Source organism: Streptomyces sp. NPDC048111 (assembly GCF_043202815.1).
Classification (GTDB): Bacteria; Actinomycetota; Actinomycetes; order Streptomycetales; family Streptomycetaceae; genus Streptomyces.
The window spans coordinates 57201-114166 of record NZ_JBIDBD010000018.1 but is presented as its reverse complement, the minus strand read 5'-3'; the positions used below and the strand labels follow the sequence as shown (position 1 = coordinate 114166).

Genomic DNA, 56966 nt, shown 5'->3' with positions numbered 1-56966 from the left:
TACCTGCCGCGCGGCCTCGTGCCCCGGCTGCGCGCCGAATCCACCTGGCGCCAGTACGGCTACCACCTGTGCGTGTCCCCGCTCGCCGCCCTCGGCGGCGCCCTCGTCGTACTCGGCTGGGTCTGCGGAGCCCTGTGCGCCCTCGTCTTCACCTGGGTGTGGGCCCTGCCCGTGGACTACCGGCCCATGGGATGGACCGGCGACTACGTCGCCTTCACCGTCCTCGGCGTCCTCCTCCTCATCACCACCCCCTGGTGCGCCGCCCTCGTCGCCCGCCTCGACACCCACGCCGCCGCCGTCCTCCTCGGCCCCAACCGCGCCAGAGAACTCGAACGCCGCGTGGAAGACCTCGCCGAAAGCCGCGCCGACATCCTCGACGCCGCCGACCTCGAACGCCGCCGCATCGAACGCGACCTGCACGACGGCGCCCAGCAACGCCTCGTCTCCCTCGCCATGAACCTCGGCATCGCCCGCGCCACCCTCACCGACCTGCCGCCCGAAGCCCGGGCCGTCATCGACGAGGCCCACCGCGAAGCCAAGGAAGCCATCGAAGAACTCAGCAACCTCGTACGCGGCCTGCACCCCGCCGTCCTGGAGGACCGCGGCCTGGACGCCGCGATCTCCGGCATCGCCGCCCGCGCCCCCTTCCCCGTCGAACTCACCGTGGACCTGCCCCACCGCCCCGCCCCCACCGTCGAGGCCGTCGCCTACTTCGTCGTCTCCGAGACCCTCGCCAACGTCGCCAAACACGCCCGCGCCACCCGCTGCACCGTCCAGGTCCGCCGCCGCGCCCAACTCCTGACCATCACCGTCAGCGACAACGGCGTAGGCGGCGCCGACCCCGCCGGCGGCACCGGACTGCTCGGCCTGCACAAACGCGTAGGGTCCGTCGACGGGACCATCAGCATCAACAGCCCCCACGGGGGCCCGACCGACATCACTGTGGAGCTTCCGTGCGGGCTGTGATCGCCGAGGACTCGGTACTGCTGCGAATAGGACTCGTCAAAGTCCTCGAAATGGCCGGCTTCGACGTGGCCGCCGAGACCGGAGACGCCGAAGCCCTGCTGCGCGCCGTCGACGAACACCGGCCCGGGCTCGCACTCGTCGACGTCCGGATGCCACCCGGCTTCACCGACGAGGGCGTCCGCGCCGCCCTGATGATCCGTCAACAATGGCCGGGCACCGCCGTGTTGCTGCTCTCCCAGTACGTCGAAGAACGCTACGCCGCCGACCTCCTCGCCACCCAGACCGGCGGCATCGGCTACCTCCTCAAACAACGCGTCGCCGACGTCGAGGAGTTCGTCGACGCCCTCAAACGCGTGGCCGCCGGCGGCACCGCACTCGACCCCCAGGTCGTCGCCCAGCTCCTGCTGCGGCGCGGCGGCGGACCCGACCCCCTCGAACGCCTCACCCCCCGCGAACGCGAAGTCCTCGCCCTCATGGCCGAAGGGCGCTCCAACGCCGGAATCGCCGCCGAACTCGTCGTGGGCGAAAGCGCCGTCGCCAAACACATCAACAACATCTTCGCCAAACTCGACCTGCCCGTCGCCGACGGCGACCACCGCCGCGTCCTCGCCGTCCTGCGCTTCCTGGACGGCGGCCCGGCATGACCACCACCGAACACCACGACGCACCGGGCACCCACCAGCCGCCGCCCCCGGCGGACCCCGGCCCACCGCGACAGGCCGGGCGCCCACAGCCACGGCCCTCGGACCGGCCGGGCGAACGGCGACGCCACCGCACCGCCTGGATCGTCGTCGCCCTCATCGGCGCCTTCTTCATCGTCACACCGCTCAGCTCCTCCCTGCTGGCCGGCGCCATCAGCCGCACCACCCCCTACACCGACCCGGACAACGACCGGGCCCACACGGTCAACGCCGTCGACGTGGACGCCGGAGCCGCCCGCCTCACCGTTACCGCCGGCCCCGCCCGGCACGTCAGCCTCGGCGGCACCCTCACCTGGTCCCTGAAAGAGCCCCGCATCGAACGCACCTGGCACGGCGACACCCTGCAACTCACCACCCGCTGCGACGGCTTCGTCGACCAGTACGTCCGCACCTGCAAGGCCGACCTCGACCTCGCCGTCCCCGCCGGGGTACGCCTCACCGTGCACACCGGCTCCGGCGACCTCAAGATCCGCGACCTGACCGGCTCCGTCGACGTCCACAGCGGATCCGCCGCCATCAAGCTCTACGGCCTCTCCGGCCCCGTCCGCGCCAAAGTCGGCTCCGGCGAACTCCAGGCACGCCAACTCACCTCGCCCGACGTCTCGTTGCGCACCGGCTCCGGCAGCATCGACGCCTCCTTCGCCGCCGCACCCCGCCAGGTGAAGGCGGACACCGGCTCCGGCTCCGTCTCGGTCACCGTCCCCGAAGGCGCCCGCTACCGGGTGGTCGGCACCACCGGCTCCGGCAGCCGCAGCATCCAGGAAGAGTTGCCCGACGCCACCTCGCCCCGCACCCTCGACGTCTCCAGCGGCTCCGGCTCCGTCAGCGTCGGCTACCCCGGCTACTGACCGGCGGCCCCGGATGCAGCCCGCCGCACCCGGCCGGCGCCTCGCCCCGTGTCCGCCTCAGCGCCGCAACCCGTTCAGCAGCAGATCCGCCCTCAGCGCCGCAACCCGCACCCGACCCGCGCCCCACCCCGTGTCCGCCTCAGCGCCGCAACCCGTTCAGCAGCAGATCCGCCACCGCCCCGAAGTCGTCCCGGATCGTCGGACGCGACCACTCCGCCGCGTACACCGGATCGTGAAACCGCCCCGTCGCGTCGAAGACCGCCCGCGCCGACATCCCCGGCGTATCAGGAATCCCGAACTCGCCACGCTCCACCCCCCGTTCAATGATCACGGTGAGCTGGCCCACCAGCTCACCGATGTGCTCCTCCACCACCCGGCTGTTCTCCCGCAGCAGCACCTCGTACGTCTGGAACAGCTCCGGGTCGTCGCCCGCCTTCGCCATCTTCGCCAGGAACAGCTCGCTCAGCCACAGCCGCAGCACCACCGCCGACTCCAGATCCTGACGGGCCGCGATGCCCCGCAACAGATCCGTCGACCGGTTCAGCCACCGCTCCGTGACCGCCTCCCGCAGTGCGGCCTTCGTACGGAAATGGCGATAGACACTGCCATGGCTCACCCCGAGCTGACGCGCGACATCGACGACCGTGGCCTTCGCCGGGCCGTAGCGGCGCAGCACCTCCTCGGTCGCGACGAGGATGCGCTCGGCGGTCAGTGGTTCCGTACCCATGCCCACGACGTTACCCGCCGTCCGCAGCGGCCCGACGGGCCTGTGGACAACCCCGGGTGACGGACTTGTCCACAGGCCACGACGGCCCGGAAAGACCCACGACGGACCCGCCCGGCACTCAGTGCTCGCTGTCCAGATGCGCCATCTGCGCCTGCGGATACCGCTCGCCCGCCGCCGCGCCCGCCGGCACCGCCGCCTCGATCGCGGCGAGATCGGCCGCCGTCAGCTCCACGCCGAGGGCGCCGAGCGCCTCCGCGAGCCGGTCCCGGCGGCGCGCACCGATCAGCGGCACCACGTCCACCCCGTGCCGGGGGCCCTGCGCGAGCACCCACGCGATCGCGATCTGCGCGACCGACACCCCCTTCTCCTCGGCGATCTTCCGCAGCGCCTCCACGAGGTCCAGGTTGTGCTGGAGGTTCTCGCCCTGGAAGCGCGGACTCATCCCGCGGAAGTCGCCCGCGGCCAGCTGCCGGTCACGCGTGAAGTGCCCGCTGATGAGACCCCGCGACAGCACGCCGTACGCGGTGACGCCGATGCCCAGCTCGCTCGCCGTCGGCAGGATCTCCTCCTCGATGCCCCGCGAAATCAGCGAATACTCGATCTGGAGGTCCGAGATCGGAGCCACCGCGGCGGCCCGGCGCAGCGTGGCCGCACCCACCTCGGACAGGCCGATGTGCCGTACGTGTCCGGCCTGCACCAGCTCGGCGATCGCGCCCACGGTTTCCTCCACCGGCACGTCCGGGTCCAGGCGCGCGATCCGGTAGACGTCGATGTGGTCGACGCCGAGGCGCTGGAGCGAGTAGGCGGCGAAGTTCTTCACCGCGGCGGGCCGGCCGTCATAACCGGACCAGCCGCCCTCCGGGTCGCGCAGCGCGCCGAACTTCACGCTGGTGAGCGCCTGTTCGCGGGCCGCGGCGGGGGCGCTGCGCAGCGCCTCGCCGATCAGCATCTCGTTGTGGCCCATGGCGTAGAAGTCGCCGGTGTCGAGCAGGGTGACGCCGGCGTCGAGCGCGGCGTGGATGGTGGCGATCGACTCGCCCCGGTCCGCTTCGCCGTACAGCGCCGACATGCCCATGCAGCCGAGGCCGAGTACGGAGGTGCGGGGGCCGGTGGCGCCGAGAGTGAGGGTTCGCATGAGGGGACTCCCTTGGGGTTCGGGGTCTACGAGTGGGGATGGATCCACCATGGCATGACAGCTGACAGATTTCAATATCTGTCAGTCGTCACCGCCCCCGAAACCTGGTACGACCCACCCCTCCCGGCCGGGTACCGTCGCCCCATGGCTAAGAGTCGCAACAACCTGCTCGGTGTCGGTGGACAGCGCAAGAAGGTGTCCCGCAACGGAGACCAGGGCTCGGTCCAGGGGAGCGCGGCCGACCGCAGGGCCGCCGTGGACAAGAAGGAGGAGTTGCTGCGCAGGATGCGTGAGCGCGCCAACCCCGCGGTGACGGAGTCCAGCGAGAGCTGACCCGGAGCGTCCCAGGACGTGGAACGGCGAAGGGCCCGGAACGTGACGAACACGTTCCGGGCCCTTCGCGGTCGGCGGCTCACCCTCACCGCTCACCCTCACCGCATGACGCGCGGCAGCCGCAGGCTCAGCAGCGCCGTCACCACGATCAGGCCGAGCTGCACGAGCAGGGTGACCACGAGCGCGTCGCGCATGCCCGCCGACGGGGCGAGCGCCAGGAAGAGCGAGCCCAGGGTCGCGACGCCGAGGGCGAGCGCGGACTGCTGGGTGGTGACCACCACGCCGCCGCCCACCCCGGCCCGGTCGGCCGGTATGTCGGAGAGCATCAGGCGGATGAGGACCGGGAGTTGGAGGCCCTGGCCGAGACCGGCGACGGCCACGCCCGGGGCCAGTTCGGCAACCGTCAGGCCGGACCAGCCCTGCCACACGGTCACGGTCAGCACCGCGATGCCCACCGCCTGGATCACGCCGCCCGCCGTCACCACGCGGGTGCCGAACCGGCCGATCAGCCGCGGCCCGGCCAGCGAGGCGGCGAAGAACGCCAGCGCCATCGGCACCAGGGCGAGTCCGGCCGCCACCGGGCCCATCCGCAGCCCCTGCTGGAGCACCACGGCGACCACGAACATGAACCCGCTGAAGCCGATCGAGAACGGCACCACCATGATCAGCCCACGCCGCAGTGATTCCGTCGACAGCAGGCTCGGCGGCACCAGGGGCGTCCGGCCCAGCCGGTCACCGCGCCGCTCCACCAGGAAGAAGCCGGCCGCCGCGAACGGGAAGACGCCGAGCGAGACCCAGGTCCACAGCGGCCAGCCCGCCGCCCGGCCCTCGGTGAGCGGGAGCAGCAGCGAGATCAGGGACAGGGCGAGGAGCAGGGTGCCGGGTCCGTCGATGCCGGCCGGGCGGTCCGAGCGGGTCTCGGGCATCGCGCGGGCCGCGAGGAACAGGCCCGCGATGGCGACCGGCACGTTCACCAGGAACACCGAGCGCCAGCCCGACCCGGCGATGTCCGCCGCGACCAGGACGCCGCCGAGGATCTGCCCCGCCACCATGGACAGGCCGGCGGTGGCCCCGTACAGGCTCATCGCCTTGGCGCGGCGGGGGCCCTGCGTGGTGGCCTGGATGGTGGCGAGCACCTGCGGCATCATCAGCGCCGCCGCGGCACCCTGTGCCACCCGCGCGCCGACCAGGGTCCACGCGGTGGGGGCCAGGCCGCAGGCGAGCGAGGTGAGGCCGAAGGCGGCCATGCCGATCAGGAAGAGGCGGCGGCGCCCCGCCATGTCGCCGAGCCGGCCGCCGAGCACGAGCAGGACCGCATAGGCGACGCCGTACCCGGAGACCACGAGTTCGAGCAGCGCCGGGCCCGCCGCGAGGTCGCTGTCCATGGACGGCAGGGCGACGTTGACGATGAAGAAGTCGATCAGGGGCAGAGCCGCGCCGAGCAGTACCGTGAACAGCCCGAGCGGTCCGATCACCGCCGCGTGCCGGGTGACCGGCACCGTGGCGGCGGGGGAGAGAGGGGAGGGGGTGGAGGTCGTCCGTACCGTTGTTTCACTCACGCCGTAGACGATCCTCCCGTTCCCAGCCTGGTACCAGAGTCTTCTTATCCTGGTACAAGGACTACCTGGCAACCGGCTGACAGGGGCCCGCGGGTGCGGCACCCTGAAGCCATGAGCACTGTGGCCCCGGCGAGCGACGTCCGCCGACACGAGCTGGCCGAGTTCCTGCGCAGCCGCCGCGAGCGCATCACCCCCGAACAGGTCGGGCTGCCCCCGGGCCGGCGCCGCCGCACCCCGGGCCTGCGCCGCGAGGAGGTCGCGCAGCTCAGCGCGGTCGGCGTCACCTGGTACACCTGGCTGGAGCAGGCCCGCGACATCCAGGTCTCCCCGCAGGTCCTGGACGCCCTCGCGCGCGCCCTGCTGCTCGACCCCAGCGAGCGCAGCCACCTCTTCTCGCTGGCCGGCGCGCTCGACCCGACGCCCAACGCGGCCTGCCCGAGCGTGACTCCGGCGCTGCGCGCGATGCTCGACCAACTGGGCCCCATCCCGGCCTGCGTCCAGAACAGCCGCTACGACATCCTGGCCTACAACCCCACCTACGGGCGGCTGCTGTGCGACCTGGACGCGGTGCCGCCCGAGGACCGCAACTGCATGTGGCTGGCCTTCACCGACCCCCAGTGGCGGGCCTCGGTGGTGGACCTCGCCGAGATGAACCGGGTGATGGCCGCCAAGTTCCGCGCCTCCATGGCCGAGCATCTGACGGAGCCGGCCTGGAAGGCGCTGCTGACCCGGCTGGAGGGCGCGTCGCCGGAGTTCCGCGAGGTGTGGGCCCGGCACGAGGTGGTCACCCAGGGCGGCAAGACCAAGTACCTGCGCAACGCGGACGTCGGGCTGCTGCGGGTCGAGCACACCAATCTGTGGCTCGGCCCCTCGGCCGGCCCGCGCCTGGTCATGTACGTACCGACGGACGACGAGAGCCGCGAGCGCCTGGAGCGCCTCGAAGCACTCACCAAGGACGCCGAGGCGCTGGTGCCGGCCGGGTCCTGAGCGTGCGGGGGCCGCGCCGGCCCTCCCCGCACGCGCCCCGCTCGGGCCCGGGTCAGGCGCTGATGTCCGCCCGGGCGTGGGCGGCCGGTCCCTCCAGGCGTTCGGCGGTGCGCAGCGCGGACGCGCGCGCCCACCGTCCGCTGGTCGCGAGCCCCACGAACAGCACGCTCACACCGCAGCCGGTGATGATCCACCAGGCGGGCCGGGCGGCCCCGGCGAAATGACCGGCGTACCCGCCGGAGGCCACGCCCGCCATGCCGCCCGCGAGGACCGCGCCGATCACGGCGACCCCCAGCGTCTGCCCGATCTGGCGGCTGGTGGAGGCGACCGCGGCGGCCACGCCCGCCTGGGAGCGGGGCATCCCGGAGACCGCGGTGTTGGTGATCGGCGCGTTGACCATGCCGAAGCCGAGCCCGAACAGGACGTACCCGGTGAACAGCAGGGCCGTGGTCCGCTCGGCGTCGAACACGGCGAACAGCAGCCCGCTCGCGGCCATCGCGATCCCGGCCACGAGCAGCGAGAGGCGCGGGCCCCGGCTGCCGACCAGCCGCCCGGACAGCGGCGCGCACACGAAGGTCAGCGCGGCCATCGGCAGCATGTGGAGCCCGGCGTTCAGGGCGCTCAGACCGCGTGCGTTCTGGAGGTACAGGGTGTTGAGGAAGAGGAACCCGCTGAGCGCGGCGAAGGCGGACACCGCGATGACGGTGGCGCCGCTGAACGGGGCGCTGCGGAAGAACCGCAGGTCGATGAGGGGTTCCGCGCGCCTCGGCTCGTACACCAGGAGTGCGGTGAGCGAGGCGACGGCGAGCGCGGCGAAACCGAGGATCTGCGGCGAGGTCCAGCCGGCGTCGGGCACCTCGATGATCGCGTACGTCAGTGAGCCGAGCAGCGCGATGACCAGGAGCTGGCCGACCGGGTCGGGGCGGCGGGGCTTGGGGGCGCGGGACTCGGGGACGTAGCGCCAGGTCAGGAAGAGGGCGAGCAGGCCGACGGGGAGGTTGAGCCAGAAGATCGAGCGCCAGCCGACGGACTCGACGAGCACCCCGCCGACGATGGGGCCCGCGGCCATCGAGATGCCGACGACGCCGCCCCACACGCCGATGGCGCGGGCGCGTTCGCGCGGGTCGGTGAAGGTGTTGGTGATGATCGACATGGCGACGGGGTTGAGCATGGAGCCGCCGACGGCCTGCACCATGCGGAAGGCCACCAGCGACGGCAGGTTGGGCGCCAGCGAGCAGAGCACCGAGCCGATCGTGAAGAGGATCAGGCCCGCCTTGAAGACGCGGCGGCGGCCGATGCGGTCGGCCGTGGAGCCGGACAGCATCAGGAGGGAGGCCAGGACGAGGGTGTAGGCGTCGATCGTCCACTGCATTCCGGAGACCCCGGCGTGGAGCTCCTTCTGCATGGAGGGCAGGGCGACGTTGAGGACGGTGTTGTCGAGGCTGACGATCAGCAGGCTCATGCAGCAGATCGCCAGGATGAGCATCCGTCGGCGGTGGTTCGGCTCGGACATGGCTTCGATAGTACGCCTAACTAATGAACACCCCACTGATTAACCGCGGCGGTTCCGGACGGGCGAAGCCGAACGGGGCAGAGCCGGACGGAGCGAGGCCGGACGGGGCAGTGCCACCCCCCCTCGTCGCACGCCGGACCCGGGGTTGTCCACAGGCCCCCGGGCGCACGCGCGCGATGCGCGACAATGAACAGATGACCACGCTCTCCATCGGCCCCCACACCGTGCAGCCGCCCGTGGTGCTCGCCCCCATGGCGGGCATCACCAACGCCCCCTTCCGCACCCTGTGCCGCGAGTTCTCCGGCGGCAAGGGGCTGTTCGTCAGCGAGATGATCACGACGCGGGCGCTGGTCGAGCGCAACGAGAAGACCATGCAGCTCATCCACTTCGACGAGACCGAGACGCCGCGCTCGATCCAGCTCTACGGGGTGGACCCGGTGACCGTCGGCAAGGCCGTCCGCATGATCGTGGACGAGGACCTGGCGGACCACATCGACCTCAACTTCGGCTGCCCCGTGCCCAAGGTGACCCGCAAGGGCGGCGGCTCCGCCCTGCCCTACAAGCGCCCCCTGTTGCGCGCGATCCTGCACGAGGCGGTCTCCAACGCGGGGGACCTGCCGGTCACGATGAAGATGCGCAAGGGCATCGACGACGACCACATCACGTTCCTCGACGCCGGCCGCATCGCCGTCGAGGAGGGCGTGACCGCCATCGCCCTGCACGGCCGCACCGCCGCCCAGCACTACGGCGGCACCGCCGACTGGGACGCCATCGCCCGCCTCAAGGACCACGTCCCCGAGATCCCGGTGCTCGGCAACGGCGACATCTGGTCCGCCGAGGACGCCCTGCGCATGGTCAAGGAGACGGGCTGCGACGGTGTCGTGGTCGGACGCGGCTGCCTCGGGCGGCCCTGGCTGTTCGGCGACCTGGTGGCCGCCTTCGAGGGCACCGACTCCTTCGCGCGCCCCACCCTGCGCACCGTCTCCGAGGTCATGCTGCGGCACGCGACGCTGCTCGGCGAATGGATCGGTGACGAGCGGCGCGGTGTGATCGACTTCCGCAAGCACGTGGCCTGGTACCTGAAGGGCTTCGCGGTCGGTTCCGAGATGCGCAAGAGCCTGGCGATCAGCTCCTCCCTGGACGAGCTGGCCGCTCAGTTGAGCGAGCTCGACCTGGACCAGTCGTGGCCGGACGGCGCGGACGGCCCGCGCGGCAGAACGTCCGGAAACAACCGGGTCGTCCTGCCCGACGGCTGGCTGAAGGACCCCTATGACTGCTCCGGCATCAGCATGGAGGCCGAGCTGGACACCTCCGGCGGCTGATCCGGGCCCGTCCCGGGGTGCCGGGCGGGTCCGCGCGAGGGCCGCGGGGTGGTGCGCAGGCGGTCCGCAGGCTGGAATTCCGCTCGATCGAGCGCGTGATTCTCGCCACCCCTGATAGGGGTTGCGCTCAGATGAGCACTTTCCGCGTGGCTGCATCTCTGAAAGGGGTGGCACTGAGTGCCACCCCTTCAGTGTTCACTTGGTGAACTCACCTGGTCTGCAAGTCGCTCACATGAGCGGTTCAGCGGCCATACGACCCTCGCCTCCTTCGAGTCCTGAACGCACACCCCGGGCGATCGTTACGCGCCAGTCACTTTCGATCTGGTGGCGGACGAGTGGTTACGACCCCGTGACGCACAAGTGGACGTACCCAGACACCTTCGATCTGGGTATGTTCCTCGCCGTCAGGGCAGCCACCGCGGATTCGAGGAGTCGAGACCCGTGTCGGAAGACAAAGACCTCCAGCACACCCAGAAGTTCGTCTACGACTTCACCGAGGGGAACAGGGACCTCAAGGACCTGCTCGGCGGGAAGGGAGCGAACCTCGCCGAGATGACCAACCTCGGTCTCCCGGTCCCTCCCGGGTTCACGATCACCACCGAGGCGTGCAAGGTCTACCTCGACAGCGGTGACGAGCCCGCCGAGCTGCGCGACGAGGTCACCGCGCACCTCGACACCCTCCAGCAGACGATGGGCAAGAAGCTCGGCCAGGCCGACGACCCGCTCCTCGTCTCGGTCCGCTCCGGCGCCAAGTTCTCGATGCCCGGCATGATGGACACTGTCCTCAACATCGGGCTCTCCGACGCCTCGGTGACCGGTCTCGCCAAGCAGTCCGGCGACGAGCGCTTCGCCTGGGACTCCTACCGCCGCCTCATCCAGATGTTCGGCAAGACCGTGCTCGGCGTGGACGGCGAGCTGTTCGAGGAGGCCCTCGACGCCGCCAAGGCCGCCAAGAAGGTCACCGTCGACACCGATCTCGACGCGAGCGACCTGAAGAAGCTGGTCAAGCACTTCAAGAAGATCGTCAAGGCCGAGGCCGGGCGCGACTTCCCGCAGGACCCCCGCGAGCAGATGGACCTCGCGATCTGCTCCGTCTTCGAGTCGTGGAACACCGACCGCGCCAAGCTCTACCGCCGTCAGGAGCGCATCCCCGGAGACCTCGGCACCGCGGTCAACATCTGCTCCATGGTCTTCGGCAACCTCGGCCCCGACTCCGGCACCGGCGTCGCCTTCACCCGCGACCCCGCCTCCGGGCACCAGGGCGTCTACGGCGACTACCTGCAGAACGCGCAGGGCGAGGACGTCGTCGCCGGCATCCGCAACACCGTGGCGCTCGCCGAGCTGGAGTCGATCGACAAGAAGTCGTACGACCAGCTCATGGGGATCATGGAGACCCTGGAGACCCACTACAAGGATCTCTGCGACATCGAGTTCACCATCGAGCGCGGCCAGCTGTGGATGCTCCAGACCCGCGTCGGCAAGCGCACCGCCGGCGCCGCCTTCCGCATCGCCACCCAGCTCGTCGACCAAGGACTCATCGACGAGGCCGAGGCGCTCCAGCGCGTCAACGGCGCCCAGCTCGCCCAGCTGATGTTCCCCCGCTTCGACGAGTCCGCCACCAGCGACCTCATCGGCCGCGGCATCGCCGCCTCGCCCGGCGCCGCCGTCGGCAAGGCCGTCTTCGACTCGTACACCGCCGTCAAGTGGTCGCGCTCGGGCGAGAAGGTCATCCTGATCCGCCGCGAGACCAACCCCGACGACCTCGACGGCATGATCGCCTCCGAGGGCATCCTCACCTCGCGCGGCGGCAAGACCTCGCACGCCGCCGTCGTCGCCCGCGGCATGGGCAAGACCTGTGTCTGCGGCGCCGAGGAGCTGGAGGTCGACACCAAGCGCCGCCGCATGACGACGCAGGCCGGCACCGTCATCGAAGAGGGCGACGTCGTCTCCATCGACGGCTCCACCGGCAAGGTCTACCTCGGTGAGGTCCCCGTCGTGCCGTCCCCGGTCGTCGAGTACTTCGAGGGCCGCATGCACGCCGGGGCCGACGACGCCGACGAACTCGTGGGCGCCGTCCACCGCGTCATGGCGTACGCGGACCGGGTACGCCGCCTGCGCGTACGGGCCAACGCCGACAACGCCGAGGACGCCCTGCGGGCCCGCCGCTTCGGCGCCCAGGGCATCGGCCTGTGCCGTACCGAGCACATGTTCCTCGGCGAGCGGCGCGAGATGGTCGAGAGGCTCATCCTCGCCGACACCGACGACGAGCGGGAGACGGCACTCAGTGCCCTGCTGCCGCTCCAGAAGAAGGACTTCGTCGAGCTGTTCGAGGCGATGGACGGCCTGCCCGTCACCGTGCGCCTCCTGGACCCGCCGCTGCACGAGTTCCTGCCCGACATCACCGAGCTGTCGGTGCGCGTCGCCCTCGCCGAGTCCCGCAAGGACGCCAACGAGAACGACCTGCGCCTGCTCCAGGCCGTCCACAAGCTGCACGAGCAGAACCCCATGCTGGGCCTGCGCGGGGTGCGCCTCGGCCTGGTCATCCCCGGGCTGTTCGCCATGCAGGTACGGGCGATCGCCGAGGCCGCGGCCGAGCGCAAGAACGCCAAGGGCGACCCCCGCGCCGAGATCATGATCCCGCTGGTCGGCACCGTCCAGGAACTGGAGATCGTCCGCGAGGAGGCGGACGCCGTCATCGCCGAGGTCGAGGCCGCCACCGGAACCGAACTCAAGCTGACCATCGGCACCATGATCGAGCTGCCCCGCGCCGCCCTGACGGCCGGCCAGATCGCCGAGGCCGCCCAGTTCTTCAGCTTCGGCACCAACGACCTGACCCAGACGGTGTGGGGCTTCTCCCGCGACGACGTCGAGGCCAGCTTCTTCACCGCCTACCTGGAGAAGGGCATCTTCGGAGTCTCGCCCTTCGAGACCATCGACAAGGACGGCGTCGGCTCCCTCGTGCGCTCCGCCGTCGCGGCCGGCCGCGCCACCCGCCCCGACCTCAAGCTCGGCGTCTGCGGCGAGCACGGCGGCGACCCCGAGTCGGTGCACTTCTTCCACGAGGTGGGCCTGGACTACGTGTCCTGCTCGCCGTTCCGCATCCCCGTCGCCCGCCTGGAAGCCGGCCGGGCCGCCGCCGAGTCCAAGGGCAGCGACTCGCGATAAGACCCCGGAGCCGCCGCCGGGTCCCCGACCCTCACCACCGATCCGGTGGCGGCTCCGGTCCACCAAGAAGGGGCGGTCACCCTGTGCGGGGGTGGCCGCCCCTTTTGCCTTCGTGCCGCCCCGGTGTCGCCTTGGCGGCCACGCCGCACCCGGTAAGCGTTTGCCATACGGCGCCCGCCCTACACCACCAGGGTGTGCGAGCGCTTAATTCCTGTTGAATGGCGGACATTTAACCGGGAGATGGCCGGAAATGCAGAGTGCGGTTCACGGATCCCCACCCATGAACCGCACTCTGTCAACCGCGCCGAGCACGGAGCCGCCACCTACGCCCACCGCCGCCAGACGCTGTGAAGCCCCCCACGGTCTTCGCAGTATCTTTCCGGTCGGCTCGGTGTCGTGCCCGACGAGGTACAGCTTTTCGTCCCCGGCGCCCCTTGCGCGAGGCCTTTCAACTGTGGCTGAAAGGCCCGTGGTCACGGGCAGTGACGGGAGGCATACTCAGTCGAGTCGATCGGGGGATCAATTGCGGGTGCAACAACAGGCAACAGGTTGCACCCCACTGGACAGGTGGGGTTTCGGTGCTGCGCATTCATTTCACCGGCGAGGACTTGGCCCGGCTCCGTATGGCGCCGGGTCCTGACACGCTGTGGGAAACGATTCTCAGCTTTCACCGCTTAAGGGACCGGCGCGGTGCGTCCGTATTCGGTGAATGGCGACAGGAAACTCGCGCCAGGCTGGCCGGAGAAACGCGATTGCTCTCCGCGATCGTCCCGTGCCGCGGGTATTTCCCCGACTTTCTCACGCCGCCCCAGGGCCCGCATTCCCTCGACAGCGGACTCGAACAAATCCGCCAGACCGCACCGGAGCGTCTGACCGCCGAACTCTCCCGCCTGCCGGGCGGGCGGCCCACCACCGGCTGGGCCGCCCGGCTCGCCGACGGTCACACCCCCCAACTGGGCCGCCTGGCCGACACGTTGGCCGCCTACCACCAGGCGGCGATCTCCCCGTACTGGGCCCACATACGTACCCGCGTCGACGCCGACCGCGCCGCCCGGGGGCGGGCCCTGCTCGACGGCGGCGCCGACGAACTCCTCGCCTCCCTGCCGCCGATGCTGCGCTGGCGCGCCCCCGTCCTGGAGGCCGACTATCCCGTCGACCGCGAACTCCACCTCGACGGCCGGGGGTTGCTCCTCCAGCCCTCGTTCTTCTGCCGCCGCACCCCCGTCGCCCTCCAGGACCCGCGGCTGCCGCCCGTCCTCGTCTACCCGGTGACCCACACCCAGGCCCCCTACGAATCCCCGCCCGGGCCCGACCGCGGCGCCTGTCTTGGCCGCCTGGTGGGACACACCCGCTCCAGCGTGCTCCAGTCCATCGGCAACGGCTGCACCACCAGCGAACTCGCCCGCAGGGCAGGGGTGTCCCTCGCCTCCGCCAGCCAGCACGCCGGAGTGCTGCGCGACGCCGGGCTCCTGGTCACCCTGCGGCACGGCAACTCCGTCCTGCACACCCTGACCCCGCTCGGCACCGCCCTGCTGAGCGGCGGCACCCCCCGCGTGCCGCGGCCCCGTCAGTCGTCGATCCCCGAACGCTCCACACCCGCCACGATGTAGCGCTGGAGCAGCAGGAAGACCAGGACCAGCGGGACGACGGACACCGCCGCGGCCACGAACAGCTCGTGCAGGTTGACCACTTGGGCGCTGGTGAAGGTGGACAGCGCCACCTGCACCGTCCAGGCGTCCCGGTCCTGGCCGATGACCAACGGCCACAGAAAGGAATTCCAGGCACCGATGAACACAATCGTGCCCACCGCCGCGAACACCGGACGGGCATTGGGCACGACGATCCGCCAGTACGTCCGCCAATATCCAAGACCGTCGACGCGGGCCGCATCCTCCAGCTCTCGTGGAAATCCCGTGAAGAACTGGCGAAAGATGAAGCACGCGAACCCCGAGAACAACGTCGGGACGATCAGGCCGCGCAGGCTCGACACCCAGCCGAGGGACGAAACGAGAACGAAACTCGGGACGAACGTGACCGCCGAGGGCACCATCAGCGTCCCGATCACCGCGTAGAAGACCTGGTTGGCGAAGCGGTACGGGATCCGCGCCAGCCCGTACCCCGCGAGCGAGGCGAACAGCAGGGTCCCCACCGTCGTGGCCACCGCGATCAGCGCCGAGTTGAGCAGCGAGCGCGCCATCGGCACCGCGGGATCCTCGAACAGCTCCCGCACGTTGGACCAGTGCAGCGTGGACGGGAAGAACGTCCAGTCGGGCGACGTGATGTCCCGCTCGGCCGCGAGCCCGTTGCGCACCAGCAGATAGAACGGCACCAGGAACACCAGCGCCAGCGCCACCAGCACCACCCACCGCAGCGCCCGCCCCGCCCGCACCAGACCCTCCTCACGCCGGCCCCCGCCGCCCGGCACACCCGCGGCACCCATCAGTCGCCCTCCTTGCGGCCCAGACCGAACCAGCGGGCCTGGAACACCGTCACCACCGCGATGATCAGCGCCAGGATCACCGCACCCGCACTGCCCATCCCCAGGTCCTGCCCCTGCCCCAGCGCCGTGTAGTACAGGTACACCAGCGGCGGCCGGGCATACGGCGGATAGCCGCGGGCGTCGGAGAGCAGGTTGTAGAACTCGTCGAACGCCTGGAACGCGTTGATCACCAGCAGCAGCACCACCGCCACCGACGTCGCCCGCAGCTGCGGGAACGTGATGTGCCGGAACACCTGCCAGCCCGGCCGCGCCCCGTCCACCGCCGCCGCCTCGTACAGCCGGGGGCTGATCCGCTGGAGCCCCGCCAGGAACAGGATCATGTAGAACCCGGCCTGCAACCACAGCCGCACACTCACGATCACCAGCCAGTACCACGGCGGATGCGTCGTCGATAGCCACGCCGTCTGATCCACCCCGAACCGGCCGAGCACCGTGTTCACCAGCCCGAACCGCACCCCGCTGAAGAGGGACATCTTCCAGATCAGCGACGCCACCACATACGAACACGCCGCCGGCAGGAAGAACACCGAACGGAAGAACGCCTGCAGCCGCCCCACCCGGTGCACCATCAGCGCGAGCCCCAGCGCCAGCGCGTACGTCGCCGGCACGATGAACAGCGAGAACACCGCGAACGTGCCCAGACTGGAAGTGAACGCCCCGTCCCGCAGCATCGCGGCGTAGTTGCCGAACCCCACGAACCGGGTCGGCGAGACCGTGTTGTGCGCGTCGAAGAAGCTCAAGGTGACGCTCCACAGCAGCGGAACGTACGTGAACAGCGCGAGCCCGGCGGCGAACGGCCCGACGAAGACCCAGAACCACAGCGTGTCGTGCGCAACGCGTCGTCGCACGGCGCTCAGCGCTTCCCCACCCGCGCCAGCTCCCCGTTCACCGTCCGCACCACGGCCTTCAACTCCCCCTCCGCGCCCGCCCCGTCCTTGATGATCCGGCTCAGCGCGTCCTGGTACGCGCTCTGCGCCGCCGGCGTCCACAGCAGCGGCTGGGCGTACCCGTGCTCCGTCACGAACCGCACCACGTCCGCCGCCGCGCCCTCCCGCAGCTTCGCCGCCCGCTTCGCCAGCGAGAGCCGGGCCGGAATGTGGAAGCCGTAGGACAGCGCGAAGTCCTCCTGAAAATCGGTCCGTTCCACCCACAGCCACTTCACATAGGCCTCCGCCTGCACCCGGTGCCCCGAACGCGCCGACACCGCCGCGGCATAGGCCCCCACCGGCACCGACGGCCGGCCGCCCGGCCCGTCCGCGGGAAACGGCAGCACCCCGAAATCGTCCCCCAGGGCCTTGCGCACCGCAGGCAGCGCCCACAGACCCGACCACTGCATAGCGGTCAGACCCTGCACGAACGCGGCCGGATCCGACCAGTCCGACGGCGCCCCCAGCAGCAGCGACTTGTCCGCGTACAGGCGGTGCAGCTTGCCGAGCGTGCGGGCCGCCGCCGGATCGTCGAACCCCGCCCGGCCGTCCGCCGTCACCAGGCTCAGCCCCGCCGCGTACAGGGGCGTACCGCCGAGGACCCCCGCCCCGCCGTCATTGCCGAGGAACAGGCCCTTCACCTTGTCGCGCGTCAACGCGGCCGCCGCGTCCACCAGTTGGTCGAGGGTCGTCGGCGGCCGCACCCCCGCCGCCGCCAGCAGGCTCTTGCGGTAGTACAGGAACTGGGTGTCCACGACCTGCGGGATCCCCCACACCTTGCCGCCGTACGTCTTCGGCGCGAGCACCGCCGGATGGAAGTCGTCGCGCACCCCGTCGAGCAGCGCCGTCAGATCGGCGACCTGACCCCCCTGGATCTGGTCGAGGGTGGGCCCGTTCACCTCGAAGACGTCCGGCCCCGCGTCCGTGAGCAGCGCCGCGGCGGTCTGCTGGTCGTAGTTGCCCGGCCGCCACTGCACCGACACCCTCGCCCGGTCGTACGCGGCCGCGTACCGCCGCACGGCCGCCTCGGTACCCGCCTCGCCGTACTGGTGGTACCAGTGCCCGAGCGCCACCTTGCCGCCCGAACTCCCCTGATCACGGCCCGTGTTGGAGCCGCAGGCGGTGAGCAGGCCGAGTGCGGCCCCGGCGCCGAGCAGCGTCCGACGGCTGATCGTCATGGTGTACGCCCCCTGTTCGTCATCCCCGGTACGACATCTGGCTGTACGGCTCAACGATCAACCATGCAGGGGGATTACGACAGGGGTGTGTCGAGGGTGTGTCGACCTCGGGCGGGAGAGACGCACGGTGAGCGGACGGCGGCGGCGCGTGACCGGCGCGACGGCGCGAAACTTTCTTCCGGCACCGCGATGAGTTTCCGCGCGGGCCGCCGTCTACCCCTCGTAAGCAACGACACCACCCGCGAGGGAGCACACCATGCCCACCATGATCTTCGTCAATCTGCCGGTGAAGGACCTGAACCGCTCGAAGGACTTCTTCACCGCCCTGGGCTACTCCTTCAACCCCCAGTTCACCGACGAGAACGCCGGCTGCCTGGTCATCAGCGACACCATCTTCGCCATGCTGCTCACCGAGCCGTTCTTCAAGGGCTTCACCCGGCGGGAGATCGCCGACACCGCCACCACCGTCGAGTCCATCGTCTGTCTCAGCGCCGACAGCCGCGAGGAGGTGGACCGCCTCGTCGACACCGCCCTCGCCTCCGGCGGCTCACCCGCCCAGGAGACCATGGAGCAGGGCCCCATGTACGGCCGTTCCTTCCTGGACCCCGACGGCCACCACTGGGAGGTCATGTACATGGACCCGGCCGCGATCAACGCCTGACCGGGGCGCGGCCCCCACGGCGCGGCCCGCACGTCACGCCGGTGAGGTCGGATACGTCCGCACGGCCTGCGCCTCGTCGTCGAGACAGGCCCCGGTCTCCAGGTCGAACCGGTGCTTCAGGAGCGGCGAGGCCACATAGGGGCGGCCCTGCGGCGTCGAGCCGAGCAGCCCGCGCGACAGGACGTACGCCCCGGTGAACGGGTCCCGGTTGTCGATCGCGTACGTACGCCCCTGCCGGTCGGTGAAGACCGCGGCCTGCCGGCCGTCCGGCAGGAGGGCGGCGACACCCCGCCCGGGCGTGAGGCGCGCGGTCTCGCAGACCGCGAACCAGCCTTCGTCCAGCTTGAGTTCGACCATGCTCATCGGGTGGCTCCCAGGGTGAGGAGGGGCAGTTCGGGCTTGATCTGGTCGCGCTCGGCGACGAACCGGACCGACGGGTCGGGCGCGCCGGGCGCGTTCACGAAGGACACGAAACGGGCGAGCCGCTCCGGATCGTCGAGGGTGTCGGCCCACTCGTCGCGGTACCCCGCCACATGCGCCGCCATCAGGGCCTCCAGCTCGGCACAGATGCCGAGCGAGTCGTCGACCACCACGTCCCTGACGTGGGCGAGGCCTCCCTCGATCCGCTCCAGCCACACCGAGGTGCGCTCCAGGCGGTCGGCGGTGCGGATGTAGAACATCAGGAATCTGTCGATCAGACGGACAAGTTCGTCATCCGTCAGATCCTGGGCCAGCAGATCGGCGTGGCGCGGGCTCGCACCGCCGTTGCCGCCGACGTACAGGTTCCAGCCGTTGGCCGTGGCGATCACGCCGAAGTCCTTCGACTGGGCCTCGGCGCACTCGCGGGCACAGCCCGAGACCGCCGACTTCAGCTTGTGCGGCGACCGCAGGCCCCGGTAGCGCAGCTCCAGATCGATCGCCATGCGCACCGAGTCCTGCACCCCGTAACGGCACCAGGTCTGCCCCACGCACGATTTCACCGTACGCAGCGATTTCCCGTACGCGTGCCCCGACTCGAAGCCCGCCGCCACCAACCGCGCCCAGATCACCGGCAGTTGGTCGACGCGCGCGCCGAAGAGGTCGATGCGCTGGCCTCCGGTGATCTTGGTGTAGAGCCCGAAGTCCCGCGCCACCTCGCCGATCACGATCAGCTTGTCGGGGGTGATCTCGCCGCCGGGGATGCGCGGCACGATCGAGTACGAGCCGTTGCGCTGGAGGTTGGCGAGGAAGTGGTCGTTGGTGTCCTGGAGGGCGGCCTGCTCGCCGTCCAGGATGTGCCCGTGGCCGAGCCCCGCCAGGATCGAGGCGACGGCGGGCTTGCACACCTCGCAGCCCTCGCCGCCCCGCGCCCCCTCCCGCCCGTGCCCGTCGAGCAGCTCGGTGAACGACTCGACGCGCAGCGCCAGCGCGATCTCGTACAGCTCCTTGCGGCTCTGCGCGAAGCAGTCGCACAGGCCGCCGTCGCCGGACTTCGGCAGCAGCGTCTCGATCGTCTTGACGCAACCCCCGCACCCCGTACCGGCCTTGGTGCACTTCTTGACCTCGGCCAGCGAGGCGCAGGCGGTGATCGCGCCCTTGGTGACGTTGTGGCAGGAGCAGACGACCGCGTCGTCGGGCAGCGCGTCGGGGCCGAGCACGGCGGGCGCGCCGAGTCCGGCGGGCAGCACCAGCTGCTCGGGCGCGACCGGCGGCACGTGCCCGGTGAGGGGGCGCAGCATGCCGTACGCGTCCGCGTCGCCGACCAGGACGCCGCCGAGCAGCACACCGTCCGGCGAGACGACCAGCTTCTTGTAGACACCGGAACGCGAGTCGGAGTAGACGACGTCGAGACAGCCCTCGGCGGCGCCGTGCGCGTCGCCGAAGGAGGCCACGTCGACGCCGAGCAGCTTCAGTTTGGTCGACAAGTCGGCACCGTTGAAGGTGCGTCGGGCGCTCGCGGCGATCGTGTCGGCCGCCGTCTCCGCCATGTCGTAGCCCGGCGCGACCAGACCGTAGACGCGGCCGTCCGCGGCGAGCGCGCACTCGCCGATCGCGAACACCGCGGGGTCACTGGTGCGGCACCGCTCGTCCACGACGATGCCGCCGCGCTCGCCGACCGCGAGTCCGCAGTCGCGGGCCAGCTGGTCGCGGGGGCGGACGCCGGCGGAGAACACCACGAGGTCGGTCGACAGATGTGAACCGTCAGAGAGTGTCATCCCGTTGACGCGTCCCTCCTCGTCGGCGGTGATCTCCTGCGTTCCGACGCCCGTGTGCACGGTCAGACCCATGTTCTCGATGGTGCGCAGCAGGGCCGCACCGCCGCCCTCGTCGACCTGTACCGGCATGAGCCGGGGCGCGAACTCCACGACGTGGGTGTTCAGCCGCAGCCCGTTGAGCGCGCCCGCCGCCTCCAGTCCGAGCAGTCCTCCGCCCACCACCGCGCCGGTCGTCGCGGTCTTCGCGTACGCCTCGATGGCCAGCAGGTCCTCGATCGTCCGGTAGACGAAGCAGCCGGGTAGGTCCTTGCCGGGCACCGGCGGCACGAAGGGGTAGGAACCGGTGGCGAACACGAGCGTGTCGTACGCGAAGGTGCGCCCCGAGCGCGCGGTGACGGTGCGCGCGGCCCGGTCCACCGACTCGGCGGGGTCGTCGACGTACAGCTCGATCCCGTGTTCCCGCAGGAAGCCGTCCGGAACGAGGCCGAGTTCATCGGGCGTCGTGCCCTGGAAGTACGAGGTGAGGTGGACCCGGTCGTAGGCGGGGCGCGGCTCCTCGCACAGCACGACCACGCGGGTCCTGCCGGTCGCGCCGCGTTCGGCGAGGGCTTCGAGGAAGCGCTGGCCGACCATGCCGTGGCCGACGACCACAAGGGTGGGAAGGTGTTCGGTGGACACGTCAGGAACCTCCGTCATGGGTGAGCAGGTGGAGCAGGGGCGCGTCGGGCAGGGGCTCGTCGCCCTCCCAGGTCCGCGCGAGCGTCCCGACCGCGCCGAGGTCGCCCAGGAGCACGCCTCCGACCAGGCGGTCACCGCGCACGACGACCTTGCGGTAGGCGCCGCGGGTGGCGTCCGTGAGGTGGGCGACGTCGTCGCCGGGGCGCGGGGTGGGTTCGCCGAACGCGGCGAGGTCGAGGGGGTGCGGGCCGCCCAGGGTGAGCCGGGTCAGGCCGCGGGTGCCGGTGTAGGCGCCGGATCTGCCGGCCAGCAACGCGCCGAGCACGTCGGCCTGTTCGAGCGCCGCTCCCGCCAGGCCGTACACGGTGCCGCGGTGTTCGGCGCAGTCGCCGACGGCGTGGATGCGGGGGTCGGAGGTGCGCAGCTCGTCGTCCACGACGACGCCCTGGCGCACGTCGAGCCCGGCGGCCAGCGCGAGCCCGGTCCGCGGGCGCACGCCGGTGGCCAGGACCACGAGGTCGGCGCCGAGGACGAATCCGTCGGCGAGCTCGACGTCGGTGCCGGCCGGCCCGGTCAGGCCGCGCACCCGGCACTCGGTGTGCACCTCGACGCCGAGGAGTTCGAGGTGGGCGCGCACCAACAGGGCCGATTCCGCGTCGAGTTGACGTTCCATGACCCGCTCGCCCTGCTGGGCGAGGACGACCTGGGCGCCGCGTTCGGCGAGCGCCCGCGCCGCCGTCACGCCCAGCAGGCCGCCGCCGATGACCACGGCGCGGGTGCCCTCGCGGGTCCGCTCGCTCAGCGCGAGGGCGTCGTCGAGGGTGCGGAAGGGGTGGACGCCGTCGGGAAGCCGCCCCTCGCGCAGGCCCCGCAGGGGCGGCAGCACCGGGTTCGAGCCGGTCGCGAGGACCAGGCGTCCGTACGGGACGGCGGTGCCGTCGTCGCAGTGCACCAGGCGGGCGGCCCGGTCGATCCGCACCGCGCGCACACCGCGCCGCACCGGAACCGGCGGCAGCGCGATCACCTCGGGCCCGTACCGTCCGGCGAGCACCTCGGCGAGGAGCACCCGGTTGTACGGGGCGTGCGGCTCCTCCCCGATGACGGTCACCGGGACATGCCGGGCCAGGCGGGCACCCGCCGTGCCGCCGCCGATCACCACGATGTCCGTACTCATGCGTTCAGGTTGGGGGGCGGCTGTTTCCCGAGAGGATCCCTGTTATTTCCGTGCGGGAACCTTGCGCTCAGCGGGGCGGGGGGCGGGGTGTGAGGGGGTGGGCCGGGAGGGGATGGGCCGGGAGTGGGGTGGGGTAAACCGAACCTCGGGGATCCGTGCTGGCACGATCGAAAAGGCGGGGCCGGGGCGGGAGCCTTGACGCATGGACCTCGCACAGCGACACACCGCATCGGCATCGGCATCGGCATCGGTGTCGGCATCCGCATCGGGCCCGGCATCCGCATCGGCGTCGGCGTCCGGGCCGGCATCGGCATCCGCGACCAGGCGGACTTCCGCGCCCGGGCGGGCATCGGACCAGCACGCCCGGCACCGGCGGCCGTTCCGCATCGGATGGCGGGACGTGCTCCGGGAGCCGCTGCGATCCGCGACCTGGCTGCGGCTCGCCTACCTCCTGCTCGCCCTGCCCGTGGGCATCGCGTGCGTCCCCATAGCCCTGGTCGGAGGCCCGGCCGGGCGCATACAGCGGGGGCTCGCCCGACGGCTGCTCGGGGTGGAAGTGGCGGAGCCCCGGCGCACCGGCCCGCTCGCCCTGGCCCATGCGGTGATCAGCCTGCCGCTGAATCTGATGGCGCTCGTGGTGTCGGGCTACCTCTGGACGGTCGTCGTCCTCAATCTCGCCTATCCGCTGCGGCCCGGCGGCGACCCGACCCAGGCCTGGGGCGGCCCCACCATGGCGGGCGCGTGGGCGGTGCACGGTCTGGGCGGAGGAATCCCGTTCCTGCTGCTCACCCCGTGGGTGATGCGGGGGTTCACGGCGCTCCAGGCCCGTCTGGTCAAGAGCTTCCTGGGCGGCCGGCGGACGGGGCTGCTGCGGGCGAGCGGGCCGGCGCTCGTGGTGGCCGCGTTCTGCGCGCTGCTGTCGATACCCGTGATCCACCAGCTCTGAGCCGCGCGCTCTAGGGTTGTCGCTCATGGACCGACCGCGCCACCCGCGCCTTCCGGGTTCCCTCACCTTCCCCTACCGACGGGACCGGCTCGGCACGATCGCACGGGCCGCGCTCCACGCGCTCATCGGGCTGCCGCTCGCGCTGACGGGCATGGTGCTGGTCGCCGGCGTCCTGCTCCTGGGGGCGGTGCTGTCCTGGACGACGCCGGGGCTCTGGCTCATCGCCGTCGCCGTCCGGCTGGCGCTGGCTCTCGGTGACCTTCAACGGGCGCTGGCCCGGCGGCTGTTGGGGCTGGAGATCGAGGCCCCGGAGGCGGTGGAGTCGAGCGGGGTGTTCGACTGGCGGCGTTCGGTGCTGGGGGGACGGGCCGGCTGGCGCGCGGTGGGCTGTGCCCTGTTGGCACCGCTGACCGCCCTGCTGCCCCTGGGCGCGGTGTACATCGGCTGGGTGAACGGGGTGCTGCTGACCCTGCATCCCCTGCTCAAGCGCTGGAACTACTTCACGATCCGGGAGCCCGACGGCTCCGTACGACAGGTGGGCCTGGAGGTGGGGGGTGTGGAGTTCGACAGCTGGCCGCGCCGGCTGGTGCCCCTGGCCCTCGGCCTGGTGCTCCTGTACGCGGCGCCGTGGCTGCTGCGGCACGCCCTGACCCCGCACCGGCTGCTGCTCGGCGCGCTGCTCGGCCCGGACCGTGCGGACCAGCGCATCCGCACCCTGGAGGAGACCCGCGCCCAGGCCGTGGACGACGCGGCGGCCACCTTGCGCCGCATCGAGCGCGACCTGCACGACGGGACCCAGGCCCGGCTGGTGGGCCTGGGCATGCACCTCACGATGATCCGCGAGCTGGTGGCGGGCGGGGCCGAGCAGGACAGGATCCTGAAGGTCGTCGAGACCGCGCAGGGCAACGCCAAGCAGGCCGTCGCCGATCTGCGCCACCTGGTCAAGGGCATCCATCCGCCCGTCCTCGACCAGGGCCTCGACACCGCGCTCGCCACGCTGGCGGCGGACAGTGCTCTGCCGGTGCGGGTGGAGTGCGGGATGGAGGGGAGGCCGAGTCCGGCGGTCGAGTCCATCGCGTACTTCTGTACGGCCGAGCTCCTGGCCAACGCGGCCAAGTACAGCGGGGCCACCCAGGTGAAGGTCACCGTGCACGGCGCGGCCAGGATCCTGCTGCTGACCGTCGCGGACAACGGGCGCGGGGGAGCGGTGGTCGGGGCGGGGAGCGGGCTGGCCGGGCTGCGGGCCCGGGTGCGTACCGTCGACGGGTCGCTGACCTGCAACAGCCCGCCCGGAGGGCCTACGGTGGTGAGCGTGGTGCTGCCGTACAAGTGAGCCCCGGCGGCTCCTCCGGCCCGGATCCCGGTTGCACCACGTCACCGGCTTCGCCGCGTTCAGCACGCTTACCACGTTCAACACCGAGAGCAGGGCGGGTCATTCATGCGGGTCGTCATCGCCGAGGACTCCTCGATCCTGCGCGACGGGCTCGTGCAGCTGCTGGAGATGCGGGGGGTTGAGGTGGCCGCCGCGGTCTCGGACGCCGAGGCACTGCTGGCCGCCGTGGCCGAACACCGGCCGGACGCGGCCGTGGTGGACATCCGGCTGCCGCCGACACAGACCGACGAAGGGCTGCGGGCGGCCGTGCAGATCCGGCGTACGGCGCCGGGCACTGGCGTGTTGATCTTCTCGCAGTACGTGGAGACGAAGTACGCGGCGCAGCTCGTCGGAGACGGCGGGGCGGGGGTCGGATACCTGTTGAAGGAACGCGTCGTGGACATCGGCGAGTTCGTGAACGCGCTGGAGCGCGTCGCGGCCGGCGGGACCGCGCTGGATCCGGAAGTGGTGGCCCAGCTGTTCGGGGCGAGCAGGCGGGCCGCCGCGCTCGACGCCCTCACTCCGCGCGAGCGCGAGGTGCTCGGTCTGATGGCGGAGGGCCGTACCAACCACGCCATCGCCGAGGGGTTCGGGGTGTCGGAGCGGGCGGTGGAGAAGCACATCGCGAACATCTTCACCAAGCTGGATCTGCCGCCGTCCGAGTCGGGCCACCGCCGGGTCCTCGCGGTGCTGCGGTATCTCGACCGGGCTGCGGGGAGTCCGGCTTAATCGGTGGTCAGCCCGTCCTCAAGGGGGCCTTAAGGATCCTGAATCCGGGTCTGACCAGGGCGTTTTGGCCGTCGGGCCGACCTAGGCTGCCGGACGTGACGATCGAGGCCACCGACCCGCGGCTCGCCGCGTACCCCGCCCTGTCCGCCTATCTCGCCCACCAGTCCCATCAGTCCGGCCCGGATCCTCAGTCCGGCTCCGCCTATGAACCCGGCCCGGCCCATCAGCCCGGCCCCGCGCATGAGCCCGGCCCTCACCCACAGCCCGGCGCCGCACCACAGCCCGGCCCCGCCCAACGGTCCGACCGGTTCAGCCCGACCCGGGGCGGGTCCGTGCCGGTTCTGCGGGTCGGGCCCCGGGCCCTGCGGGGGCAACTGGTCGCGGGGGCCGGGGTGGTGAGCCTGGTGTGGGGGTGTCAGGCGGAGCCGTCCGCGCGGCTGGACGCCCTGTTCGCGGCCGGGGCGCACCTGTCGGGGCTGCTCGCGGGCTACGGGGTGCTGGTGATGCTGCTGCTCATGGCGAGGGTCCCGGCCGTCGAGCACGGGGTCGGGGCGGACCGGCTGGCCCGGTGGCACGCGCTCGGCGGGCGCTACGTCCTGAGCCTGATCGGCGCGCATCTGGTGCTGGCCCTCTGCGCGTACGCCGCCTACACCGGGGGCGATCTGCTGAGTGCGGCCCGTCGGCTGCTGGGTTACGGGGGGATCCTGGCGGCGGCGCTCGGCACGGTGGCGTTCGGTGTCGCCGGGGTCACCTCGGTGCGGGCCGTCCGGGCGCGGACGTCGCGGGAGACCTGGCACGCCCTGCACTTCCTCACCTACCTCGGCGCGGCGCTCGCCTTCGCCCACCAGCTGGTGGGGCCCGATGTGGCCGGGAGTCCGCTGACCGTGTGGGTGTGGGCGATGCTGCACGCCACGGTGGCCGTGCTGATCGTCTGGTACCGGGCCGTCGTGCCCGTGCGGCAGGCGCTGCGCCATGGTCTGCGCGTCGTGGAGGTGCGCGACGAGAGTCCGGACGTGGTGTCGGTGGTGATGCGCGGTACCGGCCTCGACGCGCTGCGGGCCGAGCCCGGGCAGTTCCTGCGGTGGCGGTTCGTGCGGCGCAGGCTGTGGCACACCTCGCTGCCGTTCACGCTGTCCGCGCCGGTGCGGGACGACACCGTACGCATCACCGTCAAGGCGCTCGGGGTGCACAGCCGGCGGATCCGGCGCCTGCGGCCGGGGACCCGGGTGCTGGTCACCGGGCCGTTCGGCGCGATGACCGCGCACCGCCGCACCCGTCGCAAGGTGCTGCTGCTCGCGGGCGGGGTCGGCATCACGCCCATGCGGGTCCTGTTTGAGACACTGCCCGCGGCACCCGGTGATCTCACCCTGCTCTACCGGGCCGGCAACGCCGCCCAGTTGGTGCTGCGGGCGGAGCTGGAGGCCATCGCGGCGGCGCGCGGAGCCGCGCTGCACTATCTGCTCGGCCCGTCCGACGCGTCCTTCGACCCGCTCGCGCCGCAGGCCCTGCGCAACCTCGTGGCGGACCTGGCCGAGCACGACGTCTATCTGTGCGGGCCCGGCCCGATGGCGGACGCGGCGACCGCCTCGCTCGTCAAGGCGGGCGTGCCCCGCCGGCACATCCACAGCGAGCGGTTCAGTTTCTGACGGCCCGCGCCACCGACCACCGAGTACCGACCCCGAGCACCGACTTCCGAGCACCGAGCACCGTCCACCAAGCCCCCTCCCTCCGCCCCCCAGACCTCAGGAATCCCTCATGGCACGTCACCGCAAGTGCGCCACCCCCGTCCCTCTCGACCGTGCGCGGCGCCGGCTCGCCGCGGGGCTGGCCGCCGCCAGCGCCCTCGCGGCGACGTTCCTGGCCGTGGCCGTCACCCCGGCCGCGCCGCCCGCTCCCGACCGGGCGGCGCGGCCCGCCGAGGCGTGGCCGGGTCTCGCACCCCTGTGATCGCGTATGCGGGCCGGTCCTTTAGTGTCGTTGGGTGGCAGCGGTGTCCGCGAAATGGAGCCGCTGTCCTGGCACTTGAAAGGTGACCGTGTGACTTCCAGGCATTCCCACCCCGATGTGGCGCGCAAGACCGGCGAGCAGGAGCGCTCCGCCGCCCGTGGGGCGGCCGGTGCGGGGCGGGCGTCGATGCCCGCCACGGGACCGGCCGCCCTGCAGGGGCGTGCGGGCAACGCGGCCGTGGTGCAGCTGCTGCGTGCCTCCGGTCACTCCTGGGCCCAGGACGAGCACCAGCACTCCGCGGCGTGCGGACACCAGCAGGCCGAGCAGCCCGCGGTGCAGCGTTCGGCCGTGCACGACGTGCTGCGCACTGCGGGGCGCCCCCTGGACGAGGCCACCCGCAGCGACATGGAGGGCCGCCTCGGCGCGGACTTCTCCGATGTGCGCATCCACAACGACAGCGCCGCGAAGGCGTCGGCGGCCGAGGTCGGGGCCCGTGCGTACACCTCGGGCAGCCATGTCGTGATCGGTGACGGCGGGGCCGACCAGCACACCCTGGCCCATGAGTTGACGCACGTCATCCAGCAGCGTCAGGGTCCGGTCGCCGGGACGGACAACGGCGGCGGGCTCAAGGTCTCGGATCCCTCCGACCGGTTCGAGCGGGAGGCCGAGGCCAACGCGCACCGGGCGATGGCGGCTCCCGCCTCCGAGGTCGGGGTGCAGCGGCGCACGCAGGACGCCCCCTCGGTGCCGGGCGCGGATCTGGTGGTGCAGCGCGTCACCTACCCCGAGGACCCCGACCAGGTGCAGGACGTGCTGAAGCAGTCGTTCTGGGAGAGCCAGGTGCCCGGCGGCAAGAAGACGGTGGCGCAGGCCAAGAAGAACATCCGCAAGGAGCTGCCGCGCGGCAAGGTGCGTCCGCTGGGCGACATCGTCGGCGGCATCGCCAACCAGCTCCTCGCGCAGCTGGCCACGAAGTCACCGACGGCCGGAACGCTCAAGCTGTACCGGGGCATGAGCAGCGCGGAGGCCGACGCGGTCCTCGCCTGGGCCGGGGTGGCCGGCGCCGCGGAAACCCCGCGCACCCGTGCCGAGGACTGGATCCGGGACAACCCCAAGGGGAAGGCCGCGGAGTGGCACGAGTCGGGCAACCAGATCATCCCCGTGGGCACCCACCTCGGTGACCAGAAGCAGGCCCACAACTACGTGGCGGGCAACCCGGGGTACCGGATGCTGGAGTTCACCCTCAAGCCCGGTGCGTACGAGGAGCTCTTCGACCCCCAGTACGCGGCGCTGGCCCCCGCGGGTGACGCGCCGACCGCCATCAACAAGGCGATTCCCGGCCATGTCGCGGCCAACGCGAACGAGGGGACGCTCGGCGGCTACGTGGGCATCAAGTCCGAGGAGGAGGGCTACTTCAGCGTCAACCCGGGCAAGTCCAGCAAGCGGGGCGACGACTGGGTGCAGACCCCCGGGCACCTGCTGTTCCAGATGTTCCTGCAGGAGGTGCGGGAGGTCACCGGCGACTACGACGCCGCGAGCCTGACCTCCACGCGCATGCCCGGCTGACCCCGGGTCGGCTCACAGGGCGGTGGCCCCCGTCGTGCCCGGCGGGGGCTGGAGCACGGCGGTCAGATGGGCGAAGACGACGACGTTGCCGCGGTAGCCGGTCTCCTTCGAGAAGCCTCCGCCGCAGGTGATCAGGCGCAGCTCCGGCCGGGCCGCCGCCCCGTACACCTTGGCGTCGGGGAACGCGTCGTTGGCATAGACCTCGACGGCGTCCACGGTGAAGACCGCCGTGCGGCCGTCCTTGCGGGTGACCTCGACGGGGTTGCCCTTCTTCAGGGCGCCCAGCGCGTAGAAGACGGCGGGTCCGTGCGCGTCGTCGACATGGCCGGCCATCACGGCGGTGCCGCGGGCGCCGGGGGTGGTGCCGTCCTGGTACCAGCCGGCCTGGTCGGTGCTGCCCGGCGGCGGGACGTCCAGGCTGCGGTCGGGGCCGAGGCCGAGCCGCATCACCGGCGCGTCCACCCGGATCGCGGGGATGGTGACGCGTACGGGCTCGGACGGCAACAGCCCCTCGGCGGGCGGGAGTTGGGCCGGGCCGCGCGCCGCGGCGCCGGCCGGGGTGCCGGCCGTGCGGCCCGCGCGTTCGGGGGCCGCTCCGGCCGGGAACGCCTCGGCCGCCGAGGGCCGGGGCGGCTCGACACTCTCCACGCCCCGCTCGATCAGCCACAGCCCGGCGAACGCGGCGCTCACCATCAGCCAGGCCGCGTTGCGCCGTGCGGTCGAGGTCGGCAAGGGCGGTCAGCCCCGGCCCTGCGTGCCGCTCGCCCGGCGACGCAGCAGCCAGGTGCCGCCCACGGCGGCCGCGGTCAGTACCGCCGCGCCCGCCGCGGTCTTGGTGGTGTCGGGACCGACGCTGCCGCCCGTCCCGGTCTTGACGTGGCCGTGCGGGCCGGTGTCCTGCCGGTCCTTGTCCCAGCCCTTGTCATGGCCCCAGTCCTTGTCATGGCCCCAGTCCTTGTCGTGGCCCCAGTCCTTGCCGTGGTCCTGCCGCCCGCCCCACTCCCAGGACTTGTCCTTGTCCTTCTCCTTGCCCCACGCATCGCGCTCCCGGTCACCACCGGGCACCACGGTGAGCTGTGCCTCGACGGATCTGCCGTTGTCGCAGCTGACGCGGATGCGGAAGCTGCCGGGCTTGGTGGGGGAGGCGACCTTGAACTGTCCCGCGAGCACTTCCTTGTGCGTGGAGGCGGCCAGCGGGAAGTCGCCCGCGCCGACCGCGTCGGCATTCCCGGTGGCGTGCGCGGAGGGCCCGCAGGCGGTGGTGTTGGCGGTGACCGTGGCACCCGGCGCGACGCTGGAGGGCCACAGTTCCAGCGATCCGCCCGGCTGGCTGTTGGCGTACGCGAGCGGACCCGCTGGGCCGAGCACGGCGGCGGACGCCAGCAGGGCACCGGTCAGGAGTCGGGCTGTACGCATGGATCCTCCGGGGACGCGGCAACAGCTTTCGCCTACGAGCCAAGAGGTTGTGGGGCCCGGGCGCCCGCCGACGGGGGGCGAACGAGTGACGGCGTGCGGGCCGTACGGGTGAGGGCTCCAGGACGTAAACGGCCCGCCGGTGCCGCCCGGGCCCGCGACGCGCGGGATCACCCGGGGTGGATCACGTCCTGGGGCGCTTCCTCGAAGGCCCGCCACACCACCTTCATCAGTTCGGCGTCCACGGCGAACTCGTGCTCGTCGATCCGCCCGACGGGGGCGATGCCGCGTGAATTCGTGACGAAGGCCGCGCTGTAGGCGCCGAGGCCGGCCAGGGTGACCTCGCGGCGCACCACGGTCAGGCCGTAATCGCAGAGCCGGTCGTCGAGCACCGCTCGGGTGACGCCGAGCAGTGACGGCCGGTCGGGCCAGACCACCGCGGTGCCGTCCCAGAACGCGATGTTGGTGATGGCGCCCTCGGCCACGACACCGCCGGGCCCGGTGAGCAGCGCCTCGGTGAACCCCCGGCTCTCGGCGAGGTCGAGGTAGTAGCGCTGGGCGAAGCCGCCGAGGTGCTTGAGGTGGGCGACCGGACGCTCGTAGGGCACGGAGAGCAGCGCCTGCGCGGTGGACGGCATGTCCGCGGGCTCCCTCGCCACGACCATCACGGTGGGCGCCCCGTTCGGCCCGTACACATAGACCCGCACCGACACGTCGCGGTGGCCGCAGTGGTCCAGGACGCTCGCCACCAGGGCGCGCACCCGGGTGCCGTCCAGGCCGCACCCGAACAGTTCGCGGGTGGCGCCGTCCAGGCGCGCCAGGTGGTGGGCCAGACCGCGGACCCGTCCGTCGCGCACCTGCATCGCGGTGAAGTGGCCGTAGCCGCCGGTGAGGGCGGGGACGAGCAGGTTCTCGGCATCGGCGGGGCGGCCGTCGATCTCGACGTACGGAAGTGTCATGGCGCCCAAGATAGTTGCCGCCCCGGGGGGCTTGACCTGAAGTGCGCTTGAGGTTGAATTCTTCTCGGCATGGACATCACCACGGCCCAGCAGGCCGCTCTGAAGCTCACCGTCGTCATCGGCTCCAACCGCGAGGGCCGTTTCGCACCGGTCGTCGCCGACTGGTTCCTGGCCCGGGCCCGCGAGCACGACGGGTTCGACATCGAGGTGCTCGACCTCGCCGACACCGAACTGCCCACCTCCCTCTCCCGCGATCCCTCACCGGCCGTCGCGGCCCAACTGGCCGTGATCTCACCGAAGTTGGCGGACGCCGACGCTTTCGTCGTGATCACTCCCGAGTACAACCACTCCTTCCCCGCCCCGCTGAAGAACCTGATCGACTGGCACTTCGCGCAGTGGCAGGCCAAGCCCGTGGGCTTCGTCTCCTACGGCGGGATCTCCGGCGGTCTGCGGGCGGTGGAACAGCTGCGGCAGGTCTTCGCGGAACTGCACGCCGTCACCGTCCGGGACACGGTCAGCTTCCCGCTCGTGCACAGCCTCTTCGACGAGGAGGGCGAGCACCGCGAACCCTCGCAGGCGGACGCGGCGGTCAAGAAGATGCTCGACCAGGTGGCGTGGTGGGCGCAGGCCCTGCGGGACGCGAAGGAGGTCCGGCCGTACGCGGGCTGATCCGGGCCCGTGGCCGCGGCGGGCCGCGGCAGGCCCGGCGCGTCCCCGACACTGGAGGTCGACCCCCCCCGATCCGCGCCGGCGGGCGACCGCCGCGCGGATCCTTCGCCGAAGGAGGCGGCCGTGACAGCGGACGGCACACCGACCGCGCGCAGCGCGACCGACAGCGCGACCGACAGCGCGGACGGCCCCGGCCGCCCGTCGTGGAGCACCGCCGGGGCGGTTTTCCGGTGAGGCCCGCCGGCGAGGGCCCGCTGCCCTTCTTCGTGTACGGGACGCTGCGCCCGGGCGAGCGCTACCACCGGCGCCTCCTGCACGGCCGCACGGTCGGCGAACGCCCCGCGCTGCTGCCCGGCGCCGTCCTCTACGACGGCCCCGGCTATCCGTACGCCGTCGCCGGGGACGGCACCGTCACCGGCACCCTGATCGAGCTCGCCCCCGCCGACCACCCCCAACTCCTGCTGGCGCTGGACGAGTTGGAGGAGTACCTGGGGCCCGCCCACCCCCGCAACCTGTACGACCGGCTGGTGCGCGAGGCGGTCGTGGACGGGCGGGCCGTGCGGTCCTGGGTCTATCTGGCCGCGCCGCGCCTGGCCCGGGAGCTCCGGGCGGGTGGCGCCCGCATCACCGGCGGCGACTGGCTCAGCCGTCCGGCGCGGCCCGCTCCACCCGTACCGCGCACGCCTTGAAGCCGGGCATCTTCGAGACGGGGTCGAGCACCGGGTTCGTCACATTGTTGGCCCGGCCCTCGCCCGGCCAGTGGAACGGCATGAACACGGTGTCCGAGCGGATCGCGGCGCTCACCCGGGCCGGTGCGGTGGCCCGCCCGCGCCGCGAGACCACCGTCACCGCCTCTCCCTCTGCCACCCCGATCCGGGCGGCGAGCCGGGGGTGCAGCTCCACGTACGGGCCGGGCGCGGCGGCGTCGAGCGCGGGCACCCGGCGGGTCTGCGCGCCCGACTGGTACTGGGCGAGCACCCGGCCCGTGGTGAGCACCACCGGATACTCGGCGTCGGTCTCCTCCTGCGGCGCCCGGTGGCCGACCTCCACGAACCGGGCCCGTCCGTCCGCCGTCGCGAACCGGTCGAGGAAGAGCCGCGGCGTTCCCGGGTGCCCCTCGGCCGGGCACGGCCAGAACACGCCGTCCTCGGCCTCGATCCGGGCATAGCTGATGCCCGAGTAGTCGGCCGCGCCGCCCGCCGAGGCGAGCCGCAGCTCGGCGAACACCTCCTCGGGATCGACCGGGAACTTCTTGGCGGTGGCCTCGCAACCGAGCCGCTCCGCAAGGGAGTTGAGGACGGCCAGGTCGCTGCGCACCCCGGCGGGCGGGGGGACGGCGGCCCGCCGCAGCAGCACCCGGCCCTCCAGGTTGGTCAACGTGCCGGTCTCCTCCGCCCACTGCGTCACCGGCAGCACCACGTCCGCGAGTTCGGCGGTCTCCGAGCGCACCACGTCCGCGACGACGAGGAAGTCCAGGGCGCGGATCCTGCTCTCCACGTGGGCCGCGCGCGGCGCCGAGACGACCGGGTTCGACCCCATCACGAGCAGGGCCCGCACCTCGCCGCCCAGCGCGTCGAGCAGCTCGTACGCGCTGCGTCCCGGACCGGGCAGCGCGTCGGCGTCCACCCCCCACACCCCGGCCACATGGGCGCGTGCGGCGGGGTCGGTCAGCTTGCGGTAGCCGGGCAACTGGTCGGCCTTCTGGCCGTGTTCGCGACCGCCCTGGCCGTTGCCCTGCCCGGTGAGGCAGCCGTAGCCGGACAGCGGGCGGCCCGCGCGGCCCGTCGCGAGACAGAAGTTGATCCACGCGCCGACCGTGTCCGTGCCCGAGGCATGCTGTTCGGAGCCGCGCGCGGTGAGCACCATGCCGTCCGGCGCGCCGCAGAACATCTCGACGGCGGCCCGCAGTTGGGGCACGGGGACGCCCGTGATGCGCTCCACCAGCTCCGGCCAGTGCGCCATCACCGCCGCCCGCGCCGCCTCCCACCCGGTCGTCCGCTCCCGGATGAACGCCTCGTCCGCGTGCCCCCGCGCCACCGCAAGGTGCAGCAGTCCCAGCGCCAGCGCCAGGTCGGTGCCCGGGCGGGGCGCCAGGTGCAGGTCGGCCTCCTCGGCCGTCCTGGTGCGGCGCGGGTCGACGACGATCAACCTGCCGCCGTTCGCGCGCAGTTCCCTCAGGTGACGCAGGGCGGGCGGCATCGTCTCGGCGAGGTTCGAGCCCGCCAGGATCACACAGCCGGTGCGGGCCACGTCGGCCAGCGGGAACGGCAGGCCGCGGTCGAGGCCGAACGCCCGCTGGTGGGCGGCGGCCGCCGAGGACATGCAGAACCGTCCGTTGTAGTCGATCTGCGAGGTGCCGAGCACGGTCCGCGCGAACTTCCCGAGCGCGTACGCCTTCTCGTTGGTGAGGCCTCCGCCGCCGAACACCCCGACCGCGTCGGCCCCGTGTTCCCGGCGTACGGAGCCGAGGCGCTCGGCGACCAGCGCCAACGCCTCGTCCCAGTCCGCCGGTTCGAGGCCGCCGTGGGCGCGGCGCACCAGCGGCCGGGTCAGCCGCAGCGCGCGGGCCAGCAGGGCGGGCGCGGTGCTGCCCTTGCCGCACAGGGCGCCCCGGTTGACGGGGAAGTCCCGCGCGACGACGTCGAGCCCGCCGTCCGCGCCGTCCGCGACCCGCAGCCCCATGCCGCACTGGAGCGAGCAGTACGGGCAGTGCGTGGGGGTGACCGGGGCGGGCGCGGCTGCGTGGAGGGACATGCCCTCCAGGCTGCGCCCGGCGTGTTACACCCGGGCCCGCCCGCGGGTTACACGGGCGGGACCAACGGCTCAGCGCCGGGTGCGGGCGGTGGTGAGGCGGGTGGGGGCCCGGTCCCACCGGCAGGGGAGGGAGGGGCGCCGCTCACCCCGCGTCGGCCAGCGCCCTGGTCACCCCCGGCTCCTTCGGGCCGAGGAACGTCGGGTCCGGGCGGAAGACCGCGTCCAGCGCCGCCTTTCCCGCGGCGAACAGCTCGCGGGTGCCGCCGTAGTACCAGGTCACATCGTGCCGGGCGTCCACGCCGACCCCGTACGAGCGCACGCCGGCCGCCTCGCACAGGGCGACCGCGCGCCGGATGTGGAAGCCCTGGCTGACGAGTACGGCCCGGTCCACCCCGAACACCTTCCTGGCCCGCACGCACGAGTCCCAGGTGTCGAAGCCGGCGTAGTCGCTGACCACCTGTCCGTCCGGCACCCCGTGCCGCACGAGGTAGCCGCGCATCGCACCGGGCTCGTCGTAGCCGGCGCGGCTGTTGTCGCCGGTGACCAGGACCGCCCTCACCTTGCCCGCGCGGTACAGCTCGACGGCCGCGTCCAGGCGGCCGGCGAGATACGGCGAGGGCCGGCCGTCCCACAGGCCGGCACCGAACACCACGGCGACCCCGGCGGCGGGGGCGTCGGCCACCGTGCCGACGCGGTCGCCCGTCACGGCGTACAGCCACGTCGCGGGCGCGAGCGCCAGCACGCACCCGGCGACGACGCCCCGCACCAGCCGCCGCCGGCCCGCGCGGGTGCGGGGCAGGCGCGGTCGTTTCAGTTGGATGCGCGGCACGCGGCCCCCTGGTGATCTCCGTCGGTGTACGGAGGGAGGGACGCGGGCGCGCCCGCAGCGGTTCACCCCGCGGGCGCTCGCGCACACTCCTGTGACACGGGGGCCAACGGCGCGACCGCGCGTCCCGACCGACCTGCGGCCCGACCAAACCGCGGCCCGGCCCCACCCGCCCGTACCGCGCGGCCGCCGCCCCCTTCGCGCACCGCGCGGCACCGTCCGCGTGCGGCCACGGAAACGTGCCCGCACCGCGCGGCACCCGCCCCCGTGAGGTCACGGAAACGCGCCTGTGAGGCGGCGGAAAGCAGTCGTCACCACCCCGCAACGGCCCGGCAACGTGCCCCCGGCAGGATCGGGGCATGACCTCCTCCGCACGCCCCGCCCTCGTCGCCGTCGCCCACGGCAGCCGTGACCCCGGCGCGCTGCGGACGGTCCGCACGCTCCTGGAGCGGGTCCGCGAACTGCGGCCCCACCTGGACGTGCGCCTGGGCCACATCGAACTCGACGAGCCGCTGCTCCCCGACACCCTCGCCGCCCTGCGCGGTGAAGCCGTCCTCGTGCCCCTGCTGCTCGGGCGCGGCCACCACGTCAAGCACGACATCCCGCACGCCGTCGCCACCGCGGGCCGGCATCTGCGCACCCGCGTCGCGGCCCCGCTCGGGCCGCATCCCCTGCTCGTCGAGGCGCTGTACGGGCGGCTCCTGGAGGCGGGCTGGCCCCCGGACGGGGCGGGCACGCGGGGCGCCGGGGTCGTGCTCGCGGCGGCCGGGTCCCGCGATCCCGCGTCCGCCGCCGACGCCCGCCGCACCGCGCGCCTGCTCGGCGAGCGGCTCGGCGGGGTGCCCGTGCTCGCGGCCTACGCCTGCGCCGCCTCGCCCACCGTGCCCGAGGCGCTGCGCGCCCTCGCCGCGCGCGGCGCGCACCGGCTCGCCGTCGCCTCGTACTTCACCGCGCCGGGCCGTTTCGCGGCCGAGAGCGCGGCCCGCGCGCCGTGGCTCGCGGCCGAACCGATGGGGGCGCACCCGGCGATGGCCCGGCTCGTACTGCACCGCTACGACGAGGCGTTGGCGTCCGGCGGGCCCGGAGCGCGCGCCGTGGCGGCGCACGCGGCGGCGGGCGGCGCAGGCACGCCGGCCTGCGCGCTCGCCCGCGTATGAACGACCCGCCGTGAAGCTCGCGCAGGCCCCGCGCACGAGCCCCGCGCGGGTGTCCGTCCGGGGCGGGCTTCGAGGCCCCCTTGAGCCCACTTGTCACCGACTCCGTTTACTGTCGGTGCATGGAGTTCTACGCCGAGGCCGACACCGAACGCTGGGCCGCCGAGCCCGACAAGCGGCCCGGCCGCACCGCCTTCCAGCGCGACCGCGCGCGCGTGCTGCACTCGGGGGCGCTGCGCCGCCTGTCCGGCAAGACCCAGGTCGTCACGCCCGGTTCGCTGCCGCGCGGGTCCGGCCCGGCCCGGCCGGGGGAGACCCCGATCCAGGCCTGGGACGCCAGCCCCCGCACCCGGCTCACCCACTCCCTCGAGTGCGCGCAGGTCGGCAGGGAGCTCGGCGAGGCCCTCGGCTGCGACCCCGACCTGGTCGAAGCGGCCTGCCTCGCCCACGACATGGGCCACCCGCCGTTCGGGCACAACGGCGAGCAGGCGCTCAACGACTTCGCCAAGGACATCGGCGGCTTCGAGGGCAACGCCCAGTCGCTGCGCCTGCTGACCCGGCTCGAACCGAAGCGCTTCGTACGCTCGTCACGGACCGGCGCCCCGGTCAGCGTCGGCCTCAACCTGACCCGCGCCGCCCTGGACGCGGCCACCAAGTACCCCTGGGCGCGCGGCGGCCACCCCACCGACCCGGCCTCGGTGAAGTTCGGCGTGTACGAGGACGACCTGCCCGTGTTCGCCTGGATCAGAGAGGGCGCCGAGCCGTACCGCAAGTGCTTCGAGGCCCAGGTCATGGACTGGGCCGACGACGTGGCGTACTCGGTCCACGACTTCGAGGACGGTCTGCACGCCGGGCACCTCGACCCGAACACCCTGCGCTCCCCGGCCGAGCGCGCCGACATCTGGCGCGTCGCCGTCGGCCGTTACGTGCCCGCCGACACCGACCCGCAGGAACTGGCCGACGCGCTCGACCGGCTCATGGAGCAGGAGTGGTGGCCGCACCGCTACGACGGCTCCGCCGTCTCGCAGGCCCGCCTCAAGGACGCCACCAGCCAGCTCATCGGCCGGTTCTGCCTGGCCGCCGAGAGCGCGACCCGGGCCGCGTACGGCACCGGCCATCTCACGCGGTACGGCGCGGAGCTGGTGGTGCCACGGGCGGCCCGCAACGAATGCGCCGTGCTGAAGGCGGTCGCCGACCGCTATGTGATGCAGCGCGACGAGCAGGAGCGGCTCCGCGCCGACCAGCGCGTGGTGCTGGCCGAACTGGCCGACGCGCTCACCGCCCGGGCCCACACCGAGGGGCTCGATCCGCAGTTCCGGGCCCTGTACGACGAGGCGGAGGACGACCGTACGCGCAAGCGCGTGATCGTCGACCAGATCGCCTCGCTCACCGACGCGGCGGCCCGCTCGCTGCACTCCAGACTCACCGTGCACCACCGGTAATCCCAGCCGCGACGGCGTTCCCACGGAGCAAGCCCTCTTCCCCCATCACGCTCCGTGCGGGACGCTCGCAGTCGGCGCCGCGCAGCAAGCACCGAGGAGGCATCAAGTGGTCGACGCAGATCGGACATTCGTCATTGTCGGAGGCGGACTCGCGGGGGCGAAAGCCGCCGAGACCCTCCGGTCCGAAGGATTCAACGGGCGGGTGATCCTCATCGGCGACGAGCGCGAGCACCCCTATGAACGGCCGCCCCTGTCCAAGGGGTTCCTGGCCGGCAAGGAGGAACGCGACAGCGTCTTCGTGCACGAGCCCGGCTGGTACGCGCAGAACGACATCGAGCTGCACCTCGGCCAGACCGTGACCACCATCGACCGGGCCGCCAAGACGGTCCGCCTCGGTGACGGCGCCCTCATCCAGTACGACCGGCTGCTGCTGGCCACCGGTGCCGAGCCGCGCCGCCTGGACGTGCCGGGCACCGACCTGGCCGGCGTCCACCACCTGCGGCGCCTGGCCCACTCCGAGCGGCTGCGGCACGTCCTGAAGGCGCTCGGCCGCGACAACGGGCACCTGGTGATCTCGGGCGGCGGCTGGATCGGCCTGGAGGTTGCGGCGGCGGCCCGCGGGTACGGCGCGGAGGTCACCGTCGTCGAGCCGGAGGCGACCCCGCTGCACAACGTGCTCGGCCCCGAGCTGGGCCAGCTCTTCGCCGACCTGCACGCCGAGCACGGCGTCCGCTTCCACTTCGGTGCCCGCCTGACCGAGATCGTCGGCCAGGACGGCATGGTGCTCGCGGCCCGCACCGACGACGGCGAGGAACACCCGGCGCACGACGTGCTCGCCGCGATCGGCGCGGCCCCGCGCACCTCGCTCGCCGAGAACGCGGGCCTCGCGCTGGCCGACCGGGCGCACGGCGGCGGCATCGCCGTGGACGCCTCGCTGCGCACCTCCGACCCCGACATCTTCGCGGCCGGCGACGTGGCGGCCGTCCACCACCCCCTGCTCGGCACCCGGCTGCGCGTCGAACACTGGGCCAACGCGCTCAACGGGGGACCGGCCGCCGCTCGCGCGATGCTGGACCAGCACGTCACCTACGACCGGGTCCCGTACTTCTTCTCCGACCAGTACGACCTCGGCCTCGAATACTCGGGCTGGGCGCCGCCCGGCTCCTACGACCAGGTGGTGGTCCGGGGCGACACGGGCAAGCGCGAGTTCATCGCGTTCTGGCTGAAGGAGCGCCGGGTGCTCGCCGGGATGAACGTGAACGTGTGGGACGTCACAGAGCCGATCCAGGCCCTGATCCGGGGCGGGGCCCCGGTGGACCCCGACGCGCTCGCCGATCCCGCCGTCCCGCTCGCCTCCCTCGCACCCTGAGTGTCGGCGCGTCCCCGTAGACTTCACGCGTGGCAGGCAGGATCAACGATGACGACGTGAAGGCGGTACGGGACGCGGTCCCGATCGACGCCGTCGTGTCCGAGTACCTCCAGCTGCGCAACGCCGGGGGCGGCAACCTCAAGGGCCTGTGCCCCTTCCACGACGAGAAGTCCCCGTCCTTCCAGGTCAGCCCGAGCAAGGGTCTCTTCCACTGCTTCGGCTGCCAGGAGGGCGGCGACACGATCGCCTTCGTCCGGAAGATCGACCACCTGTCGTTCTCCGAGGCCGTCGAGCGGCTCGCCGCCACCGCGGGCATCACGCTGCGCTACGAGGAGGGCGGCTACAACCCCTCGCACCAGCGCGGCGAACGCATCCGCCTGGTCGAGGCGCACAAGGCGGCCGCCCAGTTCTACATCGAGCAGCTGGGCAGCCCCGAGGCGGAGATCGGCCGCACTTTCCTCGCCGAGCGCGGCTTCGACCAGGCGGCGGCCGCCCACTTCGGGGTCGGCTACAGCCCGGCGGGCTGGGACCACCTGACGCGTTTCCTGCGCGGCAAGGGCTTCACCGACAAGGAGCTGCTGACCTCGGGCCTGGCCCAGGAGAGCCGCCGCAACCCCATCGACCGCTTCCGCGGCCGGCTGATGTGGCCGATCCGCGACGTGTCGGGCGAGGTCGTCGGCTTCGGCGCCCGCAAACTGCGCGACGACGACAACGGGCCCAAGTACCTGAACACGCCCGAGACGCCGATCTACAAGAAGTCCCAGGTCCTGTACGGGATCGACCTGGCGAAGAAGGACATCGCCAAGTCGAGCCGCGCGGTGGTCGTCGAGGGCTACACCGACGTGATGGCCTGCCATCTGGCCGGCGTGACCACCGCCATCGCGACCTGCGGCACGGCCTTCGGCGGCGACCACATCAAGATCCTGCGCCGCCTGCTGATGGACAACGGCTCGGCCCGGGTGATCTTCACCTTCGACGGGGACGCGGCCGGCCAGAAGGCCGCCCTGCGCGCCTTCGAGGACGACCAGAAGTTCGCCGCCGAGACCTACATCGCCATCGCCCCCGACAACATGGACCCGTGCGACCTGCGCCTGGCCAAGGGTGACGAGGCGGTCGCCGACCTGGTCCAACCCCGCACCCCCCTCTTCGAGTTCGCGATCCGCCAGATCGTCGGCCGCTACGACCTGGAGACCCCGGCGGGCCGTGCGGCGGCCCTCGACGAGGCGGCCCCCATCGTCGCCCGCATCAAGAACGTCGCCTCCCAGCACGAGGTCGCCGTGCAGCTCGCCGGCATCCTCGGCATCCTGGACACCCAGTTCGTCGTCAAGCGCGTCGCCCAGCTCGCCCGCTGGGCCCGCGACCGCGGCGGCAAGGGCCCCGCCCCCGCCCAGCACCGCCGTCAGCAGTACGAGGCCGCCGCGCCCCGCCAGGCCGCCGCCCCCGGCCCCGCCCTGAACCTGCGCAGCCCCGCCCACCGCACCGAACGCGAGCTGCTCAAGCTGGCGTTGCAGCATCCGCACCTGGTCTCCCCGGCGTTCGACGCCTACGGCGTCGACGAGTTCACCGCCCCGCCCTACGCGGCGGTCCGCCAGTGCATCCAGGACGCGGGCGGCGCCACCGACGCCCCCTCCGACTACCTGCCCACCGTCATGGACTGCGCGCCCAACGACGTGGTGCGCGCCCTGGTCACCGAGCTCGCGGTCGAGGCCGTCCACGCCCGCACGGTCGACGAGGCGTACGCGGGCGAGCAGCTGGTGGCGGTGCGCCGCCGCGCCGTGGACCGCCGCCTCCTGGACATCCAGGGCACCCTCGCCCGCCTGGGCCAGCACGGCGACCCGGCCCAACTGGCCGCCGTGCAGAACGAGTTGTGGGTGCTCCAGCAGTACGGCCAGGCCCTGCGCAACAAGGGAGCGGCGGCGCTGTAGCGACCGCCCCGGCCGCGGCGGCACATCCGTCCGGGTAACCGCGCGGTCACGCACCGGCTTCAAAAAGTAGTCGCACGCCCGTCGCGGCGATGCTGTGTCGTACCCCACACTGGGGGGCGGTGCCTGAGTCCTCGGAGCGCGGCCGGCCCACCTCCCGGGGTGGGCGCCTCATCCCCGCGGATCCGCTCATCGTGTACGGGACGGAATGCGGCCCGGCCGCCCCCGTCCCGCTGCCGCACGCCCCCGATCCGGCAGCGATCACCCTGGAGGTCGCCCCCGTGCAGACCCAGACCCTGACCGACAACGACGTCGTCACGGCCGTACCGCCGCAGGCGCGGGCGGCGTACCACCCCGAGGCGGAGCCGGGCGGGCCGCCCGCGGCCGGGCCCGTCGCCGAGGAGGAGGCCCCCGAGCCGCCCGAGCCGCGGCCCGGCCGGGCCGACACCGGCGGGCCGTCCTCCGACCTCTTCCGGCAGTACCTGCGCGAGATCGGCCGCATCCCGCTGCTGACCGCGGTCGAGGAGGTCGACCTCGCGCGGCGGGTGGAAGCGGGCCTCTTCGCCGAGGAGAAGCTCGGCAGCACTCCCGATCTGGACTCCCAACTCGCCCTGGATCTCGACAAGTTGGTCGTGATGGGGCGGATGGCCAAGCGGCGCCTCATCGAGGCGAACCTGCGCCTGGTGGTCTCCGTCGCCAAGCGGTACGTGGGCCGGGGGCTCACCATGCTCGACCTCGTCCAGGAGGGGAACCTCGGACTGATCAGGGCCGTCGAGAAGTTCGACTACGCCCGCGGCTACAAGTTCTCGACGTACGCGACCTGGTGGATCCGTCAGGCCATGTCCCGCGCGCTCGCCGACCAGGCCCGCACCATACGGGTCCCGGTGCACGTCGTCGAACTCATCAACCGCGTGGTGCGCGTCCAGCGCCGCATGCTCCAGGAGCGCGGCTACGAACCCACCGCCGAAGAGGTCGCCGCCCACCTCGACCTGACCCCGGAGCGGGTCGGCGAAGTCCTCAGGCTCGCCCAGGAACCGGTCTCGCTGCACGCGCCGGTGGGCGAGGAGGACGACGTGGCGCTCGGCGACCTCATCGAGGACGGCGACGCGGCCTCGCCCGTGGAGTCCGCCGCGTTCCTGCTGCTCCGCCAGCACCTGGAGGCGGTGCTCTCCACGCTCGGCGAACGCGAACGCAAGGTGGTCCAGCTGCGGTACGGGCTCGCCGACGGCCGGCCGCGCACCCTGGAGGAGATAGGCCGGATCTTCGGGGTGACCCGGGAGCGCATCCGCCAGATCGAGTCGAAGACGCTGAACAAGCTCCGCGACCACGCCTTCGCCGACCAGCTGCGCGGCTACCTGGACTGAACGCGGCAGGAACGGAAGAGGGGCCGGCGCGCGTCGCACACCGGCCCCGACTCCCGTACGGATCAGTCGACTTCGGCGACCGCCTGCGCGAACTGCGCCGCGTACAGACGGGCGTAGGCGCCCTCGGCCGCCAACAGCTCGTCGTGCGTGCCCTGTTCGACGATCGAGCCGTTCTCCATCACCAGGATCACGTCCGCGTCGCGGATCGTGGAGAGCCGGTGCGCGATGACGAACGACGTGCGCCCGTGGGCGAGCCGCGCCATCGCCTTCTGGATCAGCACCTCGGTCCGGGTGTCGACCGAACTCGTCGCCTCGTCGAGGACCAGGATCACCGGGTCGGACAGGAACGCCCGCGCGATGGTGATCAGCTGCTTCTCGCCCGCGCTGACCCCGGTGCCCTCGTCGTCGATGACGGTGTCGTAGCCCTCGGGGAGCGTACGGATGAAGCGGTCGGCGTGCGCTGCCCGCGCCGCCTCCTCGACCTCCTCGCGCGTGACGTCCTTCGGGGCGCCGTAGGCGATGTTGTCCGCGATCGAGCCGCCGAACAGCCAGGTGTCCTGGAGCACCATGCCGATCGAGGAGCGCAGCTCCTCGCGGGTCATGCGGGCCGCGTCCACCCCGTCCAGGGTGATCCGGCCGCCGGTGACCTCGTAGAACCGCATGAGCAGGTTGACCAGGGTCGTCTTGCCGGCGCCGGTGGGGCCGACGATCGCGACCGTGTGGCCGGGCTCCACCCGCAGCGAGAGGTCCTCGATGAGCGGCTTCTCCGGCTCGTACCGGAACGACACCTTCTCCAGGGCGACCGCGCCGCGCAGCACCTCGGGGCGCTCGGGCGAGGCCGTGTCGGGCGCCTGCTCCTCGGCGTCGAGCAACTCGAAGATCCGCTCGGCCGACGCGACACCGGACTGCACCAGGTTCGCCATCGAGGCGACCTGGGTCAGCGGCATCGAGAACTGCCGCGAGTACTGGATGAAGGCCTGCACGTCGCCGATGGACAGCGCACCGGTGGCGACCCGGAGCCCGCCGACGACCGCCACCAGGACGTAGTTCAGGTTGGAGACGAACATCATCAGCGGCTGCATGATCCCGCTGTTGAACTGCGCCCGGAACGACGCCTCGTAGAGCGCGTCGTTCTGCTCGGCGAACGCCTCGGCCGACTCGTTCTGCCGCCCGAAGACCTTCACCAGGGCGTGCCCGGTGTACATCTCCTCGATGTGGGCGTTCAGCTTGCCGGTGGACTTCCACTGCTGGACGAACTGGGGCTGCGAGCGCTTGCCGACCTTCGTCGCCACGACGATCGACAGCGGCACCGTGACCAGCGCCACGAGCGCGAGCAGCGGCGAGATCCAGAACATCATCACCAGCACGCCGACGATGGTGAGCAGCGAGTTGATGAGCTGGCCCATCGTCTGCTGCATCGTCTGCGAGATGTTGTCGATGTCGTTGGTGGCCCGGCTGAGCACCTCGCCGCGCTTGGCCTTGTCGAAGTAGGACAGCGGCAGCCGCGACAGCTTGGTCTGGATGTCCTCGCGCATCCGGAAGACCGTCTTGTTGATGGCCCGGTTGGCGAGCCGGGTCGCCACCAGCATCATCAGGCCGGCGCCCACGTACACCACCAGGGCCGTGAGCAGGACGCTGCCGACGGAGCCGAAGTCGATGCCGGAGCCGGGCGTGAAGTCCACCCCGGAGAGCATGTCGGCCAGCCCTCCCTGGCCGCGGTGGCGCAGCGCGTCCAGGGCCTGTGCCTTGGACATGCCGTCGGGGAAGCGCGGTCCGACGACGCCGGCGAAGACCAGGTCGGTCGCCCTGCCGAGGATCTTGGGGCCGACGACCGAGAGGCCGACGCTGATGACGACCGCGAGCAGCATCACGCTCAGGATCGTCTTCTCCGGGGCGAGCCGTTTGACCAGCCGCTTGCCGGATTCCTTGAAGTTCATAGACCGCTGATCCGGGCCGCCGCCCATCATCATGCGTCCACCGGGCCCGCTCATGCCGCCTCAGCCTCCGTCAGCTGGGAGAGCACGATCTCCCGGTACGTCTCGTTGTCGGCCATCAGTTCGTGATGGCGGCCGGTCCCGACGACCCGTCCCTCGTCGAGGACGATGATCCGGTCGGCGTCCCGGATGGTGGAGACCCGCTGGGCGACGATCACGACCGTGGCCTCGGCGGTCTCCCGGCCGAGCGCGGCGCGCAGCGCGGCGTCGGTGGCGTAGTCGAGCGCGGAGAAGGAATCGTCGAAGAGGTAGATCTCCGGGCGCTGCACCAAGGTGCGCGCGATGGCGAGCCGCTGGCGCTGGCCGCCGGACACGTTCGTGCCGCCCTGCGCGACGGGCGCGTCGAGCCCGCCCTCCAGCGCGCTCACGAACTCCTTGGCCTGCGCGACCTCCAGGGCGTGCCACAGCTCCTCGTCGGTCGCGTCGGGGTTGCCGTAGCGCAGGTTGGTGGCCACGGTCCCGGAGAAGAGGTACGGCTTCTGCGGCACCAGGGACACCGTCTTGGCGAGCAGCACGGGGTCCAGGGTGCGGACGTCCTCGCCGTCGACCAGTACCTGTCCGTCGGTGGCGTCCATCAGCCGCGGGACGAGCCCGAGCAGGGTGGACTTGCCGCTGCCCGTGGAGCCGATGATCGCGGTGGTCTCGCCGGGGCGGGCCACGAGCTCCACGCCGCGCAGCACCGCCGCCTCGGCGCCGGGGTACTTGAAGTCGGCGCCCCGCACCTCCAGATGGCCGTGCCGGCGCAGCTCGCGCACCGGGCTTTTGGGCGGCACGACACTGGTGTCGGTGCCCAGGACCTCCTCGATGCGCTCGGCGCAGACCTCGGCGCGCGGCACCATCATGAACATGAAGGTGGCCATCATGACGGCCATCACGATCTGCATGAGGTACGCCAGGAACGCGGTGAGCTGGCCGATCTCCATGTCGCCGCTGTTGATCCGGTGGGCACCGAACCAGACGACGGCCACCGACGAGACGTTCACGACGGTCATGACGGTCGGGAACATCAGTGCCATCAGCCGGCCGGTGGCGAGCGAGACGTCGGTGAGCTCGGTGTTGGCGCCCCTGAAGCGCTTCTGCTCGTACTCGTCGCGCACGAAGGCCCGGATCACGCGGTTGCCGGTGATCTGCTCGCGCAGCACGCGGTTCACGGTGTCGAGCCGGGTCTGCATGGTGCGGAACAGGGGCCGCATCTTGCGCACGATCAGCGACACGGCGATGCCGAGCACCGGCACGACGGCGAGCAGCACCGCGGACAGCGGCACGTCCTGGCCGAGCGCCATGATGATGCCGCCGACACACATGATCGGCGCGGACACCATCAGGGTGAACGCCATCAGGACCAGCATCTGGACCTGCTGGACGTCATTGGTGGTGCGGGTGATCAGGGACGGCGCCCCGAACTGCCCGACCTCACGGGCCGAGAAGGACTGCACCCGCGCGAAGACGGCGGCCCGCACGTCCCGCCCGAGGGCGGCCGCGGTGCGGGCGCCGAAGAAGACGGCGCCGATGTTGCAGAAGACCTGGACGAGGCTGACGGCGATCATGATGCCGCCGTGACCCAGGATGTAGCCCGTGTCCCCGTTCACGACACCCTTGTCGATGATGTTCGCGTTGAGGGTGGGCAGGTAAAGGGTGGCGCTGGTCTGCAGCAGTTGCAGCAGCACCAGGACGGCGATCGGTTTCTTGTACGGCCCTAGGTGGGACCGCAGGAGTCGTATGAGCACGCGCAGGCTCTCCGGGTCGGCAAGATCGGGGGTTCGACCCACCATCTTGCGACACTCCACCCCTGGAAGCTCAAGCGATTATCGAGCTGGAGTCAAAAGGAATAGCAAAGAGCGCGTGCCCGGTCGCGTCAAGAACCCTGGCCGAAGGCGCCGGGGTGGATCTCGTCACGCGTGGCGATGTACTGCTGACGCACCGCCTGTCCGACGGGCAGGTCATCGCCGGGCTCGAAGACCTGGGCCGCGGCGCCCTGCCAGGGCGGCGGGGTGTGCGCGGCGAGCGCGCCCTGCGAGACGCCGAGCGCCCAGGCCGCCTGCCGGGCCGCACCGAGCGCCGCGTACTCGGCGGGCTGCGGCACCACGACCTGGGTGCCGAAGAGCGCGGGCGCGGCGGCCTGCACGGCGGGCAGTTCGGCGGCGGCGCCGAGCAGGAAGACCCGGCGCACCTCGACCCCGCGGGTGCGCAGCACGTCCAGCGCGTCGGCCAGCGAGCAGAGCATGCCCTCGAAGGCGGCCCGCGCCAGGTGCTCCGGCTTCATCGACTCGCGCCGCAGCCCGGCCAGCGTGCCGGCGGCGTGCGGCAGCCGGGGGGTGCGCTCGCCCTCCAGGTAGGGGAGCAGGACGAGTCCGCTGGCGCCCGGGGTGGAGGTGAGGGCGAGTTCGCTGAGCGCGGCGAGGTCCTCGACGCCCAGCATTTCGGCCGTGCCGCGCAGGGCGCGCACCGCGTTGCTCGTATGGACGACCGGCAGGTGCATCCCGGTCGCGTCGGCGAAGGACGTAATCATGCCGCTCGGATCGGCCAGCGCCTCGTGATGCACGGCCATGACCGAACCCGACGCGCCGAGCGAGACGACCGCGTCGCCGACGCCGACGCCGAGCCCGAACGCGGCGGCCATCGTCTCGCCGGTGCCGGCCGAGATCAGCAGGCCCTCGGGGGTGGTGCCGGCCGCGTCCGAGGGGCCGAGCACCTCGGGCAGCGCCACCTGGTGGCCGAGCGCGAGTTCGACCAGATCGGGGCGGTAGAAGCCGGTGGCGGCCGACCAGTAGCCGGTGCCGGAGGCGGCCCCGCGGTCGGTGGTGCGCCGGGCGGGGCGGCCCAGGAGCTGCCACACCAGCCAGTCGTGGGCCTGCATCACACCGGCGGTGCGCTGGGCGGCCTCCGGCTCGTGCCGGGCCAGCCAGCGCAGTTTGGAGACGGCCTGGGCGGCCTGCGGCACGCACCCGACGGCCTGCGCCCAGGCCTCGCGGCTGCCGAGCCCGTCGACGAGATCGGCCGCGGCGACCTGGGCCCGCTTGTCGTTGCCCGTCAGGGCGGCCCGCACGAGATTGCCCTGGCCGTCCAGCGGTATGAGCCCGTGCTGCTGGGCGGAGACCCCGATGGCCTGGACCCCTTCGAGGAGCCCCCCGGTCGCGGCCTCGCCGAGCGAGAGCAGCCACGCCTGCGGATCGACCTCGCCGGCCTTGGGGTCGACCGGATGCGGGGCGTACCCCTGGCGCAGCACGGCACCCGTGTCCGTGTCGCAGACGACGATGCGTGTGAAGGCGGAAGAGCTGTCAAGACCGGCGACTATCCCCATGACGACGATTCTGCCGCACTCGAGGGGCTGCTGGGACGGCGGTGGCCGGGACCGCGCCGTCCGGCGCCGCGCCGCGGGGGCTTGGTGTCGGGAGAGGTCTGGCGCCGCGCGGGGGCCTGGTGTCGTTCGGGGCGGACGTACGGGTGCCCGCGGCTGCATAGGCGTACGGATGCCCGCGGCTCACGGACGTACGGGTTCCGTGCCCCGCGGGCGTACAGGTGCCGCGTACCCGAGCGGCTCCCGGGCGTCAGGTGTTGCTGGTGCCCCAGTCGTCCGCGGTGCCCGTGCCGCGCTCGCGCAGGGAGCGCACGCGCTCGGCGACGGAGCCGGGCACCTTGTCCCCGACCTTCTCGCTCACCGCGTGGAAGGCCTTGCCCGCGACCTCGCGCGAGGTCTGCGCGGCCGACTCGGCGGTGTTGCGCACCGCGGGGTTCTGGGCGACCTGACGGGCTGACTTCTTCAACTGCTCGTAGCGCTCGCGCCCGGCGCGGGTCCCGAGCACGTATCCGATGGCCAGTCCGACGGCGAACGTGAGCCGGTATCGCATGGTGGTCCCTTCCCTAGCGTGTGTGCCGCGCCTACCCGCGCAGCCCCGTGATCACCCGGGGCGGAACCGATTGGCGGAGCACCCCCCTGCTTGCGCTAATGTATGTGTCGCAGCGAACGCACGCCGCTCGGGAACACCCGAGGTGGGTACGTTCGAGGCGACGCGCAATCCCCTGTAGCTCAATTGGCAGAGCAGCCGGCTGTTAACCGGCAGGTTACTGGTTCGAGTCCAGTCGGGGGAGCTCGATCTCCTGTAGCTCAATTGGCAGAGCAGCCGGCTGTTAACCGGCAGGTTACTGGTTCGAGTCCAGTCGGGAGAGCAGCGGAACGGGACCCTTCGGGGTCCTTTTTCGTATCCGGCGGAACCGCCGCGACCTCCGCGAAGTCCTCATGGGCGTGCGAAGCCGACCATCCGAGGCAGGAGATCGTATGAGCGGCTATGCTGCGGCAGACGGCGCGCACACATGTGCGCGACGCGCCGTTAGGGGCGGTAGCTCAGCCGGTTAGAGCAGCGGACTCATAATCCGTCGGCCGTGGGTTCGAGTCCCACCCGCCCCACCAGCAGTTGGCAGTGCAGAAACGTTCTGACCTGCGAGGATGTTCACAGCAGGATAGCGTCGGCCGGGCGTTCGCCACACGAGCGCCACACCGACACGCCGATACGATTTTCGGCATGGCTTCGATCAAGACCTGTCAGCGGAAGTCCGGAGACCTCCCGTACACCGTCGTTTGGCGGACTGGCGGCACCTGATCAGGCCGTTGGTGCCGGGAGACCTTCGACGATGCCACTCAGGCTGAGCGCTTCCAGGACCTGGTGAACGGTCACGGACAGCAATGGCCGCCGGGCTGGGCCAAGGGTGAGGGGTTCGTCGAGGCGAGCGCCTCCCCGGTGCCTGACGCCGAAAGGTTCTTGGCCACTGTCTGTCTCGGACCGGGGGAGCAGGATCACCCGAGACCACGTCAGCCGTTGGGTCCTGGACCTCCAGAACGGCAGGCCGGGCCCTCTCCATCCCTCAAAGACGGTACATCGGCCCTACGCGGCCAAGACGATTGCCAACCTTCACGGCTTGCTCTTCAGCATCCTCCAGTCGGCGTGACGCCGACCCGGCGCTTCGCGACTCGAACCCTTGCGCACACACCAAACTGCCCAAGGGGAACGACACGGAAGCGACGAGGTGTTCCTCGAACCAGAGGAGTACGCCGTGCTGCGCGCCCACGTACGCGCAGACGCCGTCGACATCATCGATGCCTCGGTGAGCACCGGCCTCCGGTGGGGAGAAGTGACGGCGCTGCGACCTCGCGACTTCACCTTCGTCTCAAAGAGGCCGACGCTCCGCGTACAGCGAGCATGGAAGCGGCGGGGTGAGGGCGGGACGTTCCTCGGGGCCCCCAAGACGAAGAAGTCACGCCGGACCCTTGTGCTCACCCCTGACCAGGTGCAGCTCTTCCAGCGGATCTGTTCGGGCAAGAAGCCGACGGATTTGGTGTTCACCGCCCCCGAGGGCGGCGCCTGGCGCTCGGGCGTGTTTCACGCGCACCGCTATAAGCCGGCGCTGGACGCGGCCAACGCCGCGGGTCTCACCAAGCGCCCACGCGTTCACGACCTTCGCCACACGCACGCCTCTTGGTTCATCGCCGGGAAGGTCCCGCTGCCGGTGATCCAGGCTCGCCTCGGCCATGAGTCGATCACCACCACTGTCGATGGGTACGGGTATCTCCTGGAGTCTCGGACGACAAGGTGGTGGCGGCCGTCAAGTGGGCGATGAGTGCGGCGGTCCCGCAGGGGATGGCCCAGGCGGCCTGAACGCACTGTTAAGCACGACGATAAAGACCTGACCTCATGCCAGGACTTCGAGTCTGACGGCTTGCCAAGCGGCCGTCGAGTTGTGCACGGCGTTCCGGCCAGACGACGTCCTGACTGCTGGTGACGTCCCGGAGTCCTGCGTCGTCGTCGGCGGCCTGGTCAGCCAGACGGCGGCGGGCGATTTCGCTAGGAGCTGTTCGGGGTTCGGATCATGTGGTTGAGGTGAGGTGCTTCGGCCACATGATGGAGCCTCGGAGGTGGAGTCCGGCCTCGAAGCTCTCCGGGCTCTTGTCGTACCGGGTCGCGATGCCGTGCCAGGTCTTGAGTTTCTGGAAGCAGCGTTCGACGGTGTTTGTGTCCTTGTAGAGGTCGGTGTCGTGGCTGACGGGCCGGCCGCCCCTGCTGCCCTTCTTCTTGCGGTTGGCGGCCTGGTCCCTCTTCTCCGGGATGACGGCCTTGATGCCGCGTCTGCGCAGGTAGGCAGGGTTGGCCTTGGAGGAGTAGGCCTTGTCGGCGGCGACCGGGTCCGGGCGGGTGCGCGGGCGGCCGACCGCTCCCGGGACCCGGATCTTGTCCACCACGACCCGGAACTGTGGGCAGTCCGCGGCCTGACCGGGTGTCAGGACGAAGTCCAGGGGTAATCCGGCGGAGTCGACCGCGGCATGGATCTTGCTGCTCAGGCCGCCCCGGGACCTGCCGAGTCCGGCGGCCTTCGCCCGGTCCTTGCGACGACGCGGCGTTGCTGCACGATCCGCACCCGCGTCCGCTTCGGCCTGCGGTTCACCACCCGCCACACCGGCGGCTGGACTGCCGGCGGAGCCCCCCCTTTTCCTCGGTCAGCGCCTGTTCGAGCGCATCCAGAGTCTCCCCGGCGACGGCCGGCCCCGCGGAGTCCTGGTGGGCGCGTACGACCGTGGAGTCCACGCTCACCAGCTCAAGGCCGACCAGCCCCCGCCCGGCTGCCTCCGCGATCAACGCGCTCATCAGTTACTGGAGCACCCTTGCCCTGGCCCAGCCGTTGAACCGGGAGTACACGGTTGACCAGGGCCCGTAGCGCTCTGGGAGATCACGCCACCCCGACACGGTACGGAACCGCCACAACACCCCGTTGAAGTGATCCCGCACCCGCCGGGGCAGCGGCCCCGTAGCCGCCACCGGCAGAAGGGGCTCGATCAGCGCCCACTCGGCATCTGTCACATCAAAACGCGCGCCACCCCCGAGTTCTACCAGCAGCCATCCGAACCCCGAAAGCCTGGAAACAGGGCTCCCCGGTTCCCGGTAGCGGAATCATTCGCTACCGCGACAAGGAGCCCTGTTTTTTCATCATTCACATCTGTCTGCCTCTCCTGCTCGGCGGCAAACGATGCGAGAGATTCACTCGCAGTGGAAAACTTTCAGGAAGTACCCCAGAGTTGGTCGCGCCCTGTGCTGCGAGTGTACTGAATGGCGTTCGCGCCATTCGAAGTACTCCCGCCTACGCCTATCGACTTTCCGCTGTACTGATTGATTATCTGACTGTCAGCGAGGTACTAGTTCTCGTCATCCGCCCCGTTACAGTCCCACTGGATAATCGTCGCCCCGTTACCTGTCTGCCCCCCTACCCCCAAGCATTTACCGGAATAACGGTTCTTGATCTCCTTGAGGTTTGGATTGTACGATCGCTCGACAATGTCCCAGTGCTCGTCACTTGAGCCGTTGCAGTCCCACTGGATCGCCGGGGCGCCGTTCGATCCTGAACTCCCGACGCCGAGGCACTTGATCGACCAGACATTTTCAAGCCTGACGTTCCAGTAATTTGCCGCCGCCGGCGACACGGAGAGAGCAATTGCTGCCAAGGTCGCGCCGGCGACCGAGATGAGCTTAAAACTCTTTCTCACTTCAACCCCCCACAGGTTTTCGCCGCGAGTATCGCTTTTACCCAGCGATGCGTGCGGCAGTCATTTCACAGAATGCCGAGCACCGCATGAGGGCCGATCGGCCCTCATGCGGTTCGGTGGAAAAATGACATGTGAACTTGATCAGTGCAGCGATTTCCGCGTCCTAATATCCTCATAGATTCCTCGATGTCTTGATTTCATGCCCTCCTTGCGCGAGAAGTTGGCTGATTTTCTTCCCGTGCAAGTCAACGTAAGGCCTCCCGGGAGCCCACTTCGGTACGGCGGTGTGGTCTAATTATCAGTCGACAACGAAGAAGGGTGTGTATGCAATGGCCTCACTGAAATGGGGGCGCCGACAAGCTATCGGAATTGGCCTGACTGCAGCGGTCACTGCTGGTGGATTCTTCCTGCTTGCACCTAAGGACTCTCTCCCGCCCATAGCGGCGGCTGCTGACGCAAGTGACCCTATGTGCACGAAGGTTATTTCCAAACTTCCTCAGAAAATTGGAGACGCATCACGTCGCGACGTCGGCGCATCTGGAGCCGCCGCTTGGGGCAAGCCCTCGATTGTTCTCCGCTGCGGGGTGACGCCGCCGATTCCGACGATTGACGCATGCATCGATGTGAATGGAATTCACTGGGTTCTAGATGAGGACAAAGCAAAGAGGCAGGGTGTACGCACCCTTACTACTTATGGCCGAAAACCGGCTGTAGAAGTCAGCTTCTTTGACCCCTCAGATCAAGCCGGCGGGGATCTCGTTCCTCTCGAAGCCGCCATCTCTCAAATTCCTCAGACCTCTAAGTGCCTATAAGGGATCGTCTCCCCGTACGCGCCCTGCGCCTATGGCGCGCGAGGCCGGGGAAAATGGGGGAGCAGCCCAGCCGTCCCAGCGTCCCCGCTTCGAGGAGGCGTTCTTGTGGTTTCGGACAGCGACACCGTGTGGCGCCATTGCGTACAGCTCAGCCGACACGTACTGCCTCTCCTGGATCAGGAGCCGTGGCGGGTGAGCAAACGTCACGAGCGGCTGCGCGCCTGGGACATCGAGCGGGACGCGGGCGAACGCCTCATCGCCACTCTAGGAGCCCTGGTCCTCCACTCCCTCGTGTCCGATGCCGTCGCCACCGGCAGCCCCCGAACCGTCGGCGTGCTGCACGGCATTCCCCTGGCCGCCGTGGCGGCGACCACCGCCAGGCCGGACTTCGAAATCCTCGCCGCCGTGCCGACCGCACACACGGACCCGGACGAACAGGCGGCCCTCAACTACGTGCGACTGCTCACCTACCAAAGCGGCCGCACCGGCCCGTGGCTGCCCCGGCTCAGAACAGAGCTGCACCACTCCTTGATCACCCTTATGGGACGTTCCCGCCTGGGCACTCCGACCTGTGCTGATCTCAGTACGTGGGTGGGGCAGGCGAGGCCGACGTGAAACCCGTGCCGACGTGGCCACGAACACGATCGCGGCCATCACCTCCCGGTCGCCGTGCCGACGCCGACCACCGCCCTGCGGCCTCGACGGCGCCTCCGGCGGGGTGGATGGTCAGGCCGGTGTGGGTGAGGAGTGACCAGGGGAGTTGTGGGTTGGTGTTGATGCGGTGGATGCCTTTTTCGGTGGCGTCGGCGACATCGGCGAGGTGGTCGCCGGCGAGGTTGGCGAGTCCACGTTTCTTGAGCGAGGACCACAGCAGTTCCACCGGGTTCAGCTCGGGTGCGTAGGCGGGTAATCGCTCGAGTGTGAGCCATTCCTGCTCGGCCACCCACGCCCGCATCGCCCGGCTCCAGTGGGCCGACAGGCCGTCCCAGACCAGCACCACGTTCTCACCACGGTAGAACACCTTCATCTGCTCCAGGACCTCGATGAGTCCGAGCCTGTCGTAGCTGCCGGGCTTGAGATGTCGAAGGAGCGGAGTCCGACCTCGGGGCGCGTAGGTGCGGCGGACTTGCGGCAGGAGTGAGACGCCTGATTCGTCGAGGAACACGATCCAGGCACGTGTGTTCACGGCCCTTTCTGATCCGTGGCCACTCGTGCGCGACCCAGCGGGCGATCTCCGATGCATCCCGCTCCACCGCCCGCCGCTCAGGGCGCTGAAGACTCCATCCCAGCCGGCCCGTCAGCAGCCGCCACACCGACGCTCGTGACAACACCACCCCTGTCACCCGGGCAACGACCTCTCCGACACGTTCCAGAGTCCACAAGTCGGCCTCGAAACCATGAGCCCGGGCACCTTGCTCCAACGCGGTCCGGACCGCCTCGACCTGGGAGTCGTCCAGCCTGGGCGGGCGCCCGGAAGATGCCCGCCGCCATAATGCGCAAGCACCGTCCTTCTCCCACACCCGACGCCATCGCCGCACGCTCTCGGCGCACACCCCGACCGCCCGCGCGGCCTCCGCATGCGAGACACCCCCTCGAACAACTCCACCGCCCGAACGCGACGCGCTTCCGCCAACTGCGGCCGCAAAGGAGCAAAAGACGATTCGGCAGCCATGGACGAAGGGTGATAAGCATCCCGACAGCGTCCCGCCTACACCGCCCCCACACCCACCGAACTTACGAAAAGATCAGTAGTCGAGGAGGTTGGGCGCAATCGGATCCGCACTTGATCGAGCCGCAGCAGACCGCGCTTGAGCCGCACGAGGCGTACCGGATGTCGAGCTCTGCAACGGTCTTGACAGCCGGTACGGCCACCCAAATCCCCAGTGCCATTACCCGCGCAACTAGCTTCACTGCGACGGAAAGCCGAACGGCTGAGTTCGGTGATTAAGAGTTGTCCCGCAACACTGGGCTCGTCCCCAGCGCCTGCAATGCTGCTGACGCGCACCCCCTTCGCGCTGATGCCTACAAGAAGGTAGGCCGCATGGTGCGTGGGAGGTGCTCAGTCCAGAGCAGCGGTATCTGCCTCAGACACCGTCAACCCCGCCTCCTGGATCCGCTGACGCATGTCTCCTTCGTACAGCCAGGCGCAAGCCTCGATCGCCGGGTGGAGTCCAGCCAGGATCAACGCCGCACGCTTCGGCACGTGGGTTTCTTCCCTCCAAGCCGTTCCACAGCGATCGATCTCCTCCCGCAACCTCAGGAGCGCCTGCTCGTCGTACCCCTCGTTCCTGCGCAGGGGGATCACAAAACGATCCGCCGCCTCCTCCAGACGACTGGCCAAGTCTGTCTCCAGGTGTGCCTCCGTCTCGGGCCGTTCGCAGCGCAGTGGGACGATCTTCTCGTGGCTGGTGTGATCACGGCGGCACAGCCGTCCTGGATAGGACCGTTCACCGGGCTGAGCCCGCGCTGCTTCGGCAAGCTCGTGACCGCCCTGCGTCGCGAGGGAGAAGACATGTCCGCCGAGGCCGGCCGTGGGGCCTGTCCTTGGAGGGCCGCGTCCTGCTGGCGCGGCGTACTGTCGCGCTAACTTGACGCTGCGTCAGCTCGCGCCGCTGTTCGGAATCTCGAAGTCTGCGGCCGACCGCGTCATGAACCGCCTCGTACCGCTGCTCGCCCTGCGGCCGCGCCGACAGTCCGCAATGACGCTGTGCTCATCGGGCGGCACCTTGGTCCCCACGCGTGACCATGCGGTGGCCGAGCACTCGAAAACTACCGGTACTCCACCAACCACCAGGTCGTCATCGACGCCGATACCCGGCTGGTCGTCACCGTCGGCCGGACTCTTCCTGGCAACCGTAACGACTGCAAGGCATGCGAGTTGTCCGGAGCGAAGGCAGCTGTCGGCAACACCACGGTGATCGCTGACGGCGGCTACCGCGGCACTGGCCTGGTGATCCCGCACCGTCGTGAACCAGGCCAGGCCGAACTCCCGGCCTGGAAAGAGGTCCCGCAATGATCAACTGGCATGGCTCGCAGCGAGGGTGCCCACCTTGGGTGGGTTTACGCAGCCCTTGAACACGGCCCTCCGGTTCGTCGGCGGCGCCGGAAATTCGGGTCACCCGTATGGGCCGGCGCCCGGCGTTGCGACCACCGGCTCCGTGGGCGCGCCAGCAGCGAGACAGACCAAGACCCCCGGTATCGGGCACGGGATGTGCCGGTGCCGGGGGTCTTCGCTGTGGGGGGCGGGGGTTACGGAGCCTTCACAGGGCGGACTGGAACGCCGAGGCGCTCGGCACGTTCGCTGCTGCTGTGGTGACGCGGTCCAGGGTGGCTGGAATACGACCGGCGTGCTGGGCGGCCGCGCGGGCGGCGAGGGGAACGCGGCGGGCGGTGCGGGGGGTGGCGGCGGCGTCGCGGGTGGCGGCGGAGATCAGAGTGTTCATGGTGGGCCTTCCGGCGAGATGCGTCGCCGCCCCCGCCTGATGACGGCGGGGGCGGCGAACGGCGCTTACTGATCGGGGGCAGCGTATAGGCGCCCAGGGCCTGCCGCGCGCGCATGAAGCCGTGGCGAAATGGTGGCGCTGACAAGCGGTTGGCGCCCTTGTGCCCGCCACCTGAGGCGATGTGCTCGC

The 56966-nt window shown here is 71.3% G+C and carries 48 protein-coding genes, 3 tRNA genes and 4 pseudogenes (1 of these 55 only partly in view); 29 read left to right on the top strand and 26 right to left on the bottom strand.

All coding sequences use genetic code 11. The features are described from left to right. The 3 genes in view from ACGF3I_RS25120 to ACGF3I_RS25110 are tightly spaced (each overlapping or abutting the next) and all read left to right on the top strand, a layout consistent with a single transcriptional unit that may run on beyond the window. Positions 1 to 966, top strand: partial view of a histidine kinase gene (locus ACGF3I_RS25120; protein WP_393135624.1) — the 3' portion only. The gene continues 282 nt to the left of window position 1, outside the view; the window shows 966 of its 1248 coding nt (coding positions 283-1248); its start codon lies off the left edge, out of view; it ends in the stop codon at positions 964 to 966. Then, positions 954 to 1610, top strand: coding sequence for a response regulator (locus ACGF3I_RS25115; protein ID WP_393135622.1), 657 nt, complete (start codon positions 954 to 956; stop codon positions 1608 to 1610). The genes ACGF3I_RS25120 and ACGF3I_RS25115 overlap by 13 nt, the downstream gene beginning before the upstream one ends. Continuing rightward, on the top strand, positions 1607 to 2515 hold the full coding sequence (locus ACGF3I_RS25110) for a DUF4097 domain-containing protein (protein WP_393135620.1): 909 nt from the start codon (positions 1607 to 1609) through the stop codon (positions 2513 to 2515). The genes ACGF3I_RS25115 and ACGF3I_RS25110 overlap by 4 nt, the downstream gene beginning before the upstream one ends. A gap of 139 nt (positions 2516 to 2654) precedes the next feature. Here ACGF3I_RS25110 and ACGF3I_RS25105 read toward each other — a convergent pair whose 3' ends face one another. Further along, positions 2655 to 3242, bottom strand: a complete 588-nt coding sequence (locus ACGF3I_RS25105; protein ID WP_393135618.1) for a TetR/AcrR family transcriptional regulator — start codon at positions 3240 to 3242, stop codon at positions 2655 to 2657. 118 nt (positions 3243 to 3360) lie between these two features. Beyond that, positions 3361 to 4377 carry an aldo/keto reductase gene (locus tag ACGF3I_RS25100; RefSeq protein WP_393135616.1) on the bottom strand — a complete coding sequence of 339 codons (1017 nt, stop codon included), beginning with the start codon at positions 4375 to 4377 and terminating at the stop codon, positions 3361 to 3363. A gap of 144 nt (positions 4378 to 4521) precedes the next feature. Here ACGF3I_RS25100 and ACGF3I_RS25095 point away from each other — a divergent pair, with 144 nt between their 5' ends. Next, positions 4522 to 4710 (top strand): DUF6243 family protein, encoded by a 189-nt coding sequence (locus tag ACGF3I_RS25095; RefSeq protein WP_393135614.1) that lies wholly within the window; start codon positions 4522 to 4524, stop codon positions 4708 to 4710. Positions 4711 to 4808: 98 nt separating this feature from the next. On the opposite strand, the gene ACGF3I_RS25090 is transcribed toward ACGF3I_RS25095, so the two are convergent. Continuing rightward, entirely contained in the window at positions 4809 to 6269 is a 1461-nt protein-coding gene (locus tag ACGF3I_RS25090) for an MFS transporter (RefSeq protein ID WP_393135612.1), read from the bottom strand. A gap of 111 nt (positions 6270 to 6380) precedes the next feature. On the opposite strand from ACGF3I_RS25090, the gene ACGF3I_RS25085 reads away from it, so the two are divergent. After that, positions 6381 to 7256 carry a helix-turn-helix domain-containing protein gene (locus ACGF3I_RS25085; RefSeq protein WP_393135610.1) on the top strand — a complete coding sequence of 292 codons (876 nt, stop codon included), beginning with the start codon at positions 6381 to 6383 and terminating at the stop codon, positions 7254 to 7256. A 52-nt stretch (positions 7257 to 7308) separates the two neighbouring features. Here the strand turns inward: ACGF3I_RS25085 and ACGF3I_RS25080 are convergent, their stop codons facing one another. Next, positions 7309 to 8769, bottom strand: a complete 1461-nt coding sequence (locus ACGF3I_RS25080; RefSeq protein WP_393135608.1) for an MFS transporter — start codon at positions 8767 to 8769, stop codon at positions 7309 to 7311. A gap of 176 nt (positions 8770 to 8945) precedes the next feature. Between ACGF3I_RS25080 and dusB the strand changes: the two genes are divergently transcribed. The 3 genes from dusB (at position 8946) to ACGF3I_RS25065 (ending at position 14866) form a co-directional block, all read left to right on the top strand. Beyond that, entirely contained in the window at positions 8946 to 10091 is a 1146-nt protein-coding gene (gene dusB / locus ACGF3I_RS25075) for a tRNA dihydrouridine synthase DusB (RefSeq protein WP_393135606.1), read from the top strand. Positions 10092 to 10532: 441 nt separating this feature from the next. Next, the gene (gene ppdK / locus ACGF3I_RS25070) at positions 10533 to 13256 is read left to right on the top strand and encodes a pyruvate, phosphate dikinase (protein ID WP_393135604.1); all 2724 of its coding nucleotides are present in this window, start codon (positions 10533 to 10535) and stop codon (positions 13254 to 13256) included. Positions 13257 to 13834: 578 nt separating this feature from the next. Then, positions 13835 to 14866 (top strand): ArsR/SmtB family transcription factor, encoded by a 1032-nt coding sequence (locus ACGF3I_RS25065; protein ID WP_393135602.1) that lies wholly within the window; start codon positions 13835 to 13837, stop codon positions 14864 to 14866. On the opposite strand, the gene ACGF3I_RS25060 is transcribed toward ACGF3I_RS25065, so the two are convergent. The 3 genes from ACGF3I_RS25060 to ACGF3I_RS25050 are packed head-to-tail and all read right to left on the bottom strand — an operon-like array spanning position 14824 to position 17860. After that, a complete protein-coding gene (locus ACGF3I_RS25060) occupies positions 14824 to 15696 on the bottom strand; it encodes a carbohydrate ABC transporter permease (protein ID WP_393135600.1) in 873 nt (290 codons plus the stop codon). The genes ACGF3I_RS25065 and ACGF3I_RS25060 overlap by 43 nt on opposite strands. Next, a complete protein-coding gene (locus tag ACGF3I_RS25055) occupies positions 15696 to 16604 on the bottom strand; it encodes a carbohydrate ABC transporter permease (protein WP_393135598.1) in 909 nt (302 codons plus the stop codon). The genes ACGF3I_RS25060 and ACGF3I_RS25055 overlap by 1 nt, the downstream gene beginning before the upstream one ends. Before the next feature lie 5 nt (positions 16605 to 16609). Next, complete coding sequence (locus ACGF3I_RS25050; protein WP_393135597.1) at positions 16610 to 17860, bottom strand: ABC transporter substrate-binding protein; 1251 nt, start codon at positions 17858 to 17860, stop codon at positions 16610 to 16612. 256 nt (positions 17861 to 18116) lie between these two features. Between ACGF3I_RS25050 and ACGF3I_RS25045 the strand changes: the two genes are divergently transcribed. After that, positions 18117 to 18521, top strand: coding sequence for a VOC family protein (locus ACGF3I_RS25045; RefSeq protein ID WP_393135595.1), 405 nt, complete (start codon positions 18117 to 18119; stop codon positions 18519 to 18521). A 33-nt stretch (positions 18522 to 18554) separates the two neighbouring features. Here the strand turns inward: ACGF3I_RS25045 and nirD are convergent, their stop codons facing one another. From nirD to ACGF3I_RS25030, 3 genes are read right to left on the bottom strand one after another with little or no spacing between them, the layout of a single operon-like run. Next, positions 18555 to 18884, bottom strand: a complete 330-nt coding sequence (nirD, locus tag ACGF3I_RS25040; RefSeq protein WP_393135593.1) for a nitrite reductase small subunit NirD — start codon at positions 18882 to 18884, stop codon at positions 18555 to 18557. Beyond that, positions 18881 to 21412, bottom strand: coding sequence for a nitrite reductase large subunit NirB (gene nirB / locus ACGF3I_RS25035; protein ID WP_393135592.1), 2532 nt, complete (start codon positions 21410 to 21412; stop codon positions 18881 to 18883). Before nirB ends, nirD begins: the two co-directional genes overlap by 4 nt. After that, a complete protein-coding gene (locus tag ACGF3I_RS25030) occupies positions 21396 to 22568 on the bottom strand; it encodes an NAD(P)/FAD-dependent oxidoreductase (protein WP_393135590.1) in 1173 nt (390 codons plus the stop codon). Before ACGF3I_RS25030 ends, nirB begins: the two co-directional genes overlap by 17 nt. A 400-nt stretch (positions 22569 to 22968) precedes the next feature. Between ACGF3I_RS25030 and ACGF3I_RS25025 the strand changes: the two genes are divergently transcribed. From ACGF3I_RS25025 to ACGF3I_RS25000, 6 genes are all read left to right on the top strand, one after another. After that, complete coding sequence (locus tag ACGF3I_RS25025) at positions 22969 to 23514, top strand: hypothetical protein (RefSeq protein ID WP_393135588.1); 546 nt, start codon at positions 22969 to 22971, stop codon at positions 23512 to 23514. A 25-nt stretch (positions 23515 to 23539) separates the two neighbouring features. After that, complete coding sequence (locus tag ACGF3I_RS25020) at positions 23540 to 24847, top strand: sensor histidine kinase (RefSeq protein ID WP_393135586.1); 1308 nt, start codon at positions 23540 to 23542, stop codon at positions 24845 to 24847. A 105-nt stretch (positions 24848 to 24952) separates the two neighbouring features. Next, on the top strand, positions 24953 to 25615 hold the full coding sequence (locus ACGF3I_RS25015; RefSeq protein WP_393135584.1) for a response regulator: 663 nt from the start codon (positions 24953 to 24955) through the stop codon (positions 25613 to 25615). 95 nt (positions 25616 to 25710) lie between these two features. Next, positions 25711 to 27261, top strand: coding sequence for a ferric reductase-like transmembrane domain-containing protein (locus ACGF3I_RS25010; protein ID WP_393135582.1), 1551 nt, complete (start codon positions 25711 to 25713; stop codon positions 27259 to 27261). A gap of 109 nt (positions 27262 to 27370) precedes the next feature. Further along, the gene (locus tag ACGF3I_RS25005; RefSeq protein ID WP_393135580.1) at positions 27371 to 27562 is read left to right on the top strand and encodes a hypothetical protein; all 192 of its coding nucleotides are present in this window, start codon (positions 27371 to 27373) and stop codon (positions 27560 to 27562) included. Positions 27563 to 27748: 186 nt separating this feature from the next. Beyond that, complete coding sequence (locus ACGF3I_RS25000) at positions 27749 to 29128, top strand: DUF4157 domain-containing protein (RefSeq protein ID WP_393135678.1); 1380 nt, start codon at positions 27749 to 27751, stop codon at positions 29126 to 29128. Between the two features lie 12 nt (positions 29129 to 29140). Here the strand turns inward: ACGF3I_RS25000 and ACGF3I_RS24995 are convergent, their stop codons facing one another. The 3 genes from ACGF3I_RS24995 to ACGF3I_RS24985 form a co-directional block, all read right to left on the bottom strand. After that, entirely contained in the window at positions 29141 to 29821 is a 681-nt protein-coding gene (locus ACGF3I_RS24995) for a class F sortase (protein ID WP_393135676.1), read from the bottom strand. A 45-nt stretch (positions 29822 to 29866) separates the two neighbouring features. Beyond that, positions 29867 to 30544 (bottom strand): hypothetical protein, encoded by a 678-nt coding sequence (locus ACGF3I_RS24990; RefSeq protein ID WP_393135578.1) that lies wholly within the window; start codon positions 30542 to 30544, stop codon positions 29867 to 29869. 167 nt (positions 30545 to 30711) lie between these two features. After that, positions 30712 to 31500 carry an aminotransferase class IV gene (locus ACGF3I_RS24985; RefSeq protein WP_393135576.1) on the bottom strand — a complete coding sequence of 263 codons (789 nt, stop codon included), beginning with the start codon at positions 31498 to 31500 and terminating at the stop codon, positions 30712 to 30714. A gap of 69 nt (positions 31501 to 31569) precedes the next feature. Here ACGF3I_RS24985 and ACGF3I_RS24980 point away from each other — a divergent pair, with 69 nt between their 5' ends. Both ACGF3I_RS24980 and ACGF3I_RS24975 read left to right on the top strand, forming a co-directional pair. Then, positions 31570 to 32169, top strand: coding sequence for an NADPH-dependent FMN reductase (locus ACGF3I_RS24980; protein WP_393135574.1), 600 nt, complete (start codon positions 31570 to 31572; stop codon positions 32167 to 32169). Between the two features lie 230 nt (positions 32170 to 32399). Continuing rightward, complete coding sequence (locus ACGF3I_RS24975) at positions 32400 to 32858, top strand: gamma-glutamylcyclotransferase family protein (RefSeq protein ID WP_393135572.1); 459 nt, start codon at positions 32400 to 32402, stop codon at positions 32856 to 32858. On the opposite strand, the gene ACGF3I_RS24970 is transcribed toward ACGF3I_RS24975, so the two are convergent. Further along, complete coding sequence (locus ACGF3I_RS24970; RefSeq protein WP_393135570.1) at positions 32812 to 34923, bottom strand: molybdopterin oxidoreductase family protein; 2112 nt, start codon at positions 34921 to 34923, stop codon at positions 32812 to 32814. The genes ACGF3I_RS24975 and ACGF3I_RS24970 overlap by 47 nt on opposite strands. Positions 34924 to 35065: 142 nt before the next feature. Then, positions 35066 to 35743 carry a vancomycin high temperature exclusion protein gene (locus ACGF3I_RS24965; protein WP_393135674.1) on the bottom strand — a complete coding sequence of 226 codons (678 nt, stop codon included), beginning with the start codon at positions 35741 to 35743 and terminating at the stop codon, positions 35066 to 35068. 365 nt (positions 35744 to 36108) lie between these two features. On the opposite strand from ACGF3I_RS24965, the gene ACGF3I_RS24960 reads away from it, so the two are divergent. The 5 genes from ACGF3I_RS24960 (at position 36109) to ACGF3I_RS24940 (ending at position 43000) form a co-directional block, all read left to right on the top strand. Next, positions 36109 to 36906: a sirohydrochlorin chelatase gene (locus ACGF3I_RS24960; RefSeq protein ID WP_393135568.1), complete on the top strand. Its 798-nt coding sequence runs from the start codon at positions 36109 to 36111 to the stop codon at positions 36904 to 36906. Positions 36907 to 37025: 119 nt separating this feature from the next. Beyond that, the gene (locus ACGF3I_RS24955) at positions 37026 to 38345 is read left to right on the top strand and encodes a deoxyguanosinetriphosphate triphosphohydrolase (RefSeq protein WP_393135566.1); all 1320 of its coding nucleotides are present in this window, start codon (positions 37026 to 37028) and stop codon (positions 38343 to 38345) included. A 106-nt stretch (positions 38346 to 38451) separates the two neighbouring features. After that, the gene (locus tag ACGF3I_RS24950) at positions 38452 to 39714 is read left to right on the top strand and encodes an NAD(P)/FAD-dependent oxidoreductase (RefSeq protein WP_393135564.1); all 1263 of its coding nucleotides are present in this window, start codon (positions 38452 to 38454) and stop codon (positions 39712 to 39714) included. 29 nt (positions 39715 to 39743) lie between these two features. Beyond that, the gene (gene dnaG, locus ACGF3I_RS24945; RefSeq protein ID WP_393135562.1) at positions 39744 to 41639 is read left to right on the top strand and encodes a DNA primase; all 1896 of its coding nucleotides are present in this window, start codon (positions 39744 to 39746) and stop codon (positions 41637 to 41639) included. A gap of 119 nt (positions 41640 to 41758) precedes the next feature. Next, positions 41759 to 43000, top strand: a complete 1242-nt coding sequence (locus tag ACGF3I_RS24940; protein ID WP_393135560.1) for an RNA polymerase sigma factor — start codon at positions 41759 to 41761, stop codon at positions 42998 to 43000. 62 nt (positions 43001 to 43062) lie between these two features. Here the strand turns inward: ACGF3I_RS24940 and ACGF3I_RS24935 are convergent, their stop codons facing one another. The 4 genes from ACGF3I_RS24935 to ACGF3I_RS24920 form a co-directional block, all read right to left on the bottom strand. Further along, a complete protein-coding gene (locus ACGF3I_RS24935; RefSeq protein ID WP_393135558.1) occupies positions 43063 to 44991 on the bottom strand; it encodes an ABC transporter ATP-binding protein in 1929 nt (642 codons plus the stop codon). After that, on the bottom strand, positions 44988 to 46721 hold the full coding sequence (locus ACGF3I_RS24930; protein WP_393135672.1) for an ABC transporter ATP-binding protein: 1734 nt from the start codon (positions 46719 to 46721) through the stop codon (positions 44988 to 44990). The genes ACGF3I_RS24935 and ACGF3I_RS24930 overlap by 4 nt, the downstream gene beginning before the upstream one ends. A gap of 128 nt (positions 46722 to 46849) precedes the next feature. Further along, positions 46850 to 48295 (bottom strand): FGGY family carbohydrate kinase, encoded by a 1446-nt coding sequence (locus tag ACGF3I_RS24925; protein ID WP_393135556.1) that lies wholly within the window; start codon positions 48293 to 48295, stop codon positions 46850 to 46852. 247 nt (positions 48296 to 48542) lie between these two features. After that, on the bottom strand, positions 48543 to 48842 hold the full coding sequence (locus ACGF3I_RS24920) for a YtxH domain-containing protein (protein WP_393135554.1): 300 nt from the start codon (positions 48840 to 48842) through the stop codon (positions 48543 to 48545). Positions 48843 to 49010: 168 nt separating this feature from the next. On the opposite strand from ACGF3I_RS24920, the gene ACGF3I_RS24915 reads away from it, so the two are divergent. From ACGF3I_RS24915 to ACGF3I_RS24900, 4 genes are all read left to right on the top strand, one after another. Next, positions 49011 to 49083: transfer RNA gene (locus ACGF3I_RS24915), tRNA-Asn, on the top strand. A 5-nt stretch (positions 49084 to 49088) separates the two neighbouring features. Further along, a tRNA-Asn gene (locus ACGF3I_RS24910) sits at positions 49089 to 49161 on the top strand. 164 nt (positions 49162 to 49325) lie between these two features. Then, positions 49326 to 49402 (top strand) — tRNA-Ile (locus tag ACGF3I_RS24905). A gap of 614 nt (positions 49403 to 50016) precedes the next feature. Then, on the top strand, positions 50017 to 50607 hold the full coding sequence (locus ACGF3I_RS24900; protein WP_393135552.1) for a site-specific integrase: 591 nt from the start codon (positions 50017 to 50019) through the stop codon (positions 50605 to 50607). Positions 50608 to 50854: 247 nt separating this feature from the next. On the opposite strand, the pseudogene ACGF3I_RS24895 reads toward ACGF3I_RS24900, so the two are convergent. Both ACGF3I_RS24895 and ACGF3I_RS24890 read right to left on the bottom strand, forming a co-directional pair. Beyond that, positions 50855 to 51875, bottom strand: a pseudogene (locus tag ACGF3I_RS24895) (IS5 family transposase). A 299-nt stretch (positions 51876 to 52174) separates the two neighbouring features. Next, entirely contained in the window at positions 52175 to 52522 is a 348-nt protein-coding gene (locus ACGF3I_RS24890; RefSeq protein WP_393135550.1) for an RICIN domain-containing protein, read from the bottom strand. Positions 52523 to 52851: 329 nt separating this feature from the next. Between ACGF3I_RS24890 and ACGF3I_RS24885 the strand changes: the two genes are divergently transcribed. Both ACGF3I_RS24885 and ACGF3I_RS24880 read left to right on the top strand, forming a co-directional pair. After that, the gene (locus tag ACGF3I_RS24885; protein ID WP_393135548.1) at positions 52852 to 53334 is read left to right on the top strand and encodes a DUF3515 domain-containing protein; all 483 of its coding nucleotides are present in this window, start codon (positions 52852 to 52854) and stop codon (positions 53332 to 53334) included. A gap of 192 nt (positions 53335 to 53526) precedes the next feature. Next, the gene (locus ACGF3I_RS24880) at positions 53527 to 53949 is read left to right on the top strand and encodes a hypothetical protein (RefSeq protein ID WP_393135546.1); all 423 of its coding nucleotides are present in this window, start codon (positions 53527 to 53529) and stop codon (positions 53947 to 53949) included. Between the two features lie 9 nt (positions 53950 to 53958). On the opposite strand, the pseudogene ACGF3I_RS24875 reads toward ACGF3I_RS24880, so the two are convergent. From ACGF3I_RS24875 to ACGF3I_RS24860, 4 genes and pseudogenes are all read right to left on the bottom strand, one after another. Continuing rightward, positions 53959 to 54048: pseudogene (locus tag ACGF3I_RS24875) on the bottom strand (IS5/IS1182 family transposase); the annotation flags it as partial. 184 nt (positions 54049 to 54232) lie between these two features. Continuing rightward, a pseudogene (locus ACGF3I_RS24870) lies at positions 54233 to 54361 on the bottom strand (hypothetical protein); the annotation flags it as partial. Further along, positions 54339 to 54995, bottom strand: a complete 657-nt coding sequence (locus ACGF3I_RS24865) for a winged helix-turn-helix domain-containing protein (protein WP_393135670.1) — start codon at positions 54993 to 54995, stop codon at positions 54339 to 54341. The pseudogene ACGF3I_RS24870 and the gene ACGF3I_RS24865, both read right to left, overlap by 23 nt. Before the next feature lie 398 nt (positions 54996 to 55393). Next, positions 55394 to 55675: a hypothetical protein gene (locus ACGF3I_RS24860; RefSeq protein WP_393135544.1), complete on the bottom strand. Its 282-nt coding sequence runs from the start codon at positions 55673 to 55675 to the stop codon at positions 55394 to 55396. A gap of 60 nt (positions 55676 to 55735) precedes the next feature. On the opposite strand from ACGF3I_RS24860, the pseudogene ACGF3I_RS24855 reads away from it, so the two are divergent. Then, positions 55736 to 56338: pseudogene (locus ACGF3I_RS24855) on the top strand (transposase family protein); the annotation flags it as partial. Positions 56339 to 56594: 256 nt separating this feature from the next. On the opposite strand, the gene ACGF3I_RS24850 reads toward ACGF3I_RS24855, so the two are convergent. Further along, positions 56595 to 56777 carry a hypothetical protein gene (locus tag ACGF3I_RS24850; RefSeq protein WP_393135542.1) on the bottom strand — a complete coding sequence of 61 codons (183 nt, stop codon included), beginning with the start codon at positions 56775 to 56777 and terminating at the stop codon, positions 56595 to 56597. Positions 56778 to 56966: the final 189 nt, after the last annotated feature.

Coding starts and splice junctions, on each gene's coding strand:
- ACGF3I_RS25105 (WP_393135618.1), bottom strand. CDS start 3,242: ATGGGTACGGAACCACTGACCGCCGAGCGCATCCTCGTCGCGACCGAG.
- ACGF3I_RS24995 (WP_393135676.1), bottom strand. CDS start 29,821: ATGGTGAGCGCCGCGTTCGCCGGGCTGTGGCTGATCGAGCGGGGCGTG.
- ACGF3I_RS25050 (WP_393135597.1), bottom strand. CDS start 17,860: ATGACGATCAGCCGTCGGACGCTGCTCGGCGCCGGGGCCGCACTCGGC.
- ACGF3I_RS25015 (WP_393135584.1), top strand. CDS start 24,953: ATGCGGGTCGTCATCGCCGAGGACTCCTCGATCCTGCGCGACGGGCTC.
- ACGF3I_RS24980 (WP_393135574.1), top strand. CDS start 31,570: ATGGACATCACCACGGCCCAGCAGGCCGCTCTGAAGCTCACCGTCGTC.
- ACGF3I_RS25100 (WP_393135616.1), bottom strand. CDS start 4,377: ATGCGAACCCTCACTCTCGGCGCCACCGGCCCCCGCACCTCCGTACTC.
- ACGF3I_RS25085 (WP_393135610.1), top strand. CDS start 6,381: ATGAGCACTGTGGCCCCGGCGAGCGACGTCCGCCGACACGAGCTGGCC.
- ACGF3I_RS24990 (WP_393135578.1), bottom strand. CDS start 30,544: ATGCGTACAGCCCGACTCCTGACCGGTGCCCTGCTGGCGTCCGCCGCC.
- ACGF3I_RS24885 (WP_393135548.1), top strand. CDS start 52,852: ATGGCCTCACTGAAATGGGGGCGCCGACAAGCTATCGGAATTGGCCTG.
- ACGF3I_RS25110 (WP_393135620.1), top strand. CDS start 1,607: ATGACCACCACCGAACACCACGACGCACCGGGCACCCACCAGCCGCCG.
- ACGF3I_RS24970 (WP_393135570.1), bottom strand. CDS start 34,923: ATGTCCCTCCACGCAGCCGCGCCCGCCCCGGTCACCCCCACGCACTGC.
- dusB (WP_393135606.1), top strand. CDS start 8,946: ATGCGCGACAATGAACAGATGACCACGCTCTCCATCGGCCCCCACACC.
- nirD (WP_393135593.1), bottom strand. CDS start 18,884: ATGAGCATGGTCGAACTCAAGCTGGACGAAGGCTGGTTCGCGGTCTGC.
- ACGF3I_RS24925 (WP_393135556.1), bottom strand. CDS start 48,295: ATGGGGATAGTCGCCGGTCTTGACAGCTCTTCCGCCTTCACACGCATC.
- ACGF3I_RS25000 (WP_393135678.1), top strand. CDS start 27,749: ATGCCCGCCACGGGACCGGCCGCCCTGCAGGGGCGTGCGGGCAACGCG.
- ACGF3I_RS25060 (WP_393135600.1), bottom strand. CDS start 15,696: ATGGGTGCCGCGGGTGTGCCGGGCGGCGGGGGCCGGCGTGAGGAGGGT.
- ACGF3I_RS24960 (WP_393135568.1), top strand. CDS start 36,109: ATGACCTCCTCCGCACGCCCCGCCCTCGTCGCCGTCGCCCACGGCAGC.
- ACGF3I_RS25045 (WP_393135595.1), top strand. CDS start 18,117: ATGCCCACCATGATCTTCGTCAATCTGCCGGTGAAGGACCTGAACCGC.
- ACGF3I_RS25095 (WP_393135614.1), top strand. CDS start 4,522: ATGGCTAAGAGTCGCAACAACCTGCTCGGTGTCGGTGGACAGCGCAAG.
- ACGF3I_RS24850 (WP_393135542.1), bottom strand. CDS start 56,777: ATGAACACTCTGATCTCCGCCGCCACCCGCGACGCCGCCGCCACCCCC.
- ACGF3I_RS25080 (WP_393135608.1), bottom strand. CDS start 8,769: ATGTCCGAGCCGAACCACCGCCGACGGATGCTCATCCTGGCGATCTGC.
- ACGF3I_RS24920 (WP_393135554.1), bottom strand. CDS start 48,842: ATGCGATACCGGCTCACGTTCGCCGTCGGACTGGCCATCGGATACGTG.
- ACGF3I_RS25020 (WP_393135586.1), top strand. CDS start 23,540: ATGGACCGACCGCGCCACCCGCGCCTTCCGGGTTCCCTCACCTTCCCC.
- ACGF3I_RS24955 (WP_393135566.1), top strand. CDS start 37,026: ATGGAGTTCTACGCCGAGGCCGACACCGAACGCTGGGCCGCCGAGCCC.
- ACGF3I_RS24935 (WP_393135558.1), bottom strand. CDS start 44,991: ATGAGCGGGCCCGGTGGACGCATGATGATGGGCGGCGGCCCGGATCAG.
- ACGF3I_RS25030 (WP_393135590.1), bottom strand. CDS start 22,568: ATGAGTACGGACATCGTGGTGATCGGCGGCGGCACGGCGGGTGCCCGC.
- nirB (WP_393135592.1), bottom strand. CDS start 21,412: ATGACGGAGGTTCCTGACGTGTCCACCGAACACCTTCCCACCCTTGTG.
- ACGF3I_RS24985 (WP_393135576.1), bottom strand. CDS start 31,500: ATGACACTTCCGTACGTCGAGATCGACGGCCGCCCCGCCGATGCCGAG.
- ACGF3I_RS25005 (WP_393135580.1), top strand. CDS start 27,371: ATGGCACGTCACCGCAAGTGCGCCACCCCCGTCCCTCTCGACCGTGCG.